Source organism: Streptomyces sp. NPDC052236 (genome assembly GCF_044548015.1).
GTDB lineage: Bacteria > Actinomycetota > Actinomycetes > Streptomycetales > Streptomycetaceae > Streptomyces.
Genome location: NZ_JBIUBL010000011.1, coordinates 1 through 56,900 on the forward strand (window position 1 = coordinate 1; position 56,900 = coordinate 56,900).

Sequence of the window (56,900 nt, forward strand, 5' to 3'; positions counted from 1 at the left end):
GCGGGAGACCAGCCTGCCCAACACCGTTCGGGGCAGCGCCACCGAGCAGCAGTCCTGGCACCAGGACTCACTCCCGCTCAGTGTCTAGGAACGGTGGCAGCAGCACGTTTGCTGGTTCGTGGAGCCAGACGGACTGGCCCTCAGGGCCGACGGTCAGGGCTGCCTGGTCCCGGGTGGGGTTGCCGAGCTTCTCCCACCATCGGTAGGCCCTCTCGGCTTCGTCCCACAGATTGCGGAAGCCGAACTGGTCGACCAGGTAGGTCTCTTTGCCGGGTGCGTACTCGACGGTGGCCCAGGAGCGGCGGTCGTCGGCCAAGATCCACAAAGTGGCCTCACCACTGCCGTCGTCGGCCTCAACGAGCATGTGCCAAGCGTCGGGCACGGACAGGCCGATGAAGAAGAGCGCGTCGGCGTCAGCGGCGAGGGCACGCGGGGAGATATCGGTGCTGCTCTCGGTCCCCGTGTCCTGGCGGTCGTAGAAGTCGGAGAGGTAGCCGCGGTGGGGGCGGCCGACGCGGGTTCGCATGAAGGCAGGCCACCCGGTGAACCGGCCGGTCGCCCGGCCGTCGGTGACGTCCAGGACCGCGTAGGAGTGGGAGAAGAAGCTCCCGCCCCAGGGAGCCACAATTCGCCCTATTGGGGTCTGTTCGACCCAGCTGTAGGGGATCTCGGCCACCGTGTAGGTCGCGATCAGGCGGTCGTAGGGGGCACCGTCCGGCCAGCCCATGCCCGCGTCCCCGACACCGAGGTGCGGCGCGTAGCCGGCGGCTGCCAGATTCCTGGAAGCCTGGGCCACCAGAGCGGGATCGATGTCCACGGACGTCACGCTGTCCGCCCCGAGACGGTGGGACAGCCATCCCGCGTTGAAGCCCGTCCCGGTTCCAGCCTCCAGAACCCGCTGGCCCGGCAGGACATCCAGCAGCGCCAGCATCTCCAGCATGACTGTGGGCATGGAGCTGGAGGAGGTCGGCAGCCGGTAGGCGCCTTCCGCAACCGGCTCCCCATCGTTGACCTGCGTGGTGATCGGCACGTCGTCGTAGACGACTGCCAGCCACCGGCCGGGATCGGCGTCCTTGGAGATCCGGACGTCGTCGACCTCGATCAGGTCAGGGAGGAACATCTCCCGTGGCACCGCCCGCACCGAGGCCGCCCACTCTTCGGGGAGGGCTTCCTTGGATGCCAGGATCCGGGTGAGCTCGTCGGGTGAGGTCACGTCGGCTCAGTCCTTCTTCCTCGGCGGATTGGTCACAGGCTTCGTCCACTGACCGTCCGACTCCTTCGGAGACTGCTTCTGGTCGCCGTCGGAACCGCCCTTGCCGTCACCATGCTTGGCCACTCGGCCTCCCTTTTTTGCAGCCGACTGTCGGTGCGTAGCATGGCGGACACACAGCGATGGAAGGTTTCATTTCAGCTGCCTGGCGGCCTCGCTCAGCTGCCTGTGCCCCGCGTCCGGTACCGGGTCGTCAGGGCTGCTCCCTCCGCCCCCGCAGCCTCGGCCGTCGCCTGTCCAGCGGGGCGCGCAGCGCGTCGAACTGGTCCACGCGCTGCCGCTCACCGCAGCGACGCGGCCGGCGGACGCTCGCGTACGGCGCCGTAGGCGAGAAAGTACGCCGGCACCCGGTTCAGCCACCGCGAGGTGGTGAGTAGCTTGGCCACCCGCTGCGCCCGCCTGGCGTCGCCGAGGGGCGGGCGCCCCGCCAGCACCGGTTCGATGACCCGTGCGTGAGCGGTCCGCTGCAGCGCCTGCGTCAGGGCCGTGGTCGGCCATCGGCGGCGCTGGACGGCCTGTACGTTCCGCAGGCCGACCCGGCCCCCGCGCAGCGGCTCGATGAGATACCGGGCAGCGGCCACGGCGTCCTCGACGGCGAGGTTGATGCCGATGCCGAAGACCGGCGACATCGCGTGCGCCGCGTCGCCGATGCACAGCAGCCCCGGGCGGTGCCAGCGCCTGAGGCGGTCGAGCCGTACGTCGAGCAGCTTCACCTCGTCCCACGACTCCAGCGCGTGCGCCCGGTCCGTGAGCCACGGGACGGCGGCCGTGAAATCGGCCATGAACCGCTCGAGACCGGCGGCGCGGCGCCGGTCGTCGGTTCCCTTGGGGATCAGCGCGGCGCACTGCCAGTAGTCCCCGCGGTCGATCATGGCGGTGAGGAACCGGTCGCCGACGCCTCCCACGAGCCCGCGCGGGTCGCCCTCCCGCCGCGGCAGCCGGAACCACCAGGCGTCCATCGGGCAGGTGAACTCCCGCAGTCCCAGCTCGGGCAGCGTCCGTGCCAGCGAGCCCCGGCCGTCGCAGGCCACCGTCAGGGTGGCCCTCAACTCACCGGTGCGGCCGTCAGGCGTGCGGTACCGCACCCCTGTGACGCGTCCGCGCTCCACCAGGAAGGAGGTCGCCTCGGTACTCATCCGCACGGAGAAGGACGGCTCTCGCCGGCCCTCGTCCGCCAGGAGGTTGAGCAGGTCCCACTGCGGCACCATCGCGATGTAGTTGTACGTGCCCCGCAGCGCGCCGATGTCTCCGACGGTGACCAGCGAACGGTCCCGGCCGAGGGGTAGCTGGATCGTCGTCACCCGCCGCTGCGGCAGCCGGGCGAACCGTGCGGCCAGGCCCAGCTCGTCCAGCAGCGCCAGGGTGGACGGATGCACGGTGTCGCCGCGGAAGTCGCGCAGGAAGTCGCCGTGCTTCTCGAGAACCGTGACCTCGACGCCGGCCCGGGCCAGCAGCAGGCCGAGGACCATTCCGGCGGGGCCGCCGCCCACCACACAGCACGTGGTCCGTTCCATCGCACCCGCTCCCTTCGATGGAATCTCGGGATCAACTGGGACATATAAACATGAGACGCACTTGGGAGGCATGCTGAGCCAGCAGCCGGTCCTTTTGCCCTACGCCGACCCGGGCTTCGAGGCGGATCCCTTCCCGCTCTACCGGCAGCTGCGCGAGGACGGCTTCACCCCCGAGGGCCCGAGCCGAGCCGGCTCTTCGGACATTGCCCAGCGGCCTGGTCGCCTGAGATGAGTAGGCGTACTCATGTGTCGCCCTGCGGGCGTGCCAGGATGACACCTTGGTATTCGATCAAGGGCCCGGGGGCGTAAGTGGCGTTGAACGCCAAGTGGGGTGAACTGTTCGGAACGGACGATTCCGCGGCTCGTATGACGCTGGCCTCGGCGAGTTCGGCGGGCGGGGGCGGTGAGGGCGGCCCGAACCTGAAGGCCGATCAGGGGCCGTGGACCAAGGCCGGAGGTGTCGCCGGTCAGCTGCGTACCTCTGCCTCCTCCTCGCTGACCGATCTGACGACGGCGAGTGAGGGCGTGGCCGGCGGCACGGCGGGGTTCGCCTCGTCCGATACGTTGAACGGGATTTTGGAGTCCTGGAAGACCCGCCTGACGGCCGTGCGGGACGAGGGCGGCCGACTTGAAGGCGCGCTCAGGAGCGCAGGCAAGGACTTCGGCGAGCGGGAGACCGCCACCCAGCAGAGGATCGCCGCCGCGGTACCCCCGCAGCCCAAGAGCGGGGGCTGATCCGCGATGCCGACCTGGCAGCAACTGCGCGACGTCAAGCTCGCCGAGTACACCGACGCGGCCGACGGCTGGGGCAAGGTCTCCAGCCGGGCCAACAGTGACAAGGACCGGGTCGACCGGGAGATGCTCGCGAAGATCCGCGGGAGTCAGAAGGGAAAGGCGGCCGGGGCCGCGACCGGTGACCTGGACCAGCTGTCCCGCAATTACCAGTATCTGCACACCGAGTGTGGCCTGATCCGCACTGCCCTCAATGGGCTGGCCGCCGAGCTTGCCACCCCGCAGAGGAATCTCAAGCAGGCCCTTGAGGCCGCCGAGAACCTCAAGTTCACCGTTCATCCTGACGGCTCGGTCGAGTATCCGGCCGGTGGCGAGAACCTGATCGACAAGAAGCCGCTGCCGGGTGGCAGTACGTCCGACCCGCAGTTCGGTACGCCTTTCGGCCCGCCCTTGCAGCAATGGCAGGGCCCGCCCCTGCTGACGCCTCCCGGCACGCCTCCGGGGCTCACCGGCGGCAACCCGAACCAGGCCAGGGCCGAGGCCATCGCGAATACTCTCGCCACCGCCGTCCGGGAGGCCACCGAGATCGACGGCCGCTACTCCGGCGTTCTGGCCAAGCTCAAGGCCGGCCCCGGACTCACCGTCGACAACGCGACCCTCGCGGACGCGGCTGCGGATACCCAGGCCCTCCAGAAGGCCGCCGGAAAGTACGCCTCCGACAGCGACATCCCCAAGGGCAAGAACTCCGAGGAGAACGCCGCCTGGTGGAAGGGCCTCACCCAGGAGCAGCGCGACGAGTACGCGACCCTCTACCCGGCCTCGGTGGGCCAGCTCGACGGCATTCCGGCCACGGTCCGCGACGACGCCAACCGGATGGTGTTCGCGGAGTCGAAGGCGAAGTACGAGCTGGAGCTGGCGGCGATCCCGGCGGAGCCGAAGCCGAAGTTCGTGAGCCACGGTCCGCGCGGCGGCATGGTGTACAGCAAGGAATGGATGGACTGGCACCACAAGTACGAGGACCGGAAGGCGGAACTCAAGGCCCGTGAGCCGGGCATGGAGGCTATCGAGAAACGCCTCAACCGCGACGCGAGCAGTGGTCTTCCCGAGGCGTATCTGCTGAAGTTCGACGGGGAGAAGGACGACGGCCGGGTCATCCTCGCCAACGGCAACCCGGACACGGCTGACCACACGTCGGTATATGTGCCGGGAACGAAGACGGAGTTGCCGGACATCGAGGGCGACCTTGAGCACAGTGAGACCCTGTGGGCGGCGGGCAGCAAACTGGCGCCGAACGAGAAATTCTCCACCATCACCTGGTTCGACTACAACGCGCCGGACACCATCCTTACCGAGGCGACGCGCAACAAGTACGCGGACGAGGGCGCACCAACCCTGCGCCAGTTCATGAACGGCATGGAAACCGCACAGGGCGGCCCCGACAAGTCACACACCACCGTAATGGGCCACAGTTACGGCTCCACGGTCGTCGGTGTGGCCACCCAGCAGGGCCAGGGTGCCGGCCCTCTGGCAGACGACATCATCGCTGTGGGCAGCCCCGGCATGCAGGTGGAGCACGCGCGGGACCTGGGTCTGGAGCCAGACCGGGTTTGGGCACTGGGCGGCGGAGGCGACGACGTGGGGGTCCGGTGGGGCGGCAGGTTCGTGGGGCATGGTGAGGGCTTCACCATCCCCACGGACCGAGGATTCGGGGGGAACATCATGAAGAGCGACGCGGAGGACCACGGCGCCTTCTGGGACCCAGGCTCCACCAGCCTGAAAAACCAGGCGGCGGTTATCGCCGGCAAACACGACAAGGTAACTCTTGATTAAGCGACTCACACTGGCCGTGCCCGTCCTCCTGGCGTGCGCACTCCTGACGGGATGTTCGACTGTGGAGAAGAAGGCGGCGGAGGTGCGTGACCGCACACTGATGCAGGAGGGGACGCAGAAGACCTCCAGCCATATCCTCGACATGATCGCGCTGAAGGGGAAGGTCACAAAGCCCGGTCCGGGACCGTTGCCCTGCGAGGACTATGAGCCCGAGGGCAAGGTGCTCCGGATGCGCCACGACTGGAGCCTCTACGACCTCCCGTTCGAGAACCTGGAGAAGGCGTACGCCACACTGCGCACGGCTCTCCCCAAGAACGGCTGGAAGATCACCTCGGACGGCCCGGACGAGAGCAAGGCGAAAACGCCCACGATGCGCGCGAACTCGCCCGACGGGGACTTCGCAGTGGAACTTCAACTGATGGACAATCGGAACGAAAAGGATCCAACCTCGGTGCTCGCCGTCACGGTCGTCTCCCGCTGTTTCCAGAGCGCCCCGGCGGCCTCCACCACGCCCTGACCGCCGATGCCGAGCGCCTCGTAGTGCGCGAACAATGAGCGTGCTGGTGCGGTGAACCCGGGCCGGCGGGGCCGGCGGGACCGGTCTTACACCTCCGGGCCCCGCTCCGGCAGCCGCGGCCGGCGCCTGTCCGGCACGTCCTCGTACCCCGGCGGTACCGACGGCTCATGCGTCTTCAGCAGGTCCAGGCACAGCTCCACCGCGTCGTCCATCTGCGCGTGGCGGCCCTCCGCCCAGTCCAGCGGCGTGCGCAGCGCGTCCAGGTCCGGTTTCACCCCGTGGTTCTCGATCGACCAGCCGTACGTCTCGAACCACGCCGCGTTCATCGGGACCGTGATCACCGTGCCGTCGATCAGCCGGTGGCGGCCCGTCATCCCCACCACCCCGCCCCACGTCCGGCTCCCCACCACCGGGCCGAGGTTCAGCAGTTTGAACGCCGCCGTGATCATGTCGCCGTCCGACGACGTCATCTCGTCCACCAGCGCCACCACCGGGCCACGCGGTGCGTTCGACGCGTACGAGACCGGCTGCGCGTCCCGTGTCAGGTCCCAGCCCAGGATCTTCCGCGTCAGCTTCTCCACCACCAGCTCGCTGATATGGCCGCCCGCATTGCCCCGTACGTCCACGATCAGCGCGGGCCTGGAGACCTCAAGACGCAGGTCGCGGTTGAACTGCGCCCAGCCCGAGCCGCCCATGTCCGGGATGTGCAGGTAGCCGCATTTCCCGTCGCTCAGCTCCCGCACCACCTCCCGGCGTTTGGTCACCCAGTCCTGGTACCGCAGCGCCCGCTCGTCGATCAGCGGCGTGATCGCCACCCGCCGCGCCAGCCCGCCCTCCCCCTCCGGCGGCTGGAACGTCAGCTCCGTCGTCGTGCCGCCCGCCGCCGCCAGCATCGGGTACGGGCCTCGCACCGGATCCACCGGGCGGCCGTCCACATGCGTCAGGACCGCGCCCGCGTGGACGCCCATACCCGCCAGCGGCGAGCGCGCCTTGGAGTCCGAGGACTCACCCGGCAGGATCCGCTTGACCACCCACTTCCCGTCCCGGCAGACCAGGTTCGCGCCCAGCATGCCCATCGCCCGCTGGTAGTGCGGCGGACCCTCGTTGCGGCGGGCGGGTGTGACGTACGCATGGGAGGTGCCCAGCTCCCCCAGCACCTCGCGCAGCAGATCCGCGAACTCGTCCGGCGACGCCACCCGGTCCACCAGCGGACGGTACTGCTCCAGCACCCCGTCCCAGTCGATCCCGCACATCCCCGGATCCCAGAAGTACGCGCGGGTGACGCGGCCCGCCTCCTCGTACGCCTGGCGCCATTCGGACGCCGGGTCCACCTCGTGCAGGATCCGGCGCAGGTCTATCTGCACCGTCGAGTCGCGGTCGCCCAGCTCCGTGGCGGGGAGCGCGCGCAGTTCGCCCTCGTCCACGACGACCAGTCTGTCGCCGTCGCCGCTCACTGTGAACCAGTCGAGATGGTCGACCAGTTCGGTCTTGCGCGCCTTGGTGATGTCGTAGTGCTCCAGCGTGGGGCGGTGCGAGGGGTCCGCCGGATTGGCGAAGGTCTCGCCCAGCGCGCCCGAGATGGGCCAGCGCAGCCAGACCAGACCGCCGCCGCTGACCGGCCGCAGCGCCGAGTACTTGGAGGCGGCCACCGGGAACGGTGTCACCCGGCTCTCCAGGCCCTCGATCTCGACCGTCACCGCCGTCGTTCCTTCCTCGGCCTCGTCCACCGGGTCGAGCCCGCCCGCCGCGGGCCGCCCGTCCGGCGACAGCGCGAAGGGCGAGGGCGTCGCCGAGGACAGCGGTACGAGGTAGGGGCGGCAGCCCAGCGGGAAGGACAGGTCGCCGGTGTGGACGTCGTACACCGGGTCGAAGCCCCGCCAGGAGAGGAAGGCCAGATAGCGGCCGTCCCGTGTGAAGACGGGATTCTCGTCCTCGAAGCGGCCGTTGGTGACGTCGACGATCGTTCGGTCGCTCAGCCGGGCCAGTTTGATCTGGCGGAGCGAACGGCCGACGCCCGGCTGCGACCAGGTCAGCCACGCGCCGTCCGGTGAGAACGCCACATCGCGGACCGGGCCGTTGAGGGAGCGGACCAGTTCTGTGGCTTCGCCTGTCGACTCCTCCGTGGCGTCGAGCAGCAGCAGCCGCCCGTCGTGCGAGGCGATCGCGATCCGCTCGCCGTCGGGGTCGGACACCAGCTCCTGTACGTGGCCGAGGGAGCCCGGGGTCAGCCGACGGGGCGCGCGATCGCCGCTTGCCCGCGGCAGATACGCGACCTCGACCGCGTCCTCGCCGTCCGCGTCCGTCACGTACGCGACCTGTCCCGCGCTGCCGAGCATGTCCGGCAGCCGGACACGTACGCCAGGGGTGTCCGCGATCGTGCGGGCCGGGCCGTCGCGGTGCGTGAGCCAGTACAGGCTGCCGCGTACGTTGACGGCGCTGGCCCGCCCCGTCTCGTCCACCGAGAGCGCGTCGACGTGGAGGGCGGCGGGCACGTGGTAGCGGCGGCGTCCCGCGCGCGGGCCTCCGAGCCGTACCTCCAGCTTGCGCGGCACCGCGTCCGGCACCAGCAGATCATCGACGATCCACAGGTCGCCCGCGCACTGGTAGACGACCCTGCGGCCGTCGCTCGACGCGTGCCGGGCGTAGAAGTCGGCATGGTCGGTGTGGCGGCGCAGATCCGTTCCGTCGGTGCGGCAGGAGTAGAGGTTGCCGATGCCTTCGTGGTCGGAGAGGAACGCGATCCGTCCCGAGACGAACATCGGGCAGTCCAGATGGCCGTTCAGGTCGGGGAGCAGCCGCTCGCCGTGCAGCCAGAGGCGGCCCGTCGCCCCGCCCCGGTACCGCTTCCACGCGGCCGGTTCGTGCGGCGGCTTGCCGGTGAGCAGCAGTGTGCGCCGCTCGCCGTCGATGTCGAGGACGGCGATGTCGGCGACCGGGCCCCAGGGCAGCTGTGCGCCGGGCGTGCCGTCGGTCGGGATGCTGTAGGCCCAGGAGAAGTACGAGAATGGCTGGCCGTGCGAGGAGACGGCGAGGATATGGCCGTCCGGGGTCCAGCCGCAGACCCGGGTGTCCGTGGAGCCCCAGTAGCTCAGCCGCTGTCCGGGTCCGCCGTCGACCGGGGCGAGATGGACCTCCGGGTCGAGGCTGCGCCAGGTCGTGTACGCGATATGGCGGCCGTCGGGCGAGAAGCGCGGGTGGCCGACCCGGGTGCGGTCGACGGTGACGCGCCAGGCGCGGCCCGGGCGTTGTCCCTCCGGGGCCAGCGGCGCGACCCAGAGATCGTCCTCGGCTGCGAAGCACAGAAGGTCGTTGTGCAGGTGCGGGAAGCGGAGATACGAGACGTCGTCACTCACCCCCCAATGCTTATCGCCGCCGGGGGCCCCGGCAACTCGGATGCGGAAGCTCGTGCCCGCGGTGACCGGGGACACGTACGAAACGGTTTCGTTTCGCTGGGGCTCTCGGCTACAGTACTGCTGTACGTGTACGAAACCGTTTCGTTCGTCAGTTCGTCAGTGAGGCAACCATGAGTACGGCGAGTACGACGCGCACCCGGCTTACGCCACAGCGCTCGGCCGAGCTGTACGAAGCCGTGCTCGATCTGCTGCGCGAGGTCGGCTACGACGCTCTGACCATGGACGCCATCGCCGCCCGGACCCGGTCCAGCAAGGCCACCCTCTACCGCCAGTGGGGGAGCAAGCCGGAACTGGTCGCCAAGGCGCTCAGGCACAACAAGCCGGTGGGCGCCGGCGACATCGACACCGGCTCCCTGCGCGGTGACTTCCACGCGATGGTCGACAGTACGGACGACTGTCAGCTGGAGAAGGACTCCGGGCTGATAAGGGGTCTGGCTCAGGCCATCCACCACAACCCCGATCTCCACAAGGCTCTGCGGGAACTGATCATGGAGCCCGAGATCAACGAGATCAACACGCTGCTGCGCCGGGCCGTTGAACGGGGCGAGGTCAGCGCGGACAACCCCGCGCTCGGGTTCGTCACGCACATGCTGTTCGGCGCGTTCTTCGCGCGGCTGATGATCGACGACCGGGCCCCCGACCGGTCCTACCTCAGCGACTACCTCGACGCCGTGGTCCTCCCTGCCCTCGGCGTCTAGCACACCGCTTCACGCTTCACCGCTTTACCTGACGCGTGCCGCTCTTGCCGTCGGGTCGGCTCCCCATGCCCTGTCCTCACTCTCACACCACCCGGGAGACGCCCTCGTGGCCACGTTCCTCTATAAACTCGGACGATTCGCCTTCCGGCGCCGCCGCCTCGTCGCCCTGCTCTGGGTGGCCCTGCTCGCGGTCGCCGGTGTAGGCGCCGCCTCCGCCTCGACCCCCACCTCCTCGTCCTTCTCGATACCGGGCACGGAGGCCCAGAAGGCCTTCGACCTGCTGGCCGAGCGCTTCCCCGGCGGCAGCGCCGACGGCGCGACCGCCCGTGTCGTATTCAAGGCCCCCGACGGTCAGAAAATGACCGAATCGGGCCACAAGGCCGAGGTGACCAAAGCGGTCGACGAGCTGAAGGCCGGCTCGAAGCAGGTCGCCTCCGTCACCGACCCGTACACCTCTGACGCCGTCTCCGAGGACGGCGGGACCGTGTACGTATCGGTCACGTACAAGGTCAACTCGATGGCGCTGACCGAGGCGACGCGCGAGGCACTGGAGGAGACCGGCACCGAGGCGCGTAACGCCGGGCTCACCGTGGAGATCGGCGGCGACGCGCTGCAGGCCACCCCGGAGACCGGAGTGGGCGAGATCATCGGTGTCGGCATCGCCGCCGTCGTCCTCGTCATCACCTTCGGCTCGCTGATCGCCGCCGGCCTTCCGCTGCTCACCGCGATCATCGGCGTCGGCATCGGCATCTCCACGATCACCGCGCTCGCGAACGTACTGGATCTGGGCTCCACCACTTCCACGCTGGCGATGATGATCGGTCTCGCGGTCGGCATCGACTACGCGCTCTTCATCGTCTCCCGCTACCGCGCCGAGGTGGCCGAAGGCCGCGAACGCGAGGAAGCGGTCGGCCGGGCCGTCGGCACCGCGGGTTCCGCGGTCGTCTTCGCGGGCCTGACCGTGGTCATCGCGCTCTGCGGCCTCGCCGTCGTCAATATCCCGATGCTCACCAAGATGGGATTCGCCGCGGCCGGTACGGTCGTGATCGCGGTCCTCATCGCGCTCACCCTCATCCCGGCGCTGCTGGGCTTCGCGGGCAAGCGAGTGCTCGGCCGCAAGGTACGCAAGGGCAAGACCACCGGCGACAAGCCGAACATGGGCACGCGCTGGGCACGCTTCGTGATCCGCCGCCCGATCGCCGTACTGCTCGTCGGCGTCGTGGGCCTGGGCGCCCTCGCCGTACCGGTCGCGTCCCTGGAGATGGGGCTGCCCGACGACGGTTCGCAGCCGGTCTCCACCACCCAGCGCAAGGCGTACGACCTGCTGTCGGACGGCTTCGGCGCGGGCTTCAACGGTCCGCTGCTGGTGGTCGTCGACGGTGACGAGGCCGCCGCCGACCGTACCGTCAAGGAGATCAAGGGACTGGGCGGCGTCGAGGACGTCACCAAGCCCACCCTCAACAAGGCGGGCGACACGGCGATGATCACCGTCGTCCCCGAGGACCGGCCGTCCTCGGTCGAGACCGAGGAACTCGTCCACTCCATCCGGGACGCCAGCGGCGACGACGTACTGGTCACCGGCGCCACCGCGATGAACATCGACTTCTCGCAGCGGATGAACGACGCGCTGCTCCCCTATCTCGCGCTCGTCGTCGGCCTGGCGTTCCTGCTGCTGATGCTGGTCTTCCGGTCGGTGCTGGTGCCGCTCAAGGCGGCTCTGGGCTTCCTGCTCTCCGTTGTCGCGGCGCTGGGCGCGGTCGTCGCCGTCTTCCAGTGGGGCTGGCTCGGCTCGCTCTTCGGCGTGGAGCAGACCGGCCCGATCATGTCGATGATGCCGATCTTCATGGTGGGCGTCGTCTTCGGTCTCGCCATGGACTACGAGGTCTTCCTGGTCACGCGGATGAGGGAGGCGTACGTCCACGGGGAGAGCCCCACCGAGGCCATCGTCACCGGCTTCAAGCACGGAGCCCGGGTGGTCACCGCCGCCGCGGTGATCATGATGGCCGTCTTCTCGGGCTTCATCACCTCCAGCGAGCAGATGATCAAGATGATCGGCTTCGGCCTGGCGATCGCGGTCCTCTTCGACGCGTTCGTGGTGCGGATGGCCATCGTGCCCGCGGTACTCGCGCTGCTCGGACACAAGGCGTGGTGGCTGCCGCGCTGGCTGGACCGGGCGCTGCCCAACGTGGACGTGGAGGGCGAGAAGCTGCACAAGGAGCTCTCGGGAGAAGCGGGAGACTCGTCGGAGGAGGAGCGCGCGTTGGCGCGCGCCTGACGCCGGGAGTTCTCAAAGGCTCAAAGGCTCAGAGGCTTAGAGGAACAGGACTCCGGGGGCGTCGCTTTGAGCGGGGCGCACCCGGTAACGCGGCGGCACCGTGGGGACGGGCGCCGCCGCGGTATCCGGTGGCCGCATCTTTCACCTTCGGGTGGCGGGTGCGGCCACCGCGTATGTGTGGCGCAGGAAGCGGATGAGCGCCTTCGCGTCGAACTGCACCACCGCTACGCCGTCCGGGGTATGGAACTCCAGAACCGTCTGGACCCGGCCGCACGGCCAGATGCCGACATCGCCGTGCCGGGCGGGGTAGCGCAGCCCCGTTTCCAGCAGCTCACGGGGGAACGCCCACTCGCGATCACTGGCGGAGCCCCGGGGGAAGGCGAAGCGGACGGTCTGTGGGTCGTCGGCGGGGTCGTAGCGGAGCGCGACGCGCACGGAGCGGTGCTGAGGAGCGTCGGTGACGATCCTGGCCAATGCGTGATCTTCGACGGCGGGGGACATTGACCGGCTCCTCACACTCGTCCTACTTGCCCTATGAATATCCCATATTTCATGCCGAAGGATCAGCTCTGTTTCTCTGGTGTGCGCTCTTGCAAGTCATTCGCAATAAGGGACTATCATTCAACAGTTACTCATCTGTCCGAAGCGGAGCCCTCCATGCATGTTCCTGACGGATTCATCAACGCGCCGGTCTCGGTGGGCGCCGGAATCGTCGCCACCGGCGCGGTCGCCGTCAGCCTGCGCGGCGCCCGCCGTGAGCTGGCCGGCGGCGGCGCGGGCGGCTCCGTTGTCGCACTGGCGGGAGCGGAGCGCACCGCCCCCCTGGCCGGACTCGTCGCGGCGTTCATCTTCGCCGTGCAGATGCTGAACTTCCCCGTCGCGGCAGGCACCAGCGGGCATCTGCTGGGCGGCGCGCTCGCCGCGATCCTCGTCGGTCCGTTCACGGGCGTGCTGTGTATAGCGGTTGTACTGCTGATGCAGGGCGTCCTGTTCGCGGACGGCGGTCTTACCGCGCTCGGCGTGAACATCACCGTCATGGGCGTGATCACGGTCGTCGTCGCGTACGCGCTGTTCCGCGGCCTGGTGAAGGTGCTGCCGCGCACCCGCCGTTCGATCACCGGCGCGTCCTTCGTCGCCGCGCTCGTCTCCGTACCGGCCGCGGCGGGCGCGTTCACCCTGATCTACGCGATCGGCGGGACGACCGAGGTCCCCGTGGGCAAGGTCCTCACCGCGATGGTCGGGGTCCATGTCCTGATCGGCATCGGCGAGGCCGTGATCACCATGCTGACGGTGGGCGCGGTCGTCGCCGTACGGCCCGACCTGGCGTACGGGGCGCGCGGGCTGACCACGCCGCTCAAGCTGCGCGTCGGCGGCGAACTGATCGACGCCGAGCCGACCGCTGTCGCAGCGCCGGTGGCCGCGTCGTCCGCGCGCTCACCCCGCACATTCTGGCTGGCCGGCCTGGGCACCGCCCTCCTCCTCGCGGGCGTCGTCTCCTTCTACGCCTCCGCCAGCCCCGACGGCCTGGAGAAGGTCGCCGCCGACCAGGGCATCGACAAGTCGGTCAAGGACCACGCCGCCGCCGACTCCCCGCTCGCCGACTACGGCGTCAAGGATGTCTCGGACGCCAGGCTCTCCGGTGGCCTCGCGGGCGTCATCGGCGTCGGCGCGACCGCCGCCGTGGGCAGCGGGGTCTTCTGGGTGGTGCGCCGCCGCCGTACGACGTCGGGCGACGCCCAGCCCGCCCCCGTACAGGAGTCCGTCTGAGATGGGCGCGGGTCACGCGCACAAGCTCTACCGCCACGGGCACTCGCCCGTCCACGCACTGCCCCCGCACTGCAAACTCGCCGCCGTCTTCAGCTTCGTGCTGGTCGTGGCCTCCACCCCGCGCGACGCCGTCTGGGCCTTCGGCCTGTACGCGGTGCTGCTCGGCGCGGTCGCGGCGGTGGCCCGCATCTCTGCCGCGTTCCTGCTGCGGCGCCTGCTCATCGAGGTCCCGTTCGTGGCCTTCGCGCTGCTGATGCCGTTCGTGGTGCCCGGCGAGCAGGTCACCGTCATCGGCGTCTCGCTGAGCGTCCCCGGCCTGTGGGGCGCGTGGAACATCCTCGCCAAGGGAACGCTGGGCGTCGCCGCGTCCGTCATCCTCGCCTCGACCACCGAGCTGCGCTCCCTGCTCCTCGGACTGCAACGGCTCAGACTGCCGCCGCTGCTCGTCCAGATCGCGTCCTTCATGATCCGTTACGGCGATGTCATCACCGACGAGATGCGGCGGATGTCCATCGCGCGCAGGTCGCGCGGGTTCGAGGCGACCGGCGTACGCCACTGGGGCGTCCTCGCCAAGTCCGCGGGCGCTCTCTTCATCCGCTCCTACGAACGCGGTGAGCGGGTGCATCTGGCCATGGTGAGCCGCGGATACACGGGGACGATGCCCGTGATCGACGAGGTGACCGCGAGCCGCGCGCAGTGGACGTACGCGGCGGCCCTCCCCGTGACCGCGCTCGCGGTCTGTCTGCTTGGCTGGACCCTATGACCGCTGTGACCGCGCCTTCATCTCTCGAAGTTTCCGGCCTCGCCTACGCCTACCCCGACGGCCACCAAGCCCTCTTCGGCGTCGACCTGACAGTGGCGCGCGGCGAGCGGGTCGCCGTACTCGGCCCCAACGGCGCGGGCAAGACCACCCTCGTCCTGCACCTCAACGGCATCCTGACCGGAGGCGCGGGATCGGTGTCGGTCGCCGGGCTGCCGGTCGCCAGGCAGAACCTCGCGGAGATCCGCCGCCGGGTCGGCATCGTCTTCCAGGACCCGGACGACCAGCTGTTCATGCCGACGGTCCGGGAGGACGTGGCCTTCGGCCCTGCGGCGTCCGGCCTGCGCGGCGCCGAACTGGAGGCGCGGGTCGTCTCGGCCCTCACCCTGGTCGGCATGGAGCAGTACGCGGACCGGCCCCCGCACCACCTCTCCTTCGGCCAGCGCCGCCGCGTCGCGGTCGCGACCGTGCTCGCGATGGAGCCGGAGATTCTCGTACTGGACGAGCCCTCGTCCAACCTCGACCCGGCGTCGCGGCGCGAACTCGCCGACATCCTGCGGTCCTTGGACGTCACGGTCCTGATGGTCACGCACGACCTGCCGTACGCGCTGGAGCTGTGCCCGCGCGCCGTGATCCTCAGCGAGGGCGTGATCGCGGCGGACGGGCGTACGCGGGAGGTGCTGAGCGACGAGGAACTGATGCGGGCCCACCGCCTGGAGCTGCCGTTCGGCTTCAATCCGATGACCGTGGCGGGCCCGCTGGGCTGACCGCCGCCGGACCGGACGCCCCGCGGGCAGGGTGGTCCGGACCACCCTGCACCATGGGGGGATGAGCGGCAGCGGAACAGCAGGCGCGGTGGATGTCCGGGGCACGGTCGCGGAGGGTTTCGAGCAGGTCCAGGACGCCTTCGTACGCAACTTCCAGCAGCGCGGCGAGCGAGGGGCGGCGGTCGCCGTCTACCGCGACGGCCGCAAGGTGGTCGACCTGTGGTCGGGCACGCGCGACGTCGATGACGATGACCCGCAGGGGGCCCTGTGGGCCGTGGACACCGCGCAGATCGTCCGTTCCGCGAGCAAGGGCGTGGCGGCGGCCGTGGTGCTCCTGCTCCACCAGCGCGGCCAGATCGACCTGGACGCCCCGGTCTCCACGTACTGGCCGGAGTTCAAGGCGGCGGGCAAGGAGCGGGTGTTCGTACGCCAACTGCTCTCGCACCGCGCGGGGCTGCCCGTCCTGGACCGCCCGCTCACCCCGGCCGAGGCGGCGGACGGCGTCACAGGACCGGCGGCGGTCGCCGCGCAGCGGCCGGTGTGGGAGCCCGGCACGGACCACGGCTACCACGCGCAGACGTACAGCTGGCTGATCGGCGAACTCGTACGCCGGGTGACCGGCCGGACCATCGGCCGCTGGATCGCCGAGGAGGTCGCCCGCCCGCTCGCCCTGGACTTCTGGCTCGGGCTGCCCGCGGACGAGGCCTACCGGGTGGGCCGGATCGGCCCCGTCGACGAACCGGCCACGGCGGACGGCGGCGGCCTCACACTGCGCCCCAAGCGCGCGGTCGCGGAGGCGTACAACGACCCGGCCTCGCTCAGCCGCCGCGCCTTCGGGGCGATCGCCCCGTTCCCGGACCACAACGACGCCGCGTTCCGTGCCGCCGAACTCGCCGGGGCCAACGGCATCTCCACCGCCCGCGCGCTGGCCCGCTTCTACGCCGCGACGATCGGCGAGGTCGACGGCGGCCCCCGGCTGTTCGCCCCGGCGACGGTCACCCTCGCCCGCACCGAGGAGTCGGCGGGCCAGGACCGGGTCCTGGTGGTCCCCACCCGCTTCGGCCTCGGCTTTATGCTGCACGGCCCGGCGTCGCCACTGCTCGGCCCGACTTCCTTCGGCCACCCGGGCCGGGGCGGCTCGCTCGGCTTCGCCGACCCGGAGTCGGGCATCGCGCTGGGTTACGTGACGAACGGCATGCGCAAGGGAGTTACAGCTGATCCGCGCGCGCAGGCACTGATCAGAGCTGTACGTTCGGCCATATGAACTTCGCGCGACGTTTCGAGGACCACGGCGTACTGATCACGGGCGGGGCGCGGGGTATCGGCGAGGCGACGGCCCGCCGCCTCGCCGCCGAGGGGGCCCGCGTCCTGATCGCGGACGTGGACGCGGACCAGGCGGCCAGGACCGCCGAGTCCATCCCGGGCGCGGAGTCCATCGGCTGCGACGTGGCCGACCGTACGGCGGTCGAGACGGCCGTCGCGTACGCCGTCGAACGCTTCGGAACCCTGGACGTACTGGTCAACAACGCCTTCTCGTGCAGCCCGGACACCCCGCTGCTGGAGGACCAGCCGGACGACACCTGGTACCGGGACCTGGACATCTGCCTGACGGGGGCCTTCCGCTGCGCCCGCGCCGCGGTGCCGCACCTGGCCGCGTCCGGCCGGGGCGCGATCGTCAACATCGGCTCCGTCAACGCCGAGCAGTCCTTCGGCAACCACGCCTACAGCGCGGCCAAGGCGGGCCTCGCCTCGCTGACCCGCACCCTGGCGGCCGACCTGTCCCCGCGCGGCGTACGCGTCAACCAGATCAACCCGGGCACGATCCGCACCCGCGCATGGGCCGGCCGCGAGGCCGGTCTCGAAGCGCTGAGCCGCGTCTATCCGCTGGGCCGGGTGGGCGAGCCGGAGGACATCGCGGCGGCGGCGGCGTTCCTGGCCTCGCGGGACGCGGCCTGGGTCACGGGCACGACGCTGCGGGTGGACGGCGGCCTGCTGGCGGTGAACACGGCGTTCGCCCAGGCGGTGGGCGAGGACTGACCGGCCGCTCGGACCGCTTCGGCTAAGCGGCGCCCACGGCCACGCAGAACTCATTCCCCTCCGGGTCGGCCATCACCAAATGGCCGTCGCACTCCTCCACGACCGCCGCCCCCGCCGCCACCAGCCGCTGTGACTCGGCCCTGATCCGGGCCCACCGCTCTTCCTGGCTGCCCTGCCCCGACACCCGGATGTCTATGTGGAGCCGGTTCTTCGCCGTCTTCGGCTCCGGCACCTTGAGGATGCTCAGCCGCGGTCCGACGCCGTCGGGCGCGCAGAGCCACGCCCCGTCGTCCACGGAGTCGTCCTCCGGCAGGCCGAACGACGCGTGCCACTCCTCGCGGGTCTTGAAGGGGGCGGGCGGGGGCTCGTCCACGTACCCCAGGGCAAGCTTCCAGAAGTCGGCGAGCCGCTTCGCGTCCGTACAGTCGAAGGTCAGATCGAAGTTGGCTGTCATGATCCGACGGTACTGTCCGCCACTGACAATCGACTGTCTACGAGGCGGTTTCGGGGCTGCTCGGCAGCAGGCCCCGCAGTGCTTCCAACAGCTGTGGTCCGACCAGGTGCGCGACGGCGTCGGTGACGGCATCGGCCAGCGGGGGCGAGGCCTCGGTCATCAGCCGGCGTGCCTTGTCGGTGAGTGCCACTTCGATGCCGCGCCGGTCGCCGCACGTCGAGTTCCGGGCGACCAGCCCGTAGCGATGGAGGCAGGCGACCTGGTAGGTCAGCCGGGTCTTGGGGCGGCCCAGGAGCTCTGCGATCCGTGTCATCCGCAGGCCGGCGGGCTGGTCGGCCAGCAGGCACAGCACCAGGAACTCGTCGTGCGAGACGCCGAGTTCCTCCTTGACCCGCGCGTGGAGCTGCTGCTCGATCGCGCCGGCTGCGGCCAGCAGGTGCATCCAGGCGCGCAACTCGTCCGGTAGCAGCCCACTCCGGCCCGCGTCGGGGCATCCGGGCAGGTCGGCGGGGTCGGAAGCGTGGGCCACAGTTGAAGCGTACTCGTTGTCCAGAATTGGATTACCGGCTAGCGTGTGGTCATACAAATTGGGCCCCTTCTGGTAGTCCGTCGTGCCGTATGCCCATCAATTCCCGTTCACAGGAGAGAACATGACCGTCGTCGTCGAAACAGGCATCTGGCAGCTCGACACCGCCCGCTCCACCGTTGCCTTACGGCACAAGTCCATGGGGGGCATGATGACGGTGAAGGGCGTGTTCACCTCCTTCACCGGCGAGGGGGAGGTCCGGCCCGACGGATCCGCACTCGGCACGCTGACTCTGGACGCCGCGTCCCTGGACACCAAGAACCCCAAGCGCGACACGCATCTGCGCTCCGCCCAGCTCTTGGACGTGGAGAAGCACCCCGCCATCACCTTCACCGTTCTCAGCGCCGTGCCCGGCGACGACAGCACGGTCAAGATCTCGGGTGAGCTGACCGTGCTCGGCGTCGGCGTGCCGCAGTCCTTCACCGCGCGCCTCACGGACGTGGGCCCTGACGGAGTCACCGTGAACGGGGAGCTGTCGCTGAGAGACCGGAAGCAGTTCGGCATGGTCTGGAACCCGTTGGGCATGATGAGCGGCCCGACCACCGTCACCGCCACTCTCCGCTTCGTGCGCGCCTCGGTGTAAGAGGTCGCCTTCTCCGTATGAGAGCCCCTCGCGGGCGGCGAGTCAGGGGGTCGGGATGCCGGCCGGCCGGGCAGGGCGGCCCAGGCGGACCGGCACGCCCGGTGAGTACAGCACGCTCACCGGCTCCCCCGCCGGAGGCCGCAGTCCGGCCGCCGCCACGAGGTCCTCCTCGCACTCGATCAGCTCCGCCCGGTGCAGTGGCCAGCGGGGGTGGTCGTTCGGCAGATACGCCGCTTCGCCGAAGAAGGCGTTGTGCATGCCCCACCGCGCGGTCAGGAAGTGCTCCAGCTCGGTGGGTTCGTCGATGCGTTGGCCGGTCCGTATGGTGATCCGGCTGTGTGCGCCGCGCGGTCCCGGCCAACGCCGCGAGCTGGTATAGCTGATGGTGCCGCCTTCGGCGCGGACGGCCATACGGGACCACAGGTAGGGCAGCCGGAAAACGGCTCGCCCCATCACCACCGGCACCAGACGTGCGGCGTCCAGCGAGCAGAAGACCACGCCTCGGCGCCCGTGCGTGTCCACGGAGTACAGGCGCACATTGGTCTCCGGGAATGTGCCGAGGTAGGGGACCCCGGGCAACCGCAGCCAGCCGACCCGGTGCATCCGGAAGGCGACCAGGCCGACGTAGGTGACTCCGTCGAGCGTGTCGGGAACGGTCCCGGCCGGCAGCAGCCCGGCCACGACGTCCGGGTCCACGGCCCAGTGGACGAAGGCCAGGTCGCGCCACCACTGGGTGAGCAGCGGGCTCCGTATGGCTGCAGGGGCGTCGGGCGTGACGGGCTGCGGGACCGGGACCGGGGGCGTGATCGGCATCGCGCCAGCATCGCAGACGCGCGGGCGGCCGGTTTGGCGTGTTTGGCGTGCCTGGCGTGCTTGTCGGAGGGGCGCGGTGTCTGCCGGTGGTAAGGGAAGTGCGGTGAAGGTCAGGTGGGCAGGATCGAGCGTCCGGCGAGGGCGCGGAGGGCGCGGAGGGTGCGGAAGGGGTAGAGGGGGCAGCGCGGCTGAGTACCTCGTTGCGCGGGACGAACCGCCACACCAAGCGGACCCGCCGTCAGCCCGCGCGCAGCATCAGGCCGATGCCCACCACCATCAACGCCGCCGCCGCGATCCGCGGGGCCCCGAACCGTTCCTTGAACAACAGCGCCCCGATCGCCGCACCCACGATGATCGACGACTCCCGCAGCGCCGCGACCGGAGCGAGCGGCGCCCGGGTCTGCGCCCACAGCACCAGCCCGTACGCCACGATGGACAGCGCCGCCCCGAGTAGTCCGCGTGCCGCGTGCGGGCGCAGCTGGGCGAGAAGGCGACCCCGGTGGACGTGGAGCGCGTACGCCGGGATCAGCAGGCCCTCCAGGATCATCAGCCAGGCGATATAGCCGAGGGGCGTGCCCGAGGCGCGTACGCCCACGCCGTCCACGACCGTGTACGCGGCGATCGACAGCCCGGTCGCCAGCGCGGCCAGCAGTGCCGACCAGTGCGGGCGCGTCCCGGAGCCCTTGATGCCCCACACGGCCACACCCACCAGGCCCGCCGAAGCCAGCGACACCCCCGCCAACTGCCAGCCGCCCAGCCGCTCCCCGACGAACAGCGCCGCGAGCAGGGTGACCACCAGGGGTGCCGTCCCGCGCGCGACCGGATACATCTGGCCGAAGTCGCCCAGGGTGAACGACCGCATCAGCAGCGCCTGGTAGCCGATGTGGATCACCGCGGAGGCGACCAGATACGGCCAGGCGGCGGCGTCGGGCAACGGGACGAAGCAGGCGAGCACCGCCCCGATGACCGCGCCGCCGCCGGTGATCAGGGTGAAGGCGAGCAGCTGATCACGGATGGTGTGCGCCAGCGCGTTCCAGGTGGCATGCGTGACCGCGGCTATCAGGACAGCCGCGGCGACGAGAACCGTCACGCCAGGCGCTCGCGTACGTCCACGAGTGTGCCGCCCGCGTGGGCGATCAGCGTCGCGGGGTCGAGCGGAAAGACGGCGTGCGGAGTCCCGGCCGCCGCCCACACCACCTCATGGTCGAGCAGCCCGCGATCGGCGAGCACCCGGGTCCTGGTGGCATGCCCGAAGGGCGGCACACCACCGATCGCGTACCCCGTGGTCTCCCGCACCAGCTCGGCGTCGGCGCGCTTGACGGCCCCGGCGCCGAGCTCCTCCCGTACGCGCTCGACATCGACCCGCGACGAGCCGTCCATCAGCACCAGCACCGGCACCCCGTCCGCCTGGAAGATCAGCGACTTGACGATCTCGCCGACACCGCAACCGATCGCGGCGGCGGCCTGGACGGCGGTACGCGTGGCCTCGGGAAAGCGCCGCACCGGGACATCGAGCCCCAGCTCGCGGAGGGCTTCGGCGAAACGGGGATGCGCGGCGGTGCCGTCGTGAGTACTCATGGCCCGCACGCTATCGGCGGCTGTACGGGCCACGCGAGCGGCTTTACCGGGGAAGTGGTGCCAGTTGGCCGGCTGTCGGGTCAGCGGGCCTGCGGCACCTGGGCCACCACCGGGCCAAGGCCCCGGTCGAGCACGTGCATGTGATCGACGGCCGTGTTGCCCCTGCCTTGCCCTCGCCGGTGACCTGCGGTTTTGCTTTTATACGCCAGCGCCTGCCACGACGAGTGCCAGCGGGAGACAGTACGCTGAGCCCAGCAAGAACCAGGCCCGCCGCGCAGGTTCAGGGAGGTGCGACATGACCGCCGAGATGGTTGCTCCCGCGTGGATGCACGAACAGATCACGGCGCAGCAATACGACTCCTGGTCCGAGGAACAGTGCGTGGGCATCGAGATCGTGGATGGAATGGTCGTTGTGAGTCCCAGCGCGTCCAAGAGGCACCATCGCCTGGCCCGGATCCTGGCGAACGCTCTGGAGGCCGCTGCGGGACCCGAGTGGAACGCGGATACGGACTTCGACGTCCGGCTGCAGGATGTGCCGCTCACGAATCGTCGTCCGGATGTCGTCGTGTACCGGGCGGACACGATTGACATCATGCCCACCCGGCCTGAGCACGTGCTGCTGGTCGCCGAGGTTGTCTCGCCGGGTTCTGAGACCACTGACCGGATCGTGAAGGTCGACCAGTACGCCAAAGCCGGGATCGCTTTCTACTGGCGGGTCGAGCAGGCCGCGACCGGCGTTCCGCTGGTGTACACCTATGTTCTCGACCCAGCGACCAGGTCCTACCGAGACGGAGATATGTTCACCGGCAAGGTGAAAGTTTCCGCGCCTTTCCCGGTTGAGATCGACCTCGGCCAGCTCTGACACCCCTGGACCGGGACGGCCGGGTTCAGCGAAGGGGCTGATGGACCGGACGCGGGGGCACGGGGGCACGTCTTGTGCTGGTCCTCGGGACAGAGGAACTCAAGGCGGTTCTCGTGGCAGTCAGCGGCGTAGAAACGTCGATGGCCTGGGAAGTTGTCATCCCATATCACCTTGACGCCCAGGGCAGTCAGCCGCGCGGCCAAGCCGTCGATGTCAGCGACCAGGATGCCAGGGTGTCCTTTACGGGATGGACGGAAGTCCTCCTCGACGCCCAGGTGGATCTCCAGGGTGTCTGAGCGCACCCACAGGCCCCCGCGAGCCGCGAGCACCGGGGGTTTCCGGAGCTCGGTCATGCCCAGCACGTCCACGTAGAAGCGGCGGCACACCTCCTCCTCGCCCGGGGGCAGGGCGAGCTGCACGTGATGCAGCCCGAGGCCGAAGGGGGACGTCGCCTCGGTGGACTCGTAGGGCAGTACGCGCTGACGCTCACTCATGGTCGACGGTCCCTTTCATCCGTGAGGGCCGTGCCTTCGCCCCACCTGTACCCGTCCCGCCGACGTACGGCGCCGATGCCTCGGGCGGGGGAGTCCCGCCCGAGGCCGGGCCGACGATCCCGCGCAGTGGGTCAGCCCGCCCGCAGTACCTGCGCCACCACCGGGCCCGCCGCGTCGCCGCCGTGGCCGCCCGCCTCGACCACCGCTGCCGCCGCCAGGTCGTCGGCGAAGCCGGTGAACCAGCTGTTCGACTTTCCTTGCCCGTCGACCTCCGCGGAGCCGGTCTTCGCGCCCTTGTCGCCGTTGCCGGCCTCGGCCATGGCCTTCGCGCCCGTGCCGTTCCCCGTCGCGGCGGCGCGCATCAGGTCTCGCAGCGCCTGGGCGACGGAGCCCGGGAGCGGCGTGGCCGTGGCCAGTTCACGGTCGTCGAGGGACTGAGGGACGATCACCGGCTGTCGGAAGCTGCCCTTCTTCGCGGTCGCGGCGATGGACGCCATGTTGAGCGCGTTCATCGTGATCTTGCCCTGTCCGATGTACGAGGCCGCGGTCTCCCCGCCCGACGACTCGGGGACGCTGCCGTCGCGGGTGACGATGCCCGTCTGCCAGTCGAGACCTATGCCGAAGTACTTGCCGGCCGTCTCGCCCAGCGCCGTACCGGCGATCTTCTTCTTGGTGAGCGGCGTGATCGCCTTGATGAAGGTGGTGTTGCAGGAGCGGCGGAAGCTGTCCTTGAAGGTGGCGTTCGGGATCTCGAACTTGTCCAGGTTCTGGAACGTCACCCCTTCCCACCCGACGGTCGGCGGGCACTCCACCGGCGCGCTCGGCCCGCTGACCACCCCGTTGATCAGCATCATCGCCGCAGTCACGATCTTCATCGTGGAGCCGGGCGCCTGCGCGCCCTGCACCGCCGTGTTGAAGCCGCCCGCCGGGCTGTTGGCGATCGCCCGTATCTCACCCGTACTCGGCTTGATCGCGACGACCGACGCCTGGCCGTACTTCTTCACCGCGGTCTCGGCGGCAGCCTGCACATCCGCGTCGATCGTGGTCGTCAGCTTGCCCTCCTTGCCCTTGGCCAGGGTCAGCAGGGTCTGGTCGGCCGTGGCCGCGTCCGCGGACGCGATGACCAGTTCGACGCCGGGCGTGCCGCCCGCCGTCGCGCCGTACTTCTTGCGCAGCGCGTCCAGGACCGGACCGAGCGACGGGTACTTCTCCGCCGTCAGCTCCCGGCCCTTGCGGTCGACCGCCTTGATCGGCGGGGACGAGGCCCCGCCCGTCTTCAGGCTCGCGCCCTTCGTCAGCTTCGGGTGGACCACTGTCGGCAGCCAGTCGACCAGCGGCTTGCCGGAGGTCAGCCCGCGCACCACGGTCAGTTCGGAGGAGTACGACCAGGGCATGCTCTTGCCCCCGTGCGTCACGGTCGCCTTGACCGTGAACGGCACCTTCGCGCCGACCGCCGTGCCCGGGGTGATCACGGCCTTGGAGACACTCGCCTGCGCGCTGTACCCGGAGAGCAGCGGCCCGGCCTCTGCCGCGTTGTTGGTCAGCTCCGCGGCCTTCGGACCATTGCCCGCCGCCCACGCCGCCAGGAAGTCCTTCGCCGTCTCGTCGATCTCGTCCGCGCTCGGCGGCCCGGTCTTCGCGGACGCGGTCGTACTGTCCGTACCGTCGTCGCCGGTCAGCCCGCCGTACAGGTTGTAGCCGCCATAGCCCACGCCACCGGCGACCACCACAAATATCCCGCCGACGACGGCGACCTTCACTCCGCTGCGCATCTTTTGCGGTCCCCTCCCCGGGAGCGTCCCCCAAGCACACTTGTTGAAAAGCGTGTTCAAGGACCTGGATCCGCTGCACTCTACGGGACAGGAGTGAACAGGGCCCGAGGCCGTTATAGGACCGCGACGATCGTGCCCTGATTCAGACCCAGGTATCCAGCCACATCCGATTGCGCCAGTCCTCCACCGGAATCGACGTCCCCGTGTACAGCGGATAGAAGTAAATGAAGTTCCAGATGATCAGCAGCACCAGCACTCCGGCACCGATCGCGCCCAGCGCCCTCCGCCGCTCGTCCGACCCCGGCGGCCCCAGCATCGCGCCGATCATCATCGCCACCGCCAGGCACAGGAACGGCACGAACACCACCGCGTAGAACAGGAAGATCGTGCGCTCCTGATAGAAGAACCAGGGCACCCACCCCGCCACGATCGCCCCCGCGATCGCCCCCGCCCGCCAGTCGCGGCGGAACAGCCAGCGCCACAGGATGTAGCAGACCGCGAAACACGCCGCCCACCACAGCATCGGCGTCCCCAGCGCCAGCACCTCGCGCGCGCACTTGTTCGCCGCGTCCGCCGGGCAGCCGTCCACGCCCGCTTTCGGGTCCTCGTAGAAGAACGAGACCGGGCGGCCCAGCACGATCCAGCTCCACGGGTTCGACTCGTACGTGTGGCCCGAGGTCAGATTGACGTGGAAGTCGTAGACCTCCGTCTCGTAGTGCCACAGGCTCCGCAGCCAGTCCGGCAGCCACGTCCAGCTGCCGCCCCGGCCCTGCGTCTGCGCCCAGTTCCTGAAGTAGCCCTTGTCCGTGACGATCCAGCCCGTCCACGACGCGATGTACGTGAGCACCGCGACCGGGATCGTCGACACGAACGCCGGCACCAGGTCCTTCTTCAGCACCGCCAGGTACGGCCGTACCGCGCCCGCCGTCCGCCGCGCGCCCACGTCCCACAGGACCGTCATCAGCCCGAACATGGCCATTACATACAGGCCGTTCCACTTCGTGCCCGCCGCCAGGCCCAGCATCACGCCCGCCGCCAGCCGCCACGGCCGCCAGCCCAGCCGCAGCCTCTCCGCGACCATCGCGTCCGGCCGCAGCACGCCCTCCTCGTCCGTCTCCAGCGCCGCCGCGAGCCGCCTGCGCGCCCAGTCCCGGTCGATCACCAGACAGCCGAACGCCGCCAGCACGAAGAACATCAGCACCTGGTCGAGCAGCGCCGTGCGGCTCATCACGAAGTGCAGGCCGTCCACCGCGAGCAGCGCGCCCGCCAGGCAGCCCAGGAACGTCGAGCGGAACAGCCGCCGGCCGATCCGGCAGAGCATCAGCACCGACAGCGTGCCGAGTACGCAGACCATGAACCGCCAGCCGAACGGCGTGAACCCGAAGATCTGCTCCCCGAACCCGATCACCCATTTGCCGACCGGCGGGTGCACCACATAGCCCGGGTCGGTCGGCACCGTCACCGCGTCCGGGTTCGCCAGGATCGTTTTGTCGATGTCCTTCGGCCAGCTGCCCTCGTAGCCCTGATTGATCAGCGCCCAGGCGTCCTTGGCGTAGTACGTCTCGTCGAATATCACCGCGTCCGGCTTGCCGAGGTTCCAGAACCGCAGCACCCCCGCGACCAGCGCCACCAGCAGCGGCCCGCCCCACGCGGACAGCCGTAGCAGCAGCTGGGCGCCCCTGGCCGAGATGCCGAACACGGGCCACAGCCCCTCGGACGGCCGCGCGTACGGCGGCACCAGGCGTTCACGCAGCCCGATCACCGGCCGGGGCACGTAGCCGAATCGGCGCAGCCTGCGCTGCCAGCCGGGGGGCTGCTGATCGGCTTCCTTGCCCTGCAGGGTCTGTGGCGCGGTACTGGTCACCGCGCCATCGTAGGGAACGCGACTGTGCGAGTGGTGCGTCCGGTCCTGCGAGGATGGCAGACGTGACAACTGATCTGCCCCGTGAGACGACCCCCGGACCCACCACAGGCGTACTGGTACTGGCCGGAACCCCCATCGGCGACGTCGCCGACGCGCCACCCCGGCTCGCCGCCGAACTCGAGCGCGCCGACGTGATCGCCGCCGAGGACACCCGGCGGCTGCGCCGCCTCACCCAGGCGCTCGGCGTGCACACCCGGGGCCGGGTCGTGTCGTACTTCGAGGGCAATGAGTCGGCCCGTACGCCGGAACTGGTCGAGGCGCTGACCGGCGGCGCCCGCGTGGTGCTGGTCACCGACGCCGGCATGCCGTCCGTCTCCGACCCCGGCTACCGGCTCGTCGCCGCAGCCGTCGAGAAGGACATCAAGGTCACGGCGGTGCCGGGCCCGTCCGCCGTACTGACCGCGCTCGCCCTGTCCGGGCTGCCCGTGGACCGCTTCTGCTTCGAGGGCTTCCTGCCGCGCAAGGCCGGCGAGCGCCTGAGCAAACTGCGCGAGGCCGCGGGCGAGCGGCGCACCCTCGTCTACTTCGAGGCCCCGCACCGGCTGGACGACACGCTCGCCGCGATGGCCGAGATCTTCGGCGCCGAGCGCCGCGCCGCCGTCTGCCGCGAGCTGACCAAGACGTACGAGGAGGTCAAGCGCGGCGGCCTGGGCGAGCTCGCGGCCTGGGCGGCCGAAGGCGTACGCGGCGAGATCACCGTCGTCGTGGAGGGCGCCCCCGACGCGGCGCCCGGCGACCTCGACGCGGCGGAACTGGTGCGCAGGGTGCGGGTGCGCGAGGAGGCGGGGGAGCGGCGCAAGGAGGCCATCGCGGCGGTCGCCGCCGAGGCGGGGGTTCCCAAGCGGGAGGTGTTCGATGCCGTCGTCGCGGCAAAGAACGCGGATCGTCCGGTTCCCTCGAACGGCAGCGAACGGTAAAGGACTATCGTGAAAGGCAAAGCGCAGACCGTGTCCTGGGCCATTTCCGCATGGAGTGGGCCAAGAGCAGGCCATTAATCGGCAGGCGCTGATGCGCTCTTGCCGGAATGGGCGTCCACTGGACCAGTGGAAAGGAGCTGGCATGAGTGAGATCACAGGCACCGCCAAGGTCCACGAGGCGTATGCCTTTGCTTGTATGCGATGCGGGCACGGTTGGGAGCAGTCCTACGAGATAGAGCATCACGTCGACGCCACGGGCCACGAATTCGTTGTCTACCGGGCCGGCGGCGAGCGGGTGCCCTCCCCGCTCTCGAGCCCGAGCTGCGTCAACTGCGGCGGGCACGTCGTACGGATCATGCGGTCCGGACAGGTCTCCTCGGTGCTGGACCTGATGGAGCAGGCGGCGGCGCCGCCGGTGTCGCCCGCCGGGCCGATACCCAAGGCGGGCGAGCGGGCAGAACGGACCGACGAGGGAGGGCGGCCGGAACAGCCTGCGCAGACCGCGCCCGGCGAAGATCATCACTGGCACCTCTCCGACCTCCTGCGCCCCTTCCATCACCGCAAATGAGAGTGGGCGCGCGCCCCTCGCGGATGGCCGCGCACAGGCCCTCGCACGGGGCTTCGCACGGAGCCTCGTAGGATCGCGGCCATGACCTCGAAGTCCGTCCCGCCGCCGCTGCCCGAACCGCTCGGCGTGCCGGTCGCCGATTCGCACACCCACCTGGACATGCAGGAGGGCACTGTTGAAGAGGCGCTGGCGCGGGCAGCGGCGGTCGGCGTGACGACCGTCGTCCAGGTGGGCTGCGACCTCAAGGGCTCCCGCTGGGCCGTGGAGACGGCCACCGCCCACGAGAGCGTGCATGCCGCCGTCGCCCTGCACCCCAACGAGGCCCCCCGCATCGTCCACGGGGACCCGGACGGCTGGTCGCGGCAGGGCGCGCGCGAAGCCGGCGGGGACGGCGCGCTGGACGACGCCCTCGCCGAGATCGACCGGCTCGCCGCCCTCCCGCAGGTGCGCGCCGTCGGCGAGACCGGCCTCGACCAGTTCCGTACGGGCGCGGACGGCATCGCCGCCCAGGAGCGTTCCTTCCGGGCGCACATCGAGATCGCCAAACGGCACGGCAAGGCCCTGGTCATCCACGACCGCGACGCGCACGCCGACGTACTGCGGATTCTCGCCGAGGAAGGCGCGCCCGAACGCACCGTCTTCCACTGCTATTCCGGCGACGCGGAAATGGCCGAAGTGTGCGCGGCCAAGGGCTACTTCATGTCCTTCGCCGGCAATGTGACCTTCAAAAACGCCCAGCCGCTGCGCGACGCCCTCGCCGTCGCCCCCACGGAACTCGTACTCGTCGAAACGGACGCGCCCTTTCTGACCCCCGCGCCCTACCGCGGACGGCCCAATGCGCCGTATCTCATTCCCCTCACGCTGCGCGCGATGGCGGCGGTCAAGGGACTCCACGAGGACACGCTGGCCGAGGCGATCTCCGTCAATACGGCGCGCGCCTTTGATTACTGAGCGTGCAAGCCGAGCGCGGCCGGGCAGCGTAGCGCGGCGACACTCTGTAGTCGAATCATCTTGGAACGTGACCGCAGCTCCGCTAGTCTCCCGGCGTCGTGAGCACTTCGCAGGGCAGTCACCGCGCCACGCGTGAGCCTCGCCGCGACGAGGCGAGGACAGTGGAGCCGTACGAGAGCCACCCGGACCTCTGGGGGTTCCTGGATCCGTACGCTCCGGCGTACGAGCTACGCCAACCCGTCACACCCCCCGTCGGCGGGCGCGCCGAAGCCCGTCGCGCCGCCCGGCGCCGCAGAGCCGCGGCACGGCCCGAAACCCTGCGCCGCCTCGTCCCGCAGGCCCTCGTCGTCGCCTTCCTGGCCGGCGGCACCTCCGCCTTCGTCGCCGCCGACAAGGCCGTACGCATCGACGTCGACGGCGTGCCGCGCACCCTGCACACCTTCGCCGACGACGTCCGCGAGCTCCTGGCGGACGAGGGCCTCGATGTCGGCGCGCACGACCTCGTCGCCCCGGCGCCCGGCGCGCCCCTGACCGGCGGCGACGAGATCACCGTCCGCTACGGGCGGCTCGTGACCCTCACCCTGGACGGGCAGCCGCGCCGCGTGTGGACCACCGCCCACACCGTCGAGGAGGCCCTGCGCGAGCTGGGCGTGCGGGCCGAGGGCGCGTATCTGTCCCTCGCGCGGTCCCTGGTGATCCCCCGCGCGGGCCTCACCCTGAACGTACGGACCGAGCGGACCGTCACCTTCCTGGCCGACGGGCGCGAGCGCACCATCCGTACGAACGCGGCGAGCGTGCGCGAGGCGCTGGCCGACGCGGGCATCGAGCTGCGCGGCCAGGACACCACATCCGTACCGCCCGGCCGCTTCCCGCGCGACGGCCAGACCATCACCGTCATGCGGATCACCCGTGGCAAGGAGGTCAGCGAGGAGCCCATCGACTTCCGCGTGCACCGGACCGAGGACGCCTCGCTGTTCGCCGGGACCGAGGTCGTCGTACGACAGGGCAGACCCGGCGCGCTCCGGGTCACGTACGCCGTGCGGACGGTCAACGGTGTCCGGCAGAAGCCACGGAAACTTGCCGAGGAGGTGGTCCGGGAGCCCGTTACCCAGCGGGTGAGGTTCGGCACCAGGCCGCTGCCCGACTCCGTACGCGGCGCGGACAGGCTGAACTGGGACGGGCTCGCCCAGTGCGAGTCGGGCGGGCGGCCGGAGGCGGTCGACGCGTCGGGGCACTACGGCGGCCTGTACCAGTTCGACACCGGTACCTGGCAGCGTCTTGGCGGCAAGGGCAGACCGCAGGACGCGCCCGCCGCGGAGCAGACGTACCGGGCGAAGAAGCTGTACGTACAAAGGGGGGCGAGTCCGTGGCCGCATTGCGGCCGTAGGCTGTATCAGTGAGTACCACTGAGCCCGACGCACTCCTCGGCCCCGCCGACATCCGTGAAATGGCCGCAGCGCTGGGCGTACGCCCCACCAAGCAGCGCGGCCAGAACTTCGTCATCGACGCCAATACGGTCCGGCGGATCGTACGGACCGCGGGGGTGCGCGAGGACGACATCGTGGTGGAGGTCGGGCCAGGGCTCGGCTCGCTGACGCTGGCGCTGCTGGAGGCGGCGGACCGGGTCGTCGCCGTCGAGATCGACGATGTGCTGGCGGGCGCGCTGCCGGCGACGATCGCGGCGCGCATGCCGGGGCGCGCGGACCGCTTCACGCTGGTGCACTCCGACGCGATGCGGGTGCGGGAGCTGCCGGGGCCGCCGCCGACCGCGCTGGTCGCGAACCTTCCGTACAACGTGGCCGTGCCCGTACTGCTGCACATGCTGGAACGCTTCCCGACGATCGAACGCACGCTGGTCATGGTCCAGGCGGAGGTCGCGGACCGGCTCGCGGCCGGGCCGGGCAACAAGGTGTACGGGGTGCCTTCGGTGAAGGCGAACTGGTACACGGAGGTCAAGCGGGCGGGGTCCATCGGGCGCAGCGTCTTCTGGCCGGCGCCCAATGTCGACTCGGGCCTGGTGTCGCTGGTGCGGCGGGCGGAGCCGGTGCAGACGACGGCGTCGAAGGCGGAGGTCTTCGCGGTGGTCGACGCGGCCTTCGCGCAGCGCCGCAAGACGCTGCGGGCGGCGCTCGCGGGGTGGGCGGGGTCCCCGGTGGCGGCGGAGGCGGCGCTGGTCGCGGCGGGGGTCTCGCCGCAGGCGCGCGGGGAGTCACTGACGGTGGAGGAGTTCGCCCGGATCGCGGAGGCGAAGGCGTGAGCGTTACGCGACGGGCCCAGGTCCGGGTCCGGGTTCCGGCGAAGGTCAATGTCCAGCTGGCAGTGGGCGCCGCGCGCCCCGACGGCTTCCACGACCTCGCCAATGTCTTCCTCGCGGTCGGCCTGTACGACGAGGTCACGGTGACGGACGCCGACGCGCTGACGATCACCTGCGCCGGTCGTGACGCGGACCAGGTCCCCCTCGACCGTACGAACCTGGCGGCGCGGGCAGCCGAACTGCTGGCCGCGCGCCACGGCATCGACCCGCGCGTCCACATCCACATCGCGAAGGACATCCCGGTCGCGGGCGGCATGGCGGGCGGCAGCGCGGACGGCGCCGGGGCGCTGCTCGCGTGCGACGCGCTGTGGGGTCTCGGTTCCCCGCGCTCCGAGCTGCTCGACATCTGTGCGGAACTGGGCAGTGACGTTCCCTTCTCGCTGGTGGGCGGCGCGGCGCTGGGCACCGGGCGCGGTGAGCGGCTCACGGAGCTGGAGGTCGGCGGGGAGTTCCACTGGGTGTTCGCGGTGGCGGACGGCGGTCTGTCCACGCCCGCGGTGTACCGAGAGTTCGACCGCCTGACCGCGTCCGCGTCCGGGTCCACGTCCGCACCGGTCGCGGAGCCGGTCGCGTCGCCCGCGCTGCTGGAGGCCCTGCGCACGGGCGACGCGACCGCCCTGGCGGCGACGCTCGCCAACGACCTCCAGCCCGCGGCGCTTTCGCTGCGGCCCGGCTTGTCGGCGACGCTCGCGGCGGGCACGGCGGCGGGGGCGCTGGCGGCCCTGGTCTCGGGCTCGGGCCCGACGACGGCGTTCCTGACGAAGTCCCCGGAGACGGCGGCCGAGGTCGCGGAGGCCCTCCTCGCCTCGGGTACCTGCCGCACGGCGCGGGTGGCGCCGTCCCCGGCGGCGGGCGCGACGGTGGTGGGCGCGACGGCGGCGGGGGCCTGAGGGGTTTCTTGCGGGGCTCGGTCACCCCATGCCCCCGCCCCTGATCGATCAGCGGACGCCACCGCACGGCCCGGCGACTACCCTGGGATGTCGGTCCATCCCCCCGTACAGGAGCGAAATGGCAGTCAACCTGGTCAATGTCGAGGCAGTCAGCAAGGTGTACGGCACACGCGCCCTGCTCGACGGAGTCTCCCTCGGCGTGTCCGAGGGGGACCGCATCGGCGTCGTCGGCCGCAACGGCGACGGTAAAACCACCCTCATCCGCATGCTTGCCAAGCTGGAGGAGCCCGACACCGGCCGCGTCACCCAGAGCGGCGGCCTGCGACTCGGGGTGCTCACGCAGCACGACTCCCTCGACCCCGAGGCCACCGTCCGTCACGAGGTCATCGGCGACATGGCCGATCACGAGTGGGCGGGCAACGCCAAGATCCGGGACGTGCTCACCGGCCTTTTCGGTGATCTGCACCTGCCCGGCTTCGAGCACGGGCTCGACACCGTCATCGGGCCGCTCTCCGGCGGTGAGCGCCGCCGGATCGCGCTCGCCAAGCTGCTGATCGCCGAGCAGGACCTGATCGTCCTGGACGAGCCCACCAACCACCTCGACGTGGAAGGCATCGCCTGGCTGGCGACCCACCTGCGCACCCGCCGCTCCGCGCTCGTCTGCGTCACCCACGACCGCTGGTTCCTCGACCAGGTCTGTACGCGGATGTGGGACGTCCAGCGCGGTTCGGTGCACGAGTACGAGGGCGGCTACAGCGACTACGTATTCGCGCGGGCCGAGCGCGAGCGCATCGCGTCGACCGAGGAGACCAAGCGGCAGAACCTGATGCGCAAGGAGCTGGCGTGGCTGCGGCGCGGCGCCCCCGCCCGTACCTCCAAGCCCCGCTACCGCATCGAGGCCGCCAACGAGCTCATCGCCGATGTGCCGCCGCCGCGCGACACCTCCGCGCTGATGAAGTTCGCCAACGCCCGCCTCGGCAAGACCGTCTTCGAGCTGGAGGACGTTACCGTCCAGGCGGGCCCGAAGGTGCTGCTGACCGACCTCACCTGGCAGCTCGGGCCCGGCGACCGTATCGGTCTGGTCGGCGTCAACGGCGCGGGCAAGACCTCGCTGCTGCGCGCCCTGGCCGATGCGGCCCGCAGCGGCGGCGAGAAGCAGCCCGAGAAGGGCCGCGTCGTCGTCGGCAAGACGGTGAAGCTCGCGTACCTCTCCCAGGAGGTCGGCGAACTCGACCCCGCGCTGCGGGTGCTGGAGGCCGTGCAGCAGGTACGTGACCGGGTCGACCTCGGCAACGGCCGCGAGATGACGGCGGGTCAGCTGTGCGAGCAGTTCGGCTTCACCAAGGACAAGCAGTGGACGCCCGTCGGCGACCTCTCCGGCGGTGAGCGGCGCAGGCTCCAGATCCTGCGGCTGCTGATGGACGAGCCGAACGTCCTCTTCCTCGACGAGCCCACCAACGACCTCGACATCGAGACGCTGACCCAGCTGGAGGACCTGCTCGACAGCTGGCCGGGCACGATGGTGGTCATCTCCCACGACCGGTTCTTCATCGAGCGGACGACGGACCGGACTTTCGCGCTGATGGGTGACTCCACTCTGCGGATGCTGCCGCGCGGCATTGACGAATACCTGGAGCGCAGGCGGCGCATGATCGAGACCGCCGTGCCGAAGCCCGCCTCTGTGCCTACTGCTGCCGCGTCCGCCGGCAAGGAGAAGTCGTCGGGCGACGCTCGCGCGGCCAAAAAGGAACTACAGCGGATCGAACGGCAGCTGACGAAGATGTCCGACCGCGAGACCGTCCTGCACGCGCAAATCGCCGACAACGCCACAGATTTCGAGAACGTGGCGAAGCTCGACAAGGAGTTGCGTGAACTGATCGGCGAGCGCGATGTGTTGGAGATGCGCTGGCTGGAGCTGGCAGAAGATGCGTAGAGGCGGCGTGCAGGTCTCATAACGACGGCGTCACGGGCCGGTCCTCCCTTGGGTACAAAGGGGTGGACCGGCCCCTCTTACGCCTCCTTCCGGGTGATACAAAGAAGCCCCGCCCGACAGACGTACCAGTGCGGAATCCATGTCCGAAACGCTCCGTTCCTCAGGTCAATCGACCGCCGGAATTGCGGGGGAGGCCGATCGGGCAGCGGGCCGTACAAAGGGGGAAGTGCTGATGACTCAGCCGCCCAGCCAGCAACCGCCGCAGGGAGGCTTCGGAGCCCCCCAGGATCCGCAGCAGGAGATCCCTCAGCCGCCCGCGCAGCCGCCGCAGATGCCGCCAGCCCCGCAGGGGCCGCCGCAGACGCCGCCGCCCGCCGCGCCTCCTGCGGCACCTCCGGGGTACGGGTATCCGCAGACGGCGCCCGCCCAGCCCGGTTACGGCTATCCGCAGCAGGCCCCCGGCCAGCCGGGTCCGTACGCGCAGCAGCCAGGTCCGTACGCCCAGCCGGGTCCGTACGGGCAGCAGCAGGGGCCCTACGGCGGCTATCCGACCCAGCCGCAGTACCCCGGCGCGCCCACCCCGCCCGGTGGCGGCAGTGGGGGCGGCTTCTTCAAGGGCAAGCCCGGCATCATCATCGCCGCGGCGGTCGCCGCGCTGCTGGTGATCGGCGGCGGGACGTATTTCGCCCTCAGCGGCGGCGACGACTCGACGAAGGATGACGACAAGAACGTCAGCAAGAGCAGCGACGCGCCCCAGCCGACCGGCTCCGAGTCGGTCGACCAGGGCGACGGCAGCGGCGGTGGCCGCGATGCCGACGACGACCTCAACGCCGGGCGCCAGGACGGCGAGGCGAAGGTCCTGTTCCTGACGAAGAACGACGTGGACCTGCCGCGCAACGGCGCCGAGGTGTTCGGCCCGTGGGTCGCGGGCGACACCGTCGTCAAGGGCATGTACAAGGAGGTCGCCGGCTACTCGGTGACCGACGGCAAGAAGAAGTGGAGCATCCCGCTCGGCACCGAGATCTGTTTGGCGTCCGCCCAGACCACGGCCGACGGCAAGATGGTCATCGGGATCAAGGACAGCCTCACCGAGCGCGCCAAGTGCACCGTGCTCCAGATGATCGACCTCAAGACCGGCAAGGCGGGCTGGAAGAAGCCGATTCCCAAGGCCACCGGCGCCTTCGGCTCGCTCTCCGACTTCACCCTGTCGATCAGCGGCAACACGCTGGCCGCGGGCGGCAGCGGCAACTCCTACGGGTTCTCGATGACCGACGGCACCCAGCTCTTCAAGGGGCCGAGCGAGGGCTGCAAGCCCTTCGCCTTCGCGGGCGGACCCAAGCTGCTCGCCGCCGCGAGCTGCCCGACCTCCGACTACAACAAGCCCAAGCAGCAGCTGTCGGAGGTCGACCCGACGACCGGCAAGGCGAAGTGGACGTACAACGCCCCCCTTGGCTGGGAGATCGACAAGGTCTACTCCACGTCCCCGCTGGTCATCTCCCTGACCCAGCGCGAGCCGAAGAAGTGGTCGATCATCGCGCTGACCGACACCGGCCGGCAGCGCTCGCAGATCGACGGCGGCAAGGACAAGTTCCAGCCGCGCTGCGGCGGCGGGGGGCTCATCATCTTCGGTCAGAACCTTGAGGACTGCACCGGAGTGGCCGCCGACGCCACCCACTTCTACATGGCGACCGACCCCGCCAAGGCCGGCGGCGCCAACGAGGTCGTCGCATTCAACCTCGCCACCGGCAAGCCCGCCTGGCGTTCGCCCGTGGGCGGCGACAGCTCGATGACGCCGATCGGCATGGAGGGCGGCAACCTCCTGGTGTACGTGGAGCCGTCGTACGACAAGGGCGGCGCGGTCGCCACGATCGCGCCGACGGGTGGCGCGCCGAAGGTGCTGTTGCAGCACCCCGCCTCGACCGCCCAGATCGAGAACTCCTTCTTCTCGGCGCAGCTGGCGTACGCGGACGGCCGGTTCTTCATCGCCAACGGCCGGGTCAGCGCCAGCAACGACGCGGAGGAGAAGGAGACGAAGACCATGATGGCCTTCGGCAAGTGACCGCGTCATGAATCTTCAGACCCAGTCCCGCTCCAGCTCCCGCTCACTCTCGCTTTCTCCAGAGGTAAGCACGCCATGACGCAGCCACCGCAGCCACCACCGCAACCGCCGAACCAGCCGCCGAACCAGCCCCCGCAGGGAGGGTTCGGCGCTCCCCAGGACCCGCCGCCCGGCGGTTTCGGCGCCCCGGTGCCGCCCCCGCAGGACCCTTCGTACGGCTATCCCCAGACGCCCCCGCCGGGGCAGCCGCCGGGCCAGCCCGGCTACGGCTATCCGCAGGGCCCGGGACAGCCGCCCGGGTACGGCTACCCGCAGGGACCGCCGCAGGGTTCACCGCCGCAGGGTTACGGCTACCCGCCCCAGCCCATGCAGCCGCAGCCGCCCCAGCCCGGCGGCCCCGGCCCGGGCGGCGGCAAGAAGCTGAGCACGCAGATGCAGATCATCATCGCGGCGTCCCTCGCCGTGGTGCTGATCGTGGTCGGCGGCATCGTCGTCGCCTCCAGCGGCGGCGACGACGGCAAGAAGGACGAGAGCAAGAACAGCCAGGACGGCAAGACCGAGGGCTCGACCGGCGGCGACACGGGCGGCGACACCGGTGGCAAGGCCGCCGACGGCGCCGGCAAGGAGAAGGCCCCGGAGAACATCAACGCCAAGGTCGCCTTCCAGCTGCCGGAGCCCACGCGCACCGACCTCACCGCCGTCATGGGCTCCTGGATCACCGACAAGGCGTACGTCAAGCCCGGCGTGGAGTCCCTCGTCGGCTACGACCTGGCCAAGGGCACCCCGCTGTGGACCCTCCCGCTCCCGGGCCAGATCTGCGCGTCCTCACGCCATATGTCCGCGGACTTCAAGACCGCGATCGTCTTCGAGGCCGCCAAGCGGGTCGCGCCGAAGAACTACCAGCCGTGCACCGAGGTCGGCGTCGTCGACCTGTCCACCGGCAAGCTGCTGTGGAGCAAGTCCGTCAAGGGCGACGCCAGCGGCGACGACAAGTCCAACTTCAGCGAGGTCACCCAGAGCGGCACCACGGTCGCCGCGGGCGGCACCGACGGCGGCGCGGCCTTCGACCTCATCAGCGGTGCCAACCGCTGGAAGCCGACGGTCAACGCCGAGGGCTGTTACGACATGGGGTACGGCGGCGGCGAGGCGCTCGTCGCGGCCCGCAAGTGCGGTTCGTACGACAACCGGCAGGTCACCATCCAGGGCCTGAACCCCACCAGCGGCGCCCCGCTCTTCTCGTACAAGCTCCCCGCCGGTGTCGAGTACGCGGGCATCGTCTCCACCAAGCCGCTGGTCGTCGCCGCGGACGTCGGCGACACGGGCTCGCGCGGCATCTCGGACTTCTTCTCGCTGGACGACAAGGGCACGCTGCTCGCCAAGATCCCGGCGGCGGGCGAGAAGTACCAGGCGAGGTGCGATTCCACGGAGGTCGAGGCCTGCCAGAAGGTCGTCGTCGGCAACGGCAGGATCTATCTGCCGACCTCGGACCACGAGGGCTCGGGCGAGTACGGCGACACCAACGAGATCGTCTCCTTCGACCTCGCGACCGGAAAGCCCACCAGCGACCGGGCCGACGCGGGCGACCGGTACACGATGTTCCCGCTGCGCATGGACGGCGGAAACCTCATCGCGTACAAGTGGCCTCCGTACGACAAGGGCGGCCAGGTCGTGTCCATCGACGGGGCCACCTTCAAGCAGACGGTGCTGATGGAGAACCCGGCCGAGAAGTCGGTCCGGGAGGCGGAGACCAGTTTCTCCTCCGACTCCGCCGAGTACCGCTACGCCAACGGCCGCCTGTACATCGGGGCCACGCTGATGAGCAAGCCGCGACCGTCCTCGTCGTCGTTCGGGAAGAAGTACCTGTCCGTCGCATTCACCGCTGCCGATTGATAGCGCGGGCATGAGATGAGAGAGGAGGGCCCGCCGGCGAACCGGCGGGCCCTCCTCGCGTTCCGGCTCAGTAGTCGTCGTTGATCGGTGTGTTCACGATGTCGGACTCCTCGCAGGTGACGATGGTGCTCCCCTTGATTTTGCAGACGCGAATCCAGGCTTTCGTGGGAAAGCCGCCAGTGTCCGCGTAGGTCTCCCGATTGAGCCCGGTGCCCGAGCCGGTGGTGACCGTGTGCATGGGCCAGTAGCGGGTGCCCTGGCCAGTGGAGACGGTCACCAACTGGATCCCCACGAAGTGTCCGTCGGCCCGGGTGTCCTGGACGGAAAGCCCCACCGGGTCGAGCCGGTCGAAGCGCCAGGTCCAGCCGGCGACGGCCGTGGCCCACGTCGGGGTCACATACACCTTGGAGTTGGCCGCGGCGTGTGCCGGTGCCGCGAGAGCGGGCACGGCAACAGCGGCAATCACTGATGCCAGAACGACGGAAACACGTCGAAGGCGCATGAATTCTCTTCCGTTTGGATTTACTGCCCGATCGAGCCGGATCATCCTAGGGCAATAGCCTGGCCTTAGAGTTGCGGTTGGCGTGGCAACTTCCTCTGAACTGTGCGCATTTCTGCGCTTCGGCAGTTTCTGGTCCATGAGGGGAGCGCAATGTCGAACAAGCGTGTAGCTTGCCGGGTCAGGAGGGCCGGGGGGCCAGCTCCAGCGGGGATGGGGGTTGCTCGATGGGCGTGCGGCTCATTGTGGTCGACGATCACCGGCTGCTCGCCGAGGCACTCGCCTCGGCCTTGAAACTGCGGGGGCACCGGGTGCTCGCGGCGGCGGCTCCCGCGGCCGGTGCGGCCGAGCTGGTGGTCAGCAGGGCGCCGGAGGTGTGCCTGCTGGGCACGGCGGCGCCCGCCGAGCCGGGCGCCTTCGACCCGATCGTACGGATCAAACGGGAGCGCCCGCAGGTGGCGGTGGTGGTCCTGGGCCCCGTGCCGAGCCCGCGCGGAATCGCGGCGGCCTTCGCGGCGGGCGCGTCCGGCTATGTGCGTCACGACGAGCGCATCGAGGGCGTCGAGCGCGCGATGATCAAGGCCCGGGCGGGCGAGGCGGTGGTGGCCCCGCAGCTGTTGCAGGGCGCGTTCGCCGAACTGCTCAACCCGGCCGCCCAGCCGGACGACGAGGGGCAGCGGCTGCTGCAACTGCTCACACCGCGCGAGATCGAGGTGCTGGTCAGGGTCGCGGAGGGCGAGGACACCCGGCTGATCGCGGCGGGGATGGGGATCGCCCCGAGCACCGCGCGTACGCATGTGCAGCGGGTGCTGATGAAGCTGGGAGTGGGCTCCCGGCTGGAGGCGGCGGCGCTGGCCGCGCGCACCGGGCTGCTGGACCGGGCGACGATCCTTTCCGCGGCGGCAGCGGCGGCGTCCGCATCCGCGCCGTCGGCCGACCAGTAGGCGCTACGCGTCTGGGCGCTACACATCCGTCTTGCCCCGAGGGGGCCAGAATTTCCCTGCGCGCAGCCACTCGACATTGACGGATCATGTTGGCTTGTGGTTTGTTGTGTGTGTTTATGTTTGGTAGGAGGCCTTAGAGGGAGCTCCAGTGAAGAAAACGTCCACCCGGCTCGCCGACGGTCGAGAGCTGTTCTATTACGACTCCCGTGACGACGCGGTACGCGACGCCGTGGACGAGAGGCCGCTCGACCCCATCTCCACCAGCTCCGAGGTCCGCCGCGACCCGCTGCTCGGAGACTCGGTCGCCATCGCCTCGCACCGCCAGGGCCGCACCTATCACCCGCCGGCCGACGAGTGCCCGCTCTGCCCGTCCCGGGACGGGCGGCTCAGCGAGATCCCGGCCGCCGAGTACGAGGTGGCGGTCTTCGAGAACCGCTTCCCCTCCCTGGCCGGTGACTCCGGACGCTGCGAGGTCGTCTGCTTCACCTCCGACCACGACGCCTCGTTCGCCGACCTCACCGAGGAGCAGGCCGCGCTCGTACTGGAGGCCTGGACCGACCGTACCGCCGAGCTCGCCGAACTTCCGCAGGTCGAGCAGGTCTTCTGCTTCGAGAACCGGGGTGCCGAGATCGGCGTGACGCTGGGCCATCCGCACGGCCAGATCTACGGATACCCCTTCGTCACCCCGCGCACCGAGCTGATGCTGAACTCGGCCGCCGCCCACCGCGAGACGACCGGCCGCAACCTCTTCGAGGACGTCGTGGAGCGGGAGCTCTCCGAGGGCGCACGGGTCGTGCTGCGCGGCGAGCACTGGGTCGCCTTCGTGCCGTACGCCGCACACTGGCCGTACGAGGTGCATCTCTACCCGCTGCGGCGCACGCAGGACCTGCGCGGTCTGGACGACGCGGCGCGCACAGAGTTCCCACAGATCTATCTGGAACTCTTGAGGCGCTTCGACCGGATCTTCGGGGATGCCCAGCCGCTGACGCCGTACATCTCGGCCTGGCACCAGGCGCCGTTCCGCGACGCGCGCCGCAGCGACTTCGGGCTTCACCTGGAGCTTTTCACCATCCGCCGGACGCCTGGCAAGCTGAAGTTCCTCGCTGGTTCCGAGTCCGGTATGAGCGTATTCATCAATGATGTGCCGCCGGAGGCCGCGGCGGAGCGACTGCGAGAGGTGGCAAGCCGGTGACGAACCCGACTACGACTACGACTACGAACACGTACAAGTATCTGGTGACAGGCGGGGCCGGATACGTCGGCAGCGTGGTGGCCCGGCATCTGCTGGAGGCCGGGCACGAGGTGACCGTGCTGGACGACCTGTCCACCGGGTTCCGGGCGGGCGTCCCGGAGGGCGCGCGGTTCATCGAGGGCCGCGTCCAGGACGCCACCAAGTGGCTGGACCCCTCGTACCGCGCCGTGCTGCACTTCGCGGCCTTCTCGCAGGTCGGCGAGTCCGTCGCCAAGCCCGAGAAGTACTGGGCGAACAACGTCGGCGGGACGATGGAGCTGCTCGCGGCGATGCGGGACGCGGATGTGCGCACGCTCGTGTTCTCGTCCACCGCCGCGACCTACGGAGAGCCGGTCTCGACCCCCATCACGGAGGCCGACCCGACCGCGCCCACCAGCCCCTACGGCGCCTCCAAGCTCGCCGTCGACCACATGATCACGGGCGAGGCGGCGGCGCACGGCCTGGCCGCGGTCTCGCTGCGGTACTTCAACGTGGCGGGCGCGTACGGCGCGTCCGGCGAGCGCCACGACCCCGAGTCGCACCTCATCCCGCTGCTGCTGGACGTCGCCCTCGGCAAGCGCGCGTCGATCTCGGTGTACGGGGACAACTACCCGACCCCGGACGGCACCTGCGTACGCGACTACATCCACGTCGCGGACCTGGCCGAGGCACACCTGCGCGCACTGGACGCGGCGGCCCCCGGCGAGCACCTGATCTGCAACCTCGGCAACGGCAACGGCTTCTCGGTCCGCGAGGTCATCGAGACCGTGCGCGAGGTCACCGGCCACCCGATCCCGGAACTCGCCGCCGCGCGCCGCCCGGGCGACCCGGCGGTACTGGTCGCCTCCGCCGCCACGGCCCACGAACGCCTGGGCTGGCAGCCGCGCCGCGCCGGGCTCGCGGGAATCGTTTCGGACGCCTGGGCCTTTGCCCGCGAGAAGGAGAATGCGCGATGAGCGAGCTGCGCGAGGGTGTGTGGGCGGCCCCCGGCCGGGTCAACCTGATCGGTGAGCACACCGACTACAACGACGGCTTTGTGATGCCGTTCGCGCTGCCGCACACGACGGTGGCGACGGTACGGCGGCGCGACGACGGCGTACTGCGCTTCCAGTCGTCCGACGTCGCCGGTCCCGCCGTCGAACGCCGCATCGACGACCTGGCACCGGCGCGCGCCACGGGCAGCTGGACGGACTACCCCGCGGGGGTGGTGTGGGCGCTGCGCGAGGCGGGCCACGCGGTGGGCGGCGCGGACTTCCACTACGAGTCCACGGTCCCCACGGGCGCGGGCCTCTCGTCGTCGGCGGCGCTCGAAGTGGTGACCGCGCTGGCCCTGAACGACCTGTACGAACTGGGCCTGGAGCGCGGGCTGATGGCCAAGCTGTGCCAGCGCGCGGAGAACGCGTACGTCGGCGCGCCCACCGGCATCATGGACCAGACGGCCTCGGCGTGCTGCACGGCGGGCCACGCCCTGTACCTGGACACACGTGACCTGTCCCGGCGCCAGATCCCGTTCGACCTGGCCGCGCTGGGCCTGGAGCTCCTGGTCGTGGACACGCGCGTCAAGCACTCCCACAGCGAGGGCGAGTACGGCAAACGGCGCGCGGGCTGCGAGGCGGGGGCGGCGGCGCTGGGAGTGACGGCGCTGCGGGACATCGCGTACGAGGATCTGCCCACGGCCCTGTCGCGGCTGGACGACCCGGAGATCCGCGGCCTGGTACGCCACATCGTGACCGAGAACCGCCGGGTGGAACGAGTGATCGCCCACCTGGAGGCGGACGAGGTGCGCGCCATAGGCCCGGTCCTGACAGAGGGCCACGTGTCGCTGCGGGACGATTTCCGCGTCTCCTGCACGGAACTGGACCTGGTGGTCGACACGGCCCTGGCGGCGGGCGCGCTGGGCGCGAGGATGACGGGCGGCGGCTTCGGCGGCTCGGCGGTCGTCCTGGCGGACGCGTCGATGACACCGACGCTGACGGGGGCGATCCTGAAGGCGTTCGCGTCGGGAGGCTACGCGGAACCGCGCGTCTTCCCGGCGACGCCTTCGGCGGGCGCGACGCGTCTGTCCTGACGCAGGGGGTGCCGTGCTCTGTGCCCCCTGGGCGCAGGGCACCGCGCGCCGCAGCCCGGCAACCAGCGCCTGCCGGTTGCCGGGCTGCGGCGGGCTTCGCGCCGCGCAGCCGGCGCCTGGAGTTCCTGGGCGCGTCGGCGGGCTGAAAGTGTCCGGCCTCTGTCGGGGCGCTGCCCCGAACCCCGCTCCTCAATCGCCGGAGGGCTTGAGTTGCCGGTGGCCCGGCAAATCAGGCCCGTCTGGGGGTACTCCCCCTACGCCTAGCGGCGTGGGAGGTGCCCCCACCCACGCCGCGCTGGGTCCCCCCCCGCCCGCCAGGGCGTAGGGGGAGGGTCTGGGGCGGAGCCCCCGGTTACGCCAGTCGTTTCGCCAGCAAGAACTCCGTCGCCCCCGGCGGATAGTCCTCCACCACCCCCACCACGTCGTACCCCCGCCCCCGGTAGAACCCCGGCGCCTGGAAGTCCCACGTCTCCAGCCGCGCCCACCCGCACCCCCGCTCCCGCGCCGCGCGTTCCGCCTCGTCCAGCAGGCGCGTGCCCAGGCCCGTACCGCGGTGGTGCGGCGCGACCCACAGCAGGTCCACGTGCAGCCAGCGCGCCCACGTGAACGCGGTCAGGCCGCCCGCGAGTCCGGCCGCCGAATCATCCGAGGCGTCCTCGAAAGCCCAGACCTCCAGCGGCACTTCGTCCTCGTGCGGCGTTCCCCGCAGTCCCCGTATCGCCGGGGACGCCTCCGCGTTGCTGCTCTCCAGCAGTTCGCCGAGCAGTTTGCGCCGATGGCTGTCGACTCCCGTCTCAATACGAAACATGGCACACACCCTAGGCACCCTTAACGGCCAGTTCTGCAAATAAGCTTCCGCTCCGGGCCCCCATCCGTACGCTGATGTTCAGCACCGGTGGGGGCCGGTGCTGATCAGGGGGCGAGACAGTCGGGTACGACGCCCGGGGCGGGGTATCAGTCACAGCACGGCGGCGGCCGAGCGACCGCTGTACCACCCGATTTCCCCGGGCGCCGTACCCGCGCCGGGTCCGTCCTCCGACACAGGGGGTGTCTGTGGTTCGTATCCGGGTCCTGGTGGTCGACGACCATCGCATCTTCGCCGAGTCGCTCGCCGCCGCCCTCGCGGCCGAGCCCGACGTCGACGTCGCCGCGGCCGGCAGCGGCCCAGCCGCGCTGCGGTGTCTGGAGCGGGCGGTCGCCGACGGTCGCAGGTTCGATGTGATGCTGGTCGACGCCGACCTCGGCATCCTCGCGCCACCCGCGGGCCGCGCCGTAACCGCCGTAAGCGCTGTGGCCGTCAACGGAGACGAGGGGCTGGTCGACGGCATCTCCCTGGTCGCGGGCGTCCGTTCGGGCCAGCTCGCCGTCCGTACGGTCGTACTCGCCGAGAAGGACGACCCGCGCCGCGCCGCCCTCGCCCTCCAGGCGGGAGCCTCCGGCTGGGTCGCCAAGGACTGCTCCCTCCAGCGGCTGCTCGCGGTGATCCGGGGCGTACTGCGCGACGAGACGCATCTGCCGCCCGCGCTGCTCACCGGCGTACTGCGGGAGCTGACCGCGGCCCGCAAACACCGCACGGACAGCGAGCGGCTCGTCGAGTCGCTCACGCCGCGCGAGCGCGAGGTGCTGCGCTGCATGGTCGCGGGTCTGGGGCGCAAAGCCGTCGCCGAGCGCCTCTTCCTGTCGCCGCACACCGTTCGTACGCATATGCAGAACGTTCTCAGCAAGCTGGGTGTGCACTCCACGCTGGCCGCGGTCGCGCTCGCGCGCCGCGCCGGGGTGGGACCGGTCGACCTAGCCGGGGACGTTGTCGAACGGGGCGGTCAACTGGCGTAGCAGCGCGGCCAGTTGGGCCCGCTGGGCGCTCGACAGCTCGGCGAGGATCGCGCGCTCCTGCGCGAGCAGCCCGGCCAGCGCCTGGTCGGCGCGGTCCCGCCCTTCCGGAGTGAGGCGCACCAGCACCCCGCGCCGGTCACTGGGGTCGGGCAACCGCTCGACAAGGTCTTTCTTGGCCAGCCGGTCGATACGGTTGGTCATGGTGCCGGAGGTGACCAGCGTCTGGGTCAGCAGCTGACCGGGCGAGAGCTGATACGGGGCGCCCGCGCGCCGCAGCGAGGTCAGTACGTCGAACTCCCACGGCTCCAGCTGGTGCTCGGAGAACGCGAGCCGGCGCGCCCGGTCGAGATGGCGAGCCAGCCTGGACACGCGGCTGAGCACCTCAAGCGGTTCCACGTCGAGGTCAGGGCGCTCGCGGCGCCAAGCTGCGACCAGTCGATCGACCTCGTCCTCCATGCGGATCAGTGTAGAGGGTCTGTCGATGTGAAGTCTCTTGACGTCGAGATATATTCAGAGGCAAGCTGGGCAGGGAGGGGCCGGGACATCGTTCCGCTTCGGCACACCGTTCCTGCAAGGGGGCTCGAACATGCATTCCGCACCGACCTGGGACCCACACCAGTACCTGCGCCACGCCGGACATCGCACCCGCCCGTTCCTGGACCTGCTCGCCCGTATAGCCAACCTGCCCAACGACGAGCGCCCCGCCCGCATCGCGGACCTCGGCTGCGGACCCGGCAATGTCACCGCCCTGCTCGCCCTGCGCTGGCCCGCCGCCCGCATCACCGGATTCGACCTCTCGCCGCAGATGCTGGCCCAGGCTTCGATGGAACACGCGGGCACCACGCCCGGCGGCGGCTGGCTGGACTTCAGGCCCGCGGACGCCGCCCACTGGACGCCCGAGGAGCCGTACGACCTGATCGTCTCCAACGCGGCACTGCAATGGGTGCCGGAGCACCCCGAGTGCTTCCCCCGCTGGATCGACGGCCTGGCCGCCGGCGGCACCCTGGCCTTCCAGGTCCCGGGCAACTTCACCGCACCCAGCCACGCGCTCCTCGGCGAACTCTGCGACACCCCGCGGTGGCGGGGGCGCCTCGGGGACCACGGGCGGCGCTTCGTCCACATACTGGAGCCCGCGGAGTATCTGACCCGCCTGGCGGACCTGGACTGCGAGACGGACGTGTGGGAGACCACGTATCTGCAGCTGCTCACCGGGGACGACCCGGTACTGGACTGGGTCAAGGGCACGGCCCTGCGCCCGGTCCTCACGGAACTCGCGGACGACCCGGAGGCGGCGTCCGCGTTCCTGGCCGAGTACCGGCACCTGCTCCGCGAGGCGTACCCGCAGGGCAAGTACGGCACGGTGTTCCCGTTCCGCCGGATCTTCGCGGTCGCACGGAAGACACGGAGAGTGCCGACGGCACGCCGCGCGTCGTAACGCCCGCCGCCGCGGTGCCGTGTCAGCCGCCCGCGGTACGGGCTGACACGGCACGCCGCCCGTGGTTCTAACGTGCCGGGTCCTTCTTCCACGGGCCGACGCCGAGCTTCCCGGTGGTGCCGAGGTCGAGCTCCGGCGTCACGATCACAGGCTGGGCGCCGGACTTGGCCCGGACCCTGACGTAGGGGGCGTTCACGGCGGTACCGGCGCCGGTGGTGTTGCGCCACACCAGAGTCGCGGATGCGGCCTCGCCGGGTTCCAGGGTCAGCGGCTGGGGCGCCTCCTCAGTGCCTGTCCCGGTGGAGATACCGCCGCCGCCGTTCAGGATCTCGATGCCGGAGACGGACTCCCGCTCCTCGTCCAGAAGCCCGATGAGCGGGTAGCCGTTGAGGTTGTAGCCGCGTGTTCCGCAGTTCACCAGGTGAAGCCCTACGACCCGCAGTCCCATGGCGGCATCGCCGTCGTCGGCCGTGACGCGGACCCCGGAGGACGGACAGGGGCCCGAGTTGACCGGCACTTCGTCCGAGGGGACGCGTCGGACCTGGGAGATCCGCATGCGCCCCGTGTCGTGGGGCCGCATGGAGTCCATGGAGAGAGTGCGCTTCACGGTCTGCCCGGCACCCACGGAGGGCACGATCTCGTCCATGTTCGCCATCACCCCGCCGGAGCCGGGCAGCACGTCGAAGGTGATGGTGTATGTGAACGGTTCGGTCTCGGGGTTGGTGACCTCGAAGTCGAGAGAAGGGCTCATGCCGGTGATCCGGACGCCGTCCTTCTCCAGGTCGGCGGGGTCGCCGGGGAGGCTCGGGCTGTCGGACACGGCGGACGGGTTCCTGCCGCCGCCGCCCGGCGAATCGGCGGTCTGCGACCCGCACGCCGTCAGGAACAAGGCGCTCACGAGAACAGCGGGAAGGGCACGGCGGGTGCTGGTACGCATCCGGCCACTCCACCAAGGACCAGGCCCTGTGGACCATGACGCAAGCCACACCACCTGTCACAGGCATGTCACAAGATCCTTCACCTGCCTACGGGGAACGCCCCGCCCCACCGGATTTCCGGTGGGACGGGGCGCCGTGTGCGTACGCGCGGTTGAGCGCGGGTCTCAGAGCAGGCTGCTGTACGTGTTCCAGCCGCCGCCGAGCGAGACCTTCCCCTTGTAGCCGCCCGTGCCATTGGCCGAGTAGCGGTACAGGGTCCCGGCCGAGTTGACGGCGAGCAGGTCAGCCTTGCCGTCGCCGTCCATGTCGCCCGGGGACGCCAGCTTGTTGAAGCCGCCCCAGCCGCTGCCGATCAGCGTCCGCGCCTTGAAGGGCGCGGTCGCGACACCCGAACCCGGGTACAGGTACAGGCTGCCGCCCGTGGTGCGGGCCACGACGTCGGCCAGGCCGTCGCCGTTGATGTCGCCCGCGCCGACCAGCTTGTTGAACGTGTTCCAGCCGGTGCCCAGCTTGATCCTGGCCGCGAACCCCGTACCCGTGCCATTGCCCTTGTACAGGTACAGCGCGCCCGCGCTGTCCCGCGCCAGCAGGTCGCCCTTGCCGTCGCCGCTCAGGTCGCCCGGCCCCACCAGCATGGTGTAGATGCCCCAGCCGCTGCCGATGGCGGGCGGCTCGTCAGAGGGGTAGCTGAGGTTGTACAGCGTGCCGTTGTACACCTCCAGCATGTCGCCCACGCCGTCGCCGTCGAGGGACGACGCGAACGTGAGCTTCGAGCCGCTCCAGCCGCCGGTGTCGCCCGTCTGGCGGCGGGCACTCAGCAGGCCGTTGTTCCTGACGTAGTACTCGAACAGCGAACCCTTGGTGTCGTGCCCGTACACCTCGTCCTTGCCGACGTGAGGGTTGTTGCCCGCCCCCTCGAACTGCGACACCACTTCCCAGCCCGTGCCCGTGCTGAACTGCTGGCGGGCCTCGAAGGTCCCCACACCCGTGGAGTAGTACCCGTACATCACACCCGAGACCGAACGGCCGAGGACCTCGCTGTAGCCGTCGCCGTTGATGTCGTCGATGCCGAAGATCTGGTTGTACGCCCCCCAGCCGCCGCCGACCAGGACACGGCCCTTGAAGGGCTGCACACCGTCCGGCTTGCCCGAGTAGAAGTACAGGTCACCACTCGGCGTGCGGGCGAACATGTCGGCGATCGCGTCGCCGTTCACGTCGTTCACACCCGTGAGCTGGTCGTACACGCCCCAGCCGGTGCCGACCTTGACCCGCGCCGCCATCGGCGAAGCAGCGCCCGGCGTGGTCCGGTACATCCACAGGTCACCCGACGGCGTACGCGCCAGAATGTCGCCGCTGCCGTCGCCCGTCAGGTCGCCGGGCGAGAAGACCTTGTTGTACGCCTGCCAGCCCGTGCCCGACCAGACCCGTGAGAGATTGCCGCCGGTGGTGTCATACGCGGAGAGGTAGCCGGCCGCGGTCAGCGTGAAGTGGACCGGACGGGTGGTGCCCGGCTGCAGCCCGGCGATCGAGAAGAAGTCCTTGAACCTGTCGTCGGACGCAGCCGGGAAGGTGTACTCGCCCCCCGTGCCGTCGGCCGAATAATCCAGGTACATCAGTCCGTCGCCGGCACGGTAGAGCAGGTCGCTCAGGCCGTCGCCGTCGACGTCATTGCGCGGCTTCGCCATGGGCACGTCATCCGCTGTCGCGGCCGCAACGCCGCGCTCGACCGCCGCCGCCGACGACTCCGGCAGCTTCAGCTCCGGAAGCCGCAGGCTGGGCCGCGTCTGCTCAAGGGGCGCGGGCGCCGCCGGGGCGTCGTCCGCCGCGGCCGGGGTGGCGAGCAGCATGCCCGCCGAAAGTGCGAGTGCGGTACAGGCCGCGATCCGCCGGGCGCGTCTGAAGCGCACCGAAGCAGGACGGCCGGATTCCACTGAAGACAAAGTCCCCCCCTGGGGAAAAAGTGATGAACCGGAATGAACGCGTTCGCGACTGAATTACGTCCCGGCGAACCGTTCCCGGAATGAGCCGACTCTACAACTGGGTGCACAGGGCTGATAGACAGGGGTACGCCACATTCGCATCACAACCCGGACGCCCGGACGCCCCTGGAACAGAAGTTTCAGGTCTTGCGATGCCCTATCAACCTGGGCTTCGCCTCCAGGTTGCCCAGACCGTGCCACGCCAGATTCACCAGGTGCGCCGCCACCTCCGCCTTCTTCGGACGGCGCGCGTCCACCCACCACTGGCCCGTCAGCGCGACCATCCCCACCAGCGCCTGCGCATACAGCGGCGCCAGCTTCGGATCAAAACCCCGCGCCTTGAACTCCAGACCCAGAATGTCTTCCACCTGCGTCGCGATATCCCCGATCAACGACGCGAACGTCCCCGTCGACTGCGCGACCGGAGAATCCCGTACCAGGATGCGGAACCCATCCGTATACATCTCGATGTAGTCCAGCAGCGCGAACGCCGCCTGCTCCAGCAGCTCCCGCGGATGCCCCGCCGTCAGCGCGCCCGTCACCAGATCCAGCAGCTGACGCATCTCCCGGTCCACGACCACCGCGTACAGGCCCTCCTTGCCGCCGAAGTGCTCGTACACCACCGGCTTGGAAACACCCGCCTTCGCGGCGATCTCCTCCACCGACGTGCCCTCGAAACCTTTCTCCGCGAACAGAGTGCGGCCGATGTCCAGCAGCTGCTCCCGGCGCTCCGCCCCCGTCATACGAACGCGGCGGGCCCGCCGGGACCCGGCAGGCCGGCTCTTGTCCGTACCGCCCGTACCGCCGGCACCGCGCGTACTGCCGGTGCTGCCTGTACTGCGGGCACTGCTGGTACCGCCGTCGATGGCCACGCCGTCAATCATGCCGCCTCGGCGGCATCACTCCTGCGCCGGGCGTCGATACGTGACGCATTCGGCCACCGCACGTCGTACGCCCAGCCGAGCCGCTCGAACCAGCGGATCAGCCGCGCACTCGAATCGAGCTGCCCCCGCAGCACCCCATGACGCGCGCTCGTCGGGTCCGCGTGATGCAGGTTGTGCCACGACTCCCCGCACGACAGCACCGCCAGCCACCACACATTGCCCGACCGGTCCCGCGACTTGAAAGGACGCTTGCCGACCGCGTGACAGATCGAATTGATCGACCACGTGACATGGTGCAGCAGCGACACACGGACCAGCGAACCCCAGAAGAACGCCGTGAAAGCCCCCCACCACGACATCGTCACCAGCCCGCCCACCAGCGGCGGAATCGCCAACGACAACACCGTCCAGTAGACGAAGTCACGCGAGATCCGGCGCAGCGCCGGATCCTTGATCAGATCCGGCGCGTACTTGTGCTGCGGAGTCTGCTCCTCATCGAACATCCAGCCGATATGGGCCCAGCCCAAGCCCTTCAGCAGCGCCGGAACAGTCTCCCCGAAACGCCACGGCGAATGCGGGTCGCCCTCCGCGTCCGAGAATTTGTGGTGCCTGCGGTGATCGGCCACCCAGCGCACCAGCGGACCCTCCACCGCCAGCGAACCCATCACCGCCAGCGCGATCCGCAGCGGACGCTTCGCCTTGAACGAACCATGCGTGAAATAACGGTGGAAACCGATCGTGATGCCATGGCACCCGACGTAATACATCACCACCAGCAGACCCAGATCGAGCCAGCTCACCCCCCAGCCCCACGCCAGCGGCACCGCCGCCAGCAGAGCCAGAAAAGGCACCGTGATGAACAGCAGCAGCGTGATCTGTTCCAGTGACCGTTTACGGTCCCCGCCCAGCGTGGCGGAGAGGGGATCGGCCGCAGCCGGCTCCCCGGCATCATCCAGCACATCGGAGCTTGGGATCATGGTGGGTCCCCTGGGAGTGTGAGAGGAGGTCCTGTGCCGGGCTACGCGACCGTAACCTACGGCATCGTAAGTATGGCAGCGCGCCGCCGGGCGGCAAGGCACCTCTGGACAACGTCCCAGAAACGGACACCTATCCTGGGTGTCGTCGGACAGCGCGGTCCGTAGCCTCCAGTACCCCTCCAGACGTGCATAAACACTGCAAGGAGCCGCACCTGTGAGCAGTGCCGACCAAACCCCAACCGCCAGCGCCGAACTGCGCGCCGACATCCGCCGACTGGGTGATCTGCTGGGCGAGACCCTCGTCCGCCAGGAAGGCCCCGAGCTCCTCGAACTCGTCGAGCGGGTCCGCGCCCTCACGCGCAGCGACGGTGAAGCCGCAGCAGAACTGCTCGGCGACACCGACCTCGAAACGGCAGCCAAGCTCGTACGTGCCTTCTCCACGTACTTCCACCTCGCCAACGTCACCGAACAGGTCCACCGCGGCCACGAAATGCGCGAGCGCCGCGCCGCCGAAGGCGGCACCCTCGCCCGCACCGCGGACCGCCTCAAGGACGCAGACCCCGAACACCTGCGCCAGACCGTCAAGAACCTCAACGTACGACCCGTCTTCACCGCACACCCCACCGAAGCCGCGCGCCGCTCCGTACTCAACAAGCTGCGCCGCATCGCCGCGCTCCTCGACACCCCCGTCAGCCCCGCCGACCGCCGCCGCCACGACCTGCGGCTCGCCGAGAACATCGACCTCATCTGGCAGACGGACGAGCTCCGCGTCGTACGGCCCGAACCCGCCGACGAAGCACGCAACGCCATCTACTACCTCGACGAACTCCACGCGGGCGCCGTCGGCGACGTACTCGAAGACCTCGCCGCAGAGCTCGCGCGCGTCGGCGTCGAGCTGCCCGCCGGAACCCGGCCCCTCACCTTCGGCACCTGGATCGGCGGCGACCGCGACGGCAACCCCAACGTCACCCCCGCCGTGACCTGGGAAGTCCTCATCCTGCAGCACGAACACGGCATCACCGACGCCATCGACGTCATCGACCACCTGCGCGGACTGCTCTCCAACTCCATCCGCTACGCCGGCGCCACCACGGAGCTCCTCACCTCACTCCAGAGGGACCTGGAACTCCTGCCCGAGATCAGCCCCCGCTACAAGCGACTCAACGCCGAAGAGCCCTACCGCCTCAAGGCCACCTGCATCCGGCAGAAGCTCGTCAACACCCGCGAACGCCTCGCCAAGGGCACCCCGCACGACCCCGGCCGCGACTACCTCGGCACCTCCCAGCTGATCGACGACCTCACCCTCATCCAGACCTCCCTGCGCGCCCACCGCGGCGGACTCTTCGCCGACGGCCGCCTGGACCGCTTCATCCGCACCCTCGCGGCCTTCGGACTCCAGCTCGCCACCATGGACGTACGCGAACACGCCGACGCCCACCACCACGCACTCGGACAGCTCTTCGACCGGCTCGGCGAAGAATCCTGGCGCTACTCCGACATGCCCCGCGAATACCGGCAGAAGCTCCTCGCCAAGGAACTCAGGTCCCGCCGCCCGCTCGCACCCACCCCCGCCCCCCTGGACGCCGCCGGAGAAAAGACCCTCGGCGTCTTCCACACCATCAGAGAAGCCTTCGAACGCTTCGGACCCGAAGTCATCGAGTCGTACATCATCTCCATGTGCCAGGGCGCCGACGACGTCTTCGCCGCGGCCGTACTCGCCCGCGAAGCCGGACTCATCGACCTCCACACGGGCTGGGCGAAGATCGGCATCGTGCCGCTCCTGGAGACGACCGACGAACTCAAGGCCGCCGACGTCATCCTCGACGGCATGCTCGCCGATCCCTCCTACCGCCGCCTCGTCTCCCTGCGCGGCGACGTCCAGGAGGTCATGCTCGGCTACTCCGACTCCTCCAAGTTCGGCGGCATCACCACCTCGCAGTGGGAAATCCACCGGGCACAGCGCCGGCTGCGCGACGTCGCCCACCGCTACGGCGTACGACTGCGGCTCTTCCACGGCCGCGGCGGCACCGTCGGCCGCGGCGGCGGCCCCTCGCACGACGCGATCCTCGCCCAGCCCTGGGGCACCCTGGAAGGCGAGATCAAGGTCACCGAGCAGGGCGAAGTCATCTCCGACAAGTACCTGATCCCCTCCCTGGCCAGGGAAAACCTGGAACTGACCGTCGCCGCCACCCTCCAGGCCTCGGCGCTGCACACCGCGCCCCGCCAGTCCGACGAGGCGCTCGCCCGCTGGGACGCCGCCATGGACACGGTCTCCGACGCCGCCCACACGACGTACCGGCGCCTGGTCGAGGACCCCGACCTGCCCGCGTACTTCTTCGCCTCCACACCCGTGGACCAGCTCGCCGAACTGCACCTCGGCTCGCGGCCCTCGCGCCGCCCCGACACCGGCGCCGGACTCGACGGGCTGCGCGCCATCCCCTGGGTCTTCGGCTGGACACAGTCACGGCAGATCGTGCCGGGCTGGTTCGGCGTCGGCTCCGGACTGAAGGCACTGCGCGAGGCGGGCCTGGACACGGTCCTGGAAGAGATGCACGAGCAGTGGCACTTCTTCCGCAACTTCATCGCCAACGTGGAGATGACGCTGGCCAAGACCGACCTGCGGATCGCCCGCCACTACGTCGACACGCTCGTCCCCGACGACCTCAAGCACGTCTACGCCACCATCGAGGCCGAGCACGCGCTGACGGTCAGCGAGGTCCTCAAGGTCACGGGCAGCGACCGGCTGCTGGGCTCCAACCCGGTGCTCCAGCAGACCTTCGGGATCCGTGACGCGTACCTGGACCCGATCTCCTACCTCCAGGTGTCACTGCTGGCCCGCCAGCGGGCAGCGGCACAGCGCGGGGAGGCGGGGGACCCGCTGCTCGCGCGGGCGCTGCTGCTGACCGTGAACGGAGTCGCGGCGGGACTCCGTAACACCGGCTGATACGGACATGAGGCGGCCCCCATCCCCTGCGGGGGGATGGGGGCCGCCTTTCGTATCAGCGCTGCTGGCTAGTGCTGCTGGGCCTTGCGGCGGCGCATCGCCAGGAAACCACCCGCACCGACCAGAGCCACGGCGACAGCCCCCAGCACGCCCACCGGGGCGCTCGAACCGGTCTCGGCGAGATCGCCGCCACCGTTCCCGGACGGAACCGGAGCGGCGGACGAGGACGAGGACGACGACGAGGTCGCGGTCGGCTGGCTCGTCGGCGCGGTGGACGTGCCACCGGTCGGAGTCGCCGACGGCTTCGGCTCCTCGGACGGCGTAGTCGACGGCGTCCCGGACGGCGTCCCCGAAGGCGTCCCGGACGGGCTCGCGGGCGGCGTCACCGGCGGCGAGCTCGGAGTCGTCGGCGTAGCCGGGCAGGTGTGCGACAGGTTGAACTTCTTCAGGTCGCCGCCCGTGATCTCCGCGACGACCGCGGTAAGCGTGTCACCCGCCTCCGACGCCACATACGCGTGCTTGTCGGACGGCGGACCGAAGTCCGTGATGACCTGCTGACCGCCCTCCTCGAAGGTCACCGTCAGCTTGACGAAGTCCGAGACGTTCCCGGGAAGCACAAAATGCCACCCGTCCTTGTCCGCCGGAATCCCCGCGCACTCGCCCGCACCCTTCTGCGGCGCGGCCCCATCGGCGGTGGTAGCGGTCCGCGGAAGCGGCTGGCGCAGCTTCACGTTGTACGTCGAAGTCGAAGTCGAGTCCGTAGCGGAAGCCTGAGCGGCACCCGCCACAAGAAGAAGAGAAGCCGCGGCAGGAAGCGCCACGGCCCAGCGAACGCTGAGGAGAGTCATGAGTACCTCTGGTGCAGACGAGGAATGAGAGCCGTGGGGGGCGGAAGCTCAGCTTCCTCATCCAACACACCGCCGTCAAGGGCCATTTATGCGGAAACGCCGCCCCTTGTCCGTATTCAGTGCGTCAACCTCAATAACAATCCATGCTCACAACGCCACGAAAGCAGCCACCAGCAGCGCCGCCCCCGACAGACCAGCGCCCCACGCCGTACGGGACAACCGCAGACCACCCCCGATCACCAAGCCCGCAAGCACCAGCGCACCCCCCAGCGGAACCCACGCATGCAGCGCACCCGCCGCCCCCGCCCGCACCATCTCGTCCGTGCCCGGCTTCACCACCACCGACAGCTCCGCGCCCTTCTTCACGGCCACCGACCTCTCGATGATCATGCCGCTACGCGCAGTCCCCGGACTCTTCGCCTCGTACGGACCCGTGCACGTCTCCTCGCCACAGCTCGCCACCCTCAGCGTGCCGTGCTCCCGCCCCTTGGAGAGCAGCACATGCTGCGCCGTCCCCCACGACGACCAGCCTCCGGCCACCACCAGCAACGCCGCGACACCGGCCACGGCGACCCGACGCCCGAACACGAGCATGTTGACGCGCTTCATGGGGCGCGATCTTTGGCCATGGGCCTACGCGCGGTCAACTGACGGCGGGGCTTTGTCAGGAGTTATACGTACTTTGAGCCCGCTCCAGGCCTTCCGTCACCAGACACTCCACCGCATCCGCCGCCCGGTCCACCAGATACGCCAGCTCCTTGCGCTCCGTGGACGAAAAATCCTTCAGCACAAAATCCGCGACCTGCATCCGCCCCGGCGGCCGGCCGATCCCGAAACGCGCCCGGTGATAATCCGAACCCATCGCCTTTGTCATCGACTTCAGCCCGTTGTGCCCATTGTCGCCACCGCCGAACTTGAGCCGCAGCATGCCGAAATCAATGTCCAGCTCATCGTGAATCGCCACAATATGAGCGGTCTCCACCTTGTAGAAATCCCGCAGCGCGGTCACCGGACCACCGGAAAGATTCATGTACGACATCGGCTTGGCCAGCACCACCCGCCGCCCCATCGGACCCGGCGGACCGACCCGACCCTCCACCACCTGCGCCTGCGCCTTCTGCGCGCGCTTGAACACGGCGCCCATCCGCTCGGCCAGCAGGTCGGCCACCATGAAACCGACATTGTGCCGGTTCGCGGCATAGTCGGGCCCGGGATTACCGAGACCCACGACCAGCCAGGGGGCATTCGCGTCGGACATCTGCGCCGCGTCTCCTCGCTCGCATACGTACAGAAAGACAGCCGGATACAACGAAGTGGCGGGCCGAAGCCCGCCACCCCGTTCAGACAAAGCGTACGGCTCAGGCCTCGGAGGCCGTCGAACCCTCGCCCTCGCCGGCAGCCGGCTCCTCCGCCTGCGCGGACAGAACCTGCAGGACGACGGTCTCGCCGTCCACGCCCAGGATCGTGCCGGACGGCAGCGGAACATCCTTCGCGAGGATGGAGTCACCGGCCGCAAGCCCAGCGATGGAGACCGTCACGGACTCCGGAATGTGCGTGGCCTCGGCCTCGACCGGCAGAGCGTTGAGCACGTGCTCGACCAGGAACGCGCCCGGGGCCAGCTCACCCTCGGTGAGGATCGGGACATCGACGTTGACCTTCTCGCCGCGCGTCACGAGCTGCAGGTCGACGTGGACCAGGAAACCCTTGATCGCGTCGCGCTGCACAGCCTTCGGGATGGCCAGCGCAGTCGTACCGTCGACGTCCAGGGAGAGCAGAACGTTCGGCGTACGCAGGGCGAGCAGCAGCTCGTGACCCGGCAGCGAGATGTGGATCGGGTCGGAACCGTGGCCGTACAGCACACCGGGAACCTTGTTCTCGCGGCGGGTACGACGGGCCGCACCCTTGCCGAACTCGGAACGGATCTCGGTGGCGAGCTTGACCTCGGACATGTGCACTCCTCGTATCGCAGAAACTGCAGACAGATGTGGGGCCGTCACCCGGCCACGACAGGCCTGCTACGAAGAGCGCGTCGATAACGGACAGCGGCACCAGAGGTGCGGCTTCCCTCGCCGAGCAACTCACTGAGTCTACCCGGCACCAACCGCCAGCCCAAAGTCGATCACGCAGAAGGGGCCGCTCCTCGCGGGAGCGA

The 56,900-nt window shown here is 70.0% G+C and carries 50 protein-coding genes and 1 pseudogene; 28 read left to right on the top strand and 23 right to left on the bottom strand.

Annotated features, from left to right (window positions below; genetic code table 11):
- Positions 1-67: 67 nt before the first annotated feature.
- On the bottom strand, positions 68-1,213 hold the full coding sequence (locus tag ACIHCQ_RS19440; RefSeq protein ID WP_399663587.1) for a methyltransferase domain-containing protein: 1,146 nt from the start codon (positions 1,211-1,213) through the stop codon (positions 68-70).
- A gap of 338 nt (positions 1,214-1,551) precedes the next feature.
- Entirely contained in the window at positions 1,552-2,784 is a 1,233-nt protein-coding gene (locus ACIHCQ_RS19445) for an FAD-dependent oxidoreductase (protein WP_399663589.1), read from the bottom strand.
- Between the two features lie 309 nt (positions 2,785-3,093).
- Between ACIHCQ_RS19445 and ACIHCQ_RS19450 the strand changes: the two genes are divergently transcribed.
- From ACIHCQ_RS19450 to ACIHCQ_RS19460, 3 genes are read left to right on the top strand one after another with little or no spacing between them, the layout of a single operon-like run.
- The gene (locus ACIHCQ_RS19450; protein WP_399663591.1) at positions 3,094-3,519 is read left to right on the top strand and encodes a hypothetical protein; all 426 of its coding nucleotides are present in this window, start codon (positions 3,094-3,096) and stop codon (positions 3,517-3,519) included.
- A gap of 6 nt (positions 3,520-3,525) precedes the next feature.
- Complete coding sequence (locus ACIHCQ_RS19455) at positions 3,526-5,346, top strand: alpha/beta hydrolase (protein WP_399663593.1); 1,821 nt, start codon at positions 3,526-3,528, stop codon at positions 5,344-5,346.
- Positions 5,339-5,863, top strand: a complete 525-nt coding sequence (locus tag ACIHCQ_RS19460) for a hypothetical protein (protein WP_399663595.1) — start codon at positions 5,339-5,341, stop codon at positions 5,861-5,863. Before ACIHCQ_RS19455 ends, ACIHCQ_RS19460 begins: the two co-directional genes overlap by 8 nt.
- Before the next feature lie 86 nt (positions 5,864-5,949).
- Here ACIHCQ_RS19460 and ACIHCQ_RS19465 read toward each other — a convergent pair whose 3' ends face one another.
- The gene (locus ACIHCQ_RS19465) at positions 5,950-9,216 is read right to left on the bottom strand and encodes a S41 family peptidase (RefSeq protein WP_399663597.1); all 3,267 of its coding nucleotides are present in this window, start codon (positions 9,214-9,216) and stop codon (positions 5,950-5,952) included.
- Positions 9,217-9,386: 170 nt separating this feature from the next.
- On the opposite strand from ACIHCQ_RS19465, the gene ACIHCQ_RS19470 reads away from it, so the two are divergent.
- Together ACIHCQ_RS19470 and ACIHCQ_RS19475 are read left to right on the top strand one after the other, a co-directional pair.
- Positions 9,387-9,974 carry a TetR/AcrR family transcriptional regulator gene (locus ACIHCQ_RS19470; RefSeq protein ID WP_399663599.1) on the top strand — a complete coding sequence of 196 codons (588 nt, stop codon included), beginning with the start codon at positions 9,387-9,389 and terminating at the stop codon, positions 9,972-9,974.
- Positions 9,975-10,080: 106 nt separating this feature from the next.
- On the top strand, positions 10,081-12,249 hold the full coding sequence (locus tag ACIHCQ_RS19475; RefSeq protein WP_399663601.1) for an MMPL family transporter: 2,169 nt from the start codon (positions 10,081-10,083) through the stop codon (positions 12,247-12,249).
- Positions 12,250-12,390: 141 nt separating this feature from the next.
- Here the strand turns inward: ACIHCQ_RS19475 and ACIHCQ_RS19480 are convergent, their stop codons facing one another.
- On the bottom strand, positions 12,391-12,750 hold the full coding sequence (locus tag ACIHCQ_RS19480; RefSeq protein ID WP_399663603.1) for an SsgA family sporulation/cell division regulator: 360 nt from the start codon (positions 12,748-12,750) through the stop codon (positions 12,391-12,393).
- A gap of 156 nt (positions 12,751-12,906) precedes the next feature.
- Here ACIHCQ_RS19480 and ACIHCQ_RS19485 point away from each other — a divergent pair, with 156 nt between their 5' ends.
- The 5 genes from ACIHCQ_RS19485 to ACIHCQ_RS19505 all read left to right on the top strand — a co-directional run bounded on the left by ACIHCQ_RS19485 (position 12,907) and on the right by ACIHCQ_RS19505 (position 17,580).
- Entirely contained in the window at positions 12,907-14,016 is a 1,110-nt protein-coding gene (locus ACIHCQ_RS19485; protein ID WP_399663605.1) for an energy-coupling factor ABC transporter permease, read from the top strand.
- Between the two features lies 1 nt (position 14,017).
- On the top strand, positions 14,018-14,779 hold the full coding sequence (gene cbiQ / locus ACIHCQ_RS19490) for a cobalt ECF transporter T component CbiQ (protein WP_399663607.1): 762 nt from the start codon (positions 14,018-14,020) through the stop codon (positions 14,777-14,779).
- Positions 14,776-15,543 carry an energy-coupling factor ABC transporter ATP-binding protein gene (locus tag ACIHCQ_RS19495; RefSeq protein ID WP_399663608.1) on the top strand — a complete coding sequence of 256 codons (768 nt, stop codon included), beginning with the start codon at positions 14,776-14,778 and terminating at the stop codon, positions 15,541-15,543. Before cbiQ ends, ACIHCQ_RS19495 begins: the two co-directional genes overlap by 4 nt.
- A 61-nt stretch (positions 15,544-15,604) precedes the next feature.
- On the top strand, positions 15,605-16,807 hold the full coding sequence (locus ACIHCQ_RS19500; protein WP_399663610.1) for a serine hydrolase domain-containing protein: 1,203 nt from the start codon (positions 15,605-15,607) through the stop codon (positions 16,805-16,807).
- Positions 16,804-17,580 (top strand): SDR family NAD(P)-dependent oxidoreductase, encoded by a 777-nt coding sequence (locus tag ACIHCQ_RS19505; RefSeq protein WP_399663612.1) that lies wholly within the window; start codon positions 16,804-16,806, stop codon positions 17,578-17,580. The genes ACIHCQ_RS19500 and ACIHCQ_RS19505 overlap by 4 nt, the downstream gene beginning before the upstream one ends.
- Before the next feature lie 22 nt (positions 17,581-17,602).
- Here ACIHCQ_RS19505 and ACIHCQ_RS19510 read toward each other — a convergent pair whose 3' ends face one another.
- Positions 17,603-18,034 (bottom strand): VOC family protein, encoded by a 432-nt coding sequence (locus ACIHCQ_RS19510; protein ID WP_399663614.1) that lies wholly within the window; start codon positions 18,032-18,034, stop codon positions 17,603-17,605.
- A gap of 37 nt (positions 18,035-18,071) precedes the next feature.
- Positions 18,072-18,563 carry a MarR family winged helix-turn-helix transcriptional regulator gene (locus tag ACIHCQ_RS19515; RefSeq protein ID WP_399663616.1) on the bottom strand — a complete coding sequence of 164 codons (492 nt, stop codon included), beginning with the start codon at positions 18,561-18,563 and terminating at the stop codon, positions 18,072-18,074.
- Positions 18,564-18,684: 121 nt separating this feature from the next.
- On the opposite strand from ACIHCQ_RS19515, the gene ACIHCQ_RS19520 reads away from it, so the two are divergent.
- Positions 18,685-19,203, top strand: coding sequence for a YceI family protein (locus ACIHCQ_RS19520; protein ID WP_399663618.1), 519 nt, complete (start codon positions 18,685-18,687; stop codon positions 19,201-19,203).
- A gap of 42 nt (positions 19,204-19,245) precedes the next feature.
- Here ACIHCQ_RS19520 and ACIHCQ_RS19525 read toward each other — a convergent pair whose 3' ends face one another.
- The 3 genes from ACIHCQ_RS19525 to ACIHCQ_RS19535 form a co-directional block, all read right to left on the bottom strand.
- Entirely contained in the window at positions 19,246-20,016 is a 771-nt protein-coding gene (locus ACIHCQ_RS19525) for a YqjF family protein (RefSeq protein ID WP_399663620.1), read from the bottom strand.
- Between the two features lie 238 nt (positions 20,017-20,254).
- Complete coding sequence (locus ACIHCQ_RS19530; RefSeq protein WP_399663622.1) at positions 20,255-21,106, bottom strand: EamA family transporter; 852 nt, start codon at positions 21,104-21,106, stop codon at positions 20,255-20,257.
- Complete coding sequence (locus ACIHCQ_RS19535; RefSeq protein ID WP_399663624.1) at positions 21,103-21,594, bottom strand: YbaK/EbsC family protein; 492 nt, start codon at positions 21,592-21,594, stop codon at positions 21,103-21,105. Before ACIHCQ_RS19535 ends, ACIHCQ_RS19530 begins: the two co-directional genes overlap by 4 nt.
- A 295-nt stretch (positions 21,595-21,889) precedes the next feature.
- On the opposite strand from ACIHCQ_RS19535, the gene ACIHCQ_RS19540 reads away from it, so the two are divergent.
- Entirely contained in the window at positions 21,890-22,456 is a 567-nt protein-coding gene (locus ACIHCQ_RS19540; RefSeq protein ID WP_399663626.1) for a Uma2 family endonuclease, read from the top strand.
- Between the two features lie 83 nt (positions 22,457-22,539).
- On the opposite strand, the pseudogene ACIHCQ_RS19545 reads toward ACIHCQ_RS19540, so the two are convergent.
- The 3 genes and pseudogenes from ACIHCQ_RS19545 to ACIHCQ_RS19555 all read right to left on the bottom strand — a co-directional run.
- Positions 22,540-22,950: pseudogene (locus ACIHCQ_RS19545) on the bottom strand (VOC family protein); the annotation flags it as partial.
- 131 nt (positions 22,951-23,081) lie between these two features.
- A complete protein-coding gene (locus tag ACIHCQ_RS19550) occupies positions 23,082-24,722 on the bottom strand; it encodes a penicillin-binding transpeptidase domain-containing protein (protein WP_399663628.1) in 1,641 nt (546 codons plus the stop codon).
- A 142-nt stretch (positions 24,723-24,864) separates the two neighbouring features.
- The gene (locus tag ACIHCQ_RS19555) at positions 24,865-26,586 is read right to left on the bottom strand and encodes a dolichyl-phosphate-mannose--protein mannosyltransferase (RefSeq protein WP_399663629.1); all 1,722 of its coding nucleotides are present in this window, start codon (positions 26,584-26,586) and stop codon (positions 24,865-24,867) included.
- Between the two features lie 62 nt (positions 26,587-26,648).
- Here ACIHCQ_RS19555 and rsmI point away from each other — a divergent pair, with 62 nt between their 5' ends.
- The 9 genes from rsmI to ACIHCQ_RS19600 all read left to right on the top strand — a co-directional run bounded on the left by rsmI (position 26,649) and on the right by ACIHCQ_RS19600 (position 38,168).
- The gene (gene rsmI, locus ACIHCQ_RS19560; RefSeq protein ID WP_399663631.1) at positions 26,649-27,563 is read left to right on the top strand and encodes a 16S rRNA (cytidine(1402)-2'-O)-methyltransferase; all 915 of its coding nucleotides are present in this window, start codon (positions 26,649-26,651) and stop codon (positions 27,561-27,563) included.
- Between the two features lie 142 nt (positions 27,564-27,705).
- Positions 27,706-28,131: a hypothetical protein gene (locus ACIHCQ_RS19565; protein WP_399663633.1), complete on the top strand. Its 426-nt coding sequence runs from the start codon at positions 27,706-27,708 to the stop codon at positions 28,129-28,131.
- Positions 28,132-28,212: 81 nt separating this feature from the next.
- Positions 28,213-29,082, top strand: a complete 870-nt coding sequence (locus ACIHCQ_RS19570; RefSeq protein WP_399663635.1) for a TatD family hydrolase — start codon at positions 28,213-28,215, stop codon at positions 29,080-29,082.
- 200 nt (positions 29,083-29,282) lie between these two features.
- Positions 29,283-30,482 (top strand): ubiquitin-like domain-containing protein, encoded by a 1,200-nt coding sequence (locus tag ACIHCQ_RS19575; protein WP_399663976.1) that lies wholly within the window; start codon positions 29,283-29,285, stop codon positions 30,480-30,482.
- Positions 30,479-31,339 (top strand): 16S rRNA (adenine(1518)-N(6)/adenine(1519)-N(6))-dimethyltransferase RsmA, encoded by an 861-nt coding sequence (rsmA, locus tag ACIHCQ_RS19580; protein ID WP_399663636.1) that lies wholly within the window; start codon positions 30,479-30,481, stop codon positions 31,337-31,339. Before ACIHCQ_RS19575 ends, rsmA begins: the two co-directional genes overlap by 4 nt.
- Positions 31,336-32,286, top strand: a complete 951-nt coding sequence (locus ACIHCQ_RS19585) for a 4-(cytidine 5'-diphospho)-2-C-methyl-D-erythritol kinase (RefSeq protein WP_399663638.1) — start codon at positions 31,336-31,338, stop codon at positions 32,284-32,286. Before rsmA ends, ACIHCQ_RS19585 begins: the two co-directional genes overlap by 4 nt.
- A gap of 118 nt (positions 32,287-32,404) precedes the next feature.
- Positions 32,405-34,219 carry an ABC-F family ATP-binding cassette domain-containing protein gene (locus tag ACIHCQ_RS19590; RefSeq protein ID WP_399663640.1) on the top strand — a complete coding sequence of 605 codons (1,815 nt, stop codon included), beginning with the start codon at positions 32,405-32,407 and terminating at the stop codon, positions 34,217-34,219.
- A gap of 232 nt (positions 34,220-34,451) precedes the next feature.
- A complete protein-coding gene (locus ACIHCQ_RS19595) occupies positions 34,452-36,278 on the top strand; it encodes a PQQ-binding-like beta-propeller repeat protein (protein ID WP_399663642.1) in 1,827 nt (608 codons plus the stop codon).
- Positions 36,279-36,353: 75 nt separating this feature from the next.
- On the top strand, positions 36,354-38,168 hold the full coding sequence (locus ACIHCQ_RS19600) for a PQQ-binding-like beta-propeller repeat protein (RefSeq protein ID WP_399663644.1): 1,815 nt from the start codon (positions 36,354-36,356) through the stop codon (positions 38,166-38,168).
- 67 nt (positions 38,169-38,235) lie between these two features.
- On the opposite strand, the gene ACIHCQ_RS19605 is transcribed toward ACIHCQ_RS19600, so the two are convergent.
- Positions 38,236-38,616 (bottom strand): hypothetical protein, encoded by a 381-nt coding sequence (locus ACIHCQ_RS19605; protein ID WP_399663646.1) that lies wholly within the window; start codon positions 38,614-38,616, stop codon positions 38,236-38,238.
- Between the two features lie 278 nt (positions 38,617-38,894).
- Here ACIHCQ_RS19605 and ACIHCQ_RS19610 point away from each other — a divergent pair, with 278 nt between their 5' ends.
- From ACIHCQ_RS19610 to galK, 4 genes are all read left to right on the top strand, one after another.
- Positions 38,895-39,611 carry a LuxR C-terminal-related transcriptional regulator gene (locus ACIHCQ_RS19610; RefSeq protein ID WP_399663648.1) on the top strand — a complete coding sequence of 239 codons (717 nt, stop codon included), beginning with the start codon at positions 38,895-38,897 and terminating at the stop codon, positions 39,609-39,611.
- 148 nt (positions 39,612-39,759) lie between these two features.
- Positions 39,760-40,803 carry a galactose-1-phosphate uridylyltransferase gene (galT, locus tag ACIHCQ_RS19615; protein ID WP_399663650.1) on the top strand — a complete coding sequence of 348 codons (1,044 nt, stop codon included), beginning with the start codon at positions 39,760-39,762 and terminating at the stop codon, positions 40,801-40,803.
- A complete protein-coding gene (galE, locus tag ACIHCQ_RS19620; RefSeq protein ID WP_399663652.1) occupies positions 40,800-41,798 on the top strand; it encodes a UDP-glucose 4-epimerase GalE in 999 nt (332 codons plus the stop codon). Before galT ends, galE begins: the two co-directional genes overlap by 4 nt.
- A complete protein-coding gene (galK, locus tag ACIHCQ_RS19625) occupies positions 41,795-42,910 on the top strand; it encodes a galactokinase (protein ID WP_399663654.1) in 1,116 nt (371 codons plus the stop codon). Before galE ends, galK begins: the two co-directional genes overlap by 4 nt.
- Positions 42,911-43,262: 352 nt before the next feature.
- Here the strand turns inward: galK and ACIHCQ_RS19630 are convergent, their stop codons facing one another.
- Positions 43,263-43,718 carry a GNAT family N-acetyltransferase gene (locus ACIHCQ_RS19630; RefSeq protein ID WP_399663656.1) on the bottom strand — a complete coding sequence of 152 codons (456 nt, stop codon included), beginning with the start codon at positions 43,716-43,718 and terminating at the stop codon, positions 43,263-43,265.
- Positions 43,719-43,963: 245 nt separating this feature from the next.
- Between ACIHCQ_RS19630 and ACIHCQ_RS19635 the strand changes: the two genes are divergently transcribed.
- Positions 43,964-44,743: a LuxR C-terminal-related transcriptional regulator gene (locus tag ACIHCQ_RS19635; protein ID WP_399663658.1), complete on the top strand. Its 780-nt coding sequence runs from the start codon at positions 43,964-43,966 to the stop codon at positions 44,741-44,743.
- Here the strand turns inward: ACIHCQ_RS19635 and ACIHCQ_RS19640 are convergent.
- Positions 44,702-45,199, bottom strand: coding sequence for a MarR family winged helix-turn-helix transcriptional regulator (locus tag ACIHCQ_RS19640; protein WP_399663660.1), 498 nt, complete (start codon positions 45,197-45,199; stop codon positions 44,702-44,704). The genes ACIHCQ_RS19635 and ACIHCQ_RS19640 overlap by 42 nt on opposite strands.
- A 130-nt stretch (positions 45,200-45,329) precedes the next feature.
- Here ACIHCQ_RS19640 and ACIHCQ_RS19645 point away from each other — a divergent pair, with 130 nt between their 5' ends.
- Positions 45,330-46,178, top strand: a complete 849-nt coding sequence (locus tag ACIHCQ_RS19645; protein WP_399663662.1) for a trans-aconitate 2-methyltransferase — start codon at positions 45,330-45,332, stop codon at positions 46,176-46,178.
- Between the two features lie 67 nt (positions 46,179-46,245).
- On the opposite strand, the gene ACIHCQ_RS19650 is transcribed toward ACIHCQ_RS19645, so the two are convergent.
- The 4 genes from ACIHCQ_RS19650 to ACIHCQ_RS19665 form a co-directional block, all read right to left on the bottom strand.
- Entirely contained in the window at positions 46,246-47,115 is an 870-nt protein-coding gene (locus ACIHCQ_RS19650) for a DUF4232 domain-containing protein (RefSeq protein WP_399663664.1), read from the bottom strand.
- A 165-nt stretch (positions 47,116-47,280) separates the two neighbouring features.
- Entirely contained in the window at positions 47,281-49,023 is a 1,743-nt protein-coding gene (locus ACIHCQ_RS19655) for an FG-GAP repeat domain-containing protein (protein WP_399663666.1), read from the bottom strand.
- Positions 49,024-49,235: 212 nt separating this feature from the next.
- Entirely contained in the window at positions 49,236-49,979 is a 744-nt protein-coding gene (locus tag ACIHCQ_RS19660; protein WP_399663667.1) for a TetR family transcriptional regulator, read from the bottom strand.
- Positions 49,976-50,956, bottom strand: a complete 981-nt coding sequence (locus ACIHCQ_RS19665) for an acyl-CoA desaturase (RefSeq protein WP_399663669.1) — start codon at positions 50,954-50,956, stop codon at positions 49,976-49,978. Before ACIHCQ_RS19665 ends, ACIHCQ_RS19660 begins: the two co-directional genes overlap by 4 nt.
- A gap of 214 nt (positions 50,957-51,170) precedes the next feature.
- Between ACIHCQ_RS19665 and ppc the strand changes: the two genes are divergently transcribed.
- A complete protein-coding gene (gene ppc, locus ACIHCQ_RS19670; protein ID WP_399663671.1) occupies positions 51,171-53,900 on the top strand; it encodes a phosphoenolpyruvate carboxylase in 2,730 nt (909 codons plus the stop codon).
- A gap of 68 nt (positions 53,901-53,968) precedes the next feature.
- Here ppc and ACIHCQ_RS19675 read toward each other — a convergent pair whose 3' ends face one another.
- The 4 genes from ACIHCQ_RS19675 to ACIHCQ_RS19690 all read right to left on the bottom strand — a co-directional run bounded on the left by ACIHCQ_RS19675 (position 53,969) and on the right by ACIHCQ_RS19690 (position 56,697).
- Positions 53,969-54,631 (bottom strand): LPXTG cell wall anchor domain-containing protein, encoded by a 663-nt coding sequence (locus tag ACIHCQ_RS19675; protein ID WP_399663673.1) that lies wholly within the window; start codon positions 54,629-54,631, stop codon positions 53,969-53,971.
- Between the two features lie 264 nt (positions 54,632-54,895).
- Positions 54,896-55,357: a hypothetical protein gene (locus ACIHCQ_RS19680; protein ID WP_399663675.1), complete on the bottom strand. Its 462-nt coding sequence runs from the start codon at positions 55,355-55,357 to the stop codon at positions 54,896-54,898.
- A gap of 55 nt (positions 55,358-55,412) precedes the next feature.
- On the bottom strand, positions 55,413-56,006 hold the full coding sequence (gene pth / locus ACIHCQ_RS19685) for an aminoacyl-tRNA hydrolase (RefSeq protein ID WP_399663677.1): 594 nt from the start codon (positions 56,004-56,006) through the stop codon (positions 55,413-55,415).
- A 100-nt stretch (positions 56,007-56,106) separates the two neighbouring features.
- Positions 56,107-56,697, bottom strand: coding sequence for a 50S ribosomal protein L25/general stress protein Ctc (locus tag ACIHCQ_RS19690; RefSeq protein ID WP_399663679.1), 591 nt, complete (start codon positions 56,695-56,697; stop codon positions 56,107-56,109).
- Positions 56,698-56,900: the final 203 nt, after the last annotated feature.

Coding starts and splice junctions, on each gene's coding strand:
- ACIHCQ_RS19470 (WP_399663599.1), top strand. CDS start 9,387: ATGAGTACGGCGAGTACGACGCGCACCCGGCTTACGCCACAGCGCTCG.
- ACIHCQ_RS19485 (WP_399663605.1), top strand. CDS start 12,907: ATGCATGTTCCTGACGGATTCATCAACGCGCCGGTCTCGGTGGGCGCC.
- ACIHCQ_RS19645 (WP_399663662.1), top strand. CDS start 45,330: ATGCATTCCGCACCGACCTGGGACCCACACCAGTACCTGCGCCACGCC.
- ACIHCQ_RS19600 (WP_399663644.1), top strand. CDS start 36,354: ATGACGCAGCCACCGCAGCCACCACCGCAACCGCCGAACCAGCCGCCG.
- ACIHCQ_RS19630 (WP_399663656.1), bottom strand. CDS start 43,718: ATGTTTCGTATTGAGACGGGAGTCGACAGCCATCGGCGCAAACTGCTC.
- ACIHCQ_RS19550 (WP_399663628.1), bottom strand. CDS start 24,722: ATGCGCAGCGGAGTGAAGGTCGCCGTCGTCGGCGGGATATTTGTGGTG.
- ACIHCQ_RS19665 (WP_399663669.1), bottom strand. CDS start 50,956: ATGATCCCAAGCTCCGATGTGCTGGATGATGCCGGGGAGCCGGCTGCG.
- ACIHCQ_RS19505 (WP_399663612.1), top strand. CDS start 16,804: ATGAACTTCGCGCGACGTTTCGAGGACCACGGCGTACTGATCACGGGC.
- ACIHCQ_RS19500 (WP_399663610.1), top strand. CDS start 15,605: ATGAGCGGCAGCGGAACAGCAGGCGCGGTGGATGTCCGGGGCACGGTC.
- ACIHCQ_RS19445 (WP_399663589.1), bottom strand. CDS start 2,784: ATGGAACGGACCACGTGCTGTGTGGTGGGCGGCGGCCCCGCCGGAATG.
- pth (WP_399663677.1), bottom strand. CDS start 56,006: ATGTCCGACGCGAATGCCCCCTGGCTGGTCGTGGGTCTCGGTAATCCC.
- cbiQ (WP_399663607.1), top strand. CDS start 14,018: ATGGGCGCGGGTCACGCGCACAAGCTCTACCGCCACGGGCACTCGCCC.
- ACIHCQ_RS19680 (WP_399663675.1), bottom strand. CDS start 55,357: ATGAAGCGCGTCAACATGCTCGTGTTCGGGCGTCGGGTCGCCGTGGCC.
- ACIHCQ_RS19565 (WP_399663633.1), top strand. CDS start 27,706: ATGAGTGAGATCACAGGCACCGCCAAGGTCCACGAGGCGTATGCCTTT.
- ACIHCQ_RS19640 (WP_399663660.1), bottom strand. CDS start 45,199: ATGGAGGACGAGGTCGATCGACTGGTCGCAGCTTGGCGCCGCGAGCGC.
- ACIHCQ_RS19610 (WP_399663648.1), top strand. CDS start 38,895: ATGGGCGTGCGGCTCATTGTGGTCGACGATCACCGGCTGCTCGCCGAG.
- galK (WP_399663654.1), top strand. CDS start 41,795: ATGAGCGAGCTGCGCGAGGGTGTGTGGGCGGCCCCCGGCCGGGTCAAC.
- ACIHCQ_RS19510 (WP_399663614.1), bottom strand. CDS start 18,034: ATGACAGCCAACTTCGATCTGACCTTCGACTGTACGGACGCGAAGCGG.
- ACIHCQ_RS19690 (WP_399663679.1), bottom strand. CDS start 56,697: ATGTCCGAGGTCAAGCTCGCCACCGAGATCCGTTCCGAGTTCGGCAAG.
- ACIHCQ_RS19520 (WP_399663618.1), top strand. CDS start 18,685: ATGACCGTCGTCGTCGAAACAGGCATCTGGCAGCTCGACACCGCCCGC.
- ACIHCQ_RS19595 (WP_399663642.1), top strand. CDS start 34,452: ATGACTCAGCCGCCCAGCCAGCAACCGCCGCAGGGAGGCTTCGGAGCC.
- ACIHCQ_RS19480 (WP_399663603.1), bottom strand. CDS start 12,750: ATGTCCCCCGCCGTCGAAGATCACGCATTGGCCAGGATCGTCACCGAC.
- ACIHCQ_RS19455 (WP_399663593.1), top strand. CDS start 3,526: ATGCCGACCTGGCAGCAACTGCGCGACGTCAAGCTCGCCGAGTACACC.
- ACIHCQ_RS19495 (WP_399663608.1), top strand. CDS start 14,776: ATGACCGCTGTGACCGCGCCTTCATCTCTCGAAGTTTCCGGCCTCGCC.
- ACIHCQ_RS19535 (WP_399663624.1), bottom strand. CDS start 21,594: ATGAGTACTCACGACGGCACCGCCGCGCATCCCCGTTTCGCCGAAGCC.
- ACIHCQ_RS19540 (WP_399663626.1), top strand. CDS start 21,890: ATGACCGCCGAGATGGTTGCTCCCGCGTGGATGCACGAACAGATCACG.
- ACIHCQ_RS19660 (WP_399663667.1), bottom strand. CDS start 49,979: ATGATTGACGGCGTGGCCATCGACGGCGGTACCAGCAGTGCCCGCAGT.
- ACIHCQ_RS19590 (WP_399663640.1), top strand. CDS start 32,405: ATGGCAGTCAACCTGGTCAATGTCGAGGCAGTCAGCAAGGTGTACGGC.
- ACIHCQ_RS19525 (WP_399663620.1), bottom strand. CDS start 20,016: ATGCCGATCACGCCCCCGGTCCCGGTCCCGCAGCCCGTCACGCCCGAC.
- ACIHCQ_RS19570 (WP_399663635.1), top strand. CDS start 28,213: ATGACCTCGAAGTCCGTCCCGCCGCCGCTGCCCGAACCGCTCGGCGTG.
- ACIHCQ_RS19650 (WP_399663664.1), bottom strand. CDS start 47,115: ATGCGTACCAGCACCCGCCGTGCCCTTCCCGCTGTTCTCGTGAGCGCC.